54 protein-coding genes, 3 tRNA genes and 4 pseudogenes (1 of these 61 cut by a window edge) are annotated in these 56,830 nt (G+C 68.8%); 46 read left to right on the top strand and 15 right to left on the bottom strand.

The window, feature by feature from the left end:
- Positions 1–31 carry the 3' end of a hypothetical protein gene (locus GOHSU_RS08920; RefSeq protein WP_005940022.1) on the top strand. The gene continues 428 nt to the left of window position 1, outside the view, so the window shows 31 of its 459 coding nt (coding positions 429–459); its start codon lies beyond the left edge, outside the window; it ends in the stop codon at positions 29–31.
- 329 nt (positions 32–360) lie between these two features.
- Entirely contained in the window at positions 361–777 is a 417-nt protein-coding gene (locus GOHSU_RS08915) for a superantigen-like protein SSL4 (RefSeq protein WP_005940019.1), read from the top strand.
- Between the two features lie 13 nt (positions 778–790).
- Here GOHSU_RS08915 and GOHSU_RS08910 read toward each other — a convergent pair whose 3' ends face one another.
- Both GOHSU_RS08910 and GOHSU_RS08905 read right to left on the bottom strand, forming a co-directional pair.
- Positions 791–2,854, bottom strand: coding sequence for an NADPH-dependent 2,4-dienoyl-CoA reductase (locus GOHSU_RS08910; RefSeq protein WP_005940016.1), 2,064 nt, complete (start codon positions 2,852–2,854; stop codon positions 791–793).
- A gap of 112 nt (positions 2,855–2,966) precedes the next feature.
- Positions 2,967–3,530: a PadR family transcriptional regulator gene (locus GOHSU_RS08905; protein ID WP_005940013.1), complete on the bottom strand. Its 564-nt coding sequence runs from the start codon at positions 3,528–3,530 to the stop codon at positions 2,967–2,969.
- 130 nt (positions 3,531–3,660) lie between these two features.
- Here GOHSU_RS08905 and GOHSU_RS08900 point away from each other — a divergent pair, with 130 nt between their 5' ends.
- Positions 3,661–4,578: an SMP-30/gluconolactonase/LRE family protein gene (locus GOHSU_RS08900; protein WP_024332891.1), complete on the top strand. Its 918-nt coding sequence runs from the start codon at positions 3,661–3,663 to the stop codon at positions 4,576–4,578.
- Between the two features lie 10 nt (positions 4,579–4,588).
- Here GOHSU_RS08900 and GOHSU_RS08895 read toward each other — a convergent pair whose 3' ends face one another.
- From GOHSU_RS08895 to GOHSU_RS08885, 3 genes are read right to left on the bottom strand one after another with little or no spacing between them, the layout of a single operon-like run.
- Positions 4,589–4,993 (bottom strand): molybdenum cofactor biosynthesis protein MoaE, encoded by a 405-nt coding sequence (locus GOHSU_RS08895; protein ID WP_005940007.1) that lies wholly within the window; start codon positions 4,991–4,993, stop codon positions 4,589–4,591.
- Positions 4,986–5,981 carry a bifunctional molybdenum cofactor biosynthesis protein MoaC/MoaB gene (moaCB, locus tag GOHSU_RS08890; protein ID WP_029760056.1) on the bottom strand — a complete coding sequence of 332 codons (996 nt, stop codon included), beginning with the start codon at positions 5,979–5,981 and terminating at the stop codon, positions 4,986–4,988. The genes GOHSU_RS08895 and moaCB overlap by 8 nt, the downstream gene beginning before the upstream one ends.
- A gap of 53 nt (positions 5,982–6,034) precedes the next feature.
- Positions 6,035–7,225 carry a molybdopterin molybdotransferase MoeA gene (locus GOHSU_RS08885; RefSeq protein ID WP_005940001.1) on the bottom strand — a complete coding sequence of 397 codons (1,191 nt, stop codon included), beginning with the start codon at positions 7,223–7,225 and terminating at the stop codon, positions 6,035–6,037.
- Positions 7,226–7,320: 95 nt separating this feature from the next.
- Between GOHSU_RS08885 and moaA the strand changes: the two genes are divergently transcribed.
- From moaA to modB, 4 genes are read left to right on the top strand one after another with little or no spacing between them, the layout of a single operon-like run.
- On the top strand, positions 7,321–8,331 hold the full coding sequence (gene moaA / locus GOHSU_RS08880; protein ID WP_005939998.1) for a GTP 3',8-cyclase MoaA: 1,011 nt from the start codon (positions 7,321–7,323) through the stop codon (positions 8,329–8,331).
- Positions 8,324–8,581 carry a MoaD/ThiS family protein gene (locus GOHSU_RS08875; RefSeq protein ID WP_005939995.1) on the top strand — a complete coding sequence of 86 codons (258 nt, stop codon included), beginning with the start codon at positions 8,324–8,326 and terminating at the stop codon, positions 8,579–8,581. Before moaA ends, GOHSU_RS08875 begins: the two co-directional genes overlap by 8 nt.
- A gap of 26 nt (positions 8,582–8,607) precedes the next feature.
- Complete coding sequence (modA, locus tag GOHSU_RS08870; protein ID WP_024332890.1) at positions 8,608–9,336, top strand: molybdate ABC transporter substrate-binding protein; 729 nt, start codon at positions 8,608–8,610, stop codon at positions 9,334–9,336.
- 30 nt (positions 9,337–9,366) lie between these two features.
- Positions 9,367–10,188 carry a molybdate ABC transporter permease subunit gene (gene modB / locus GOHSU_RS08865; protein WP_005939989.1) on the top strand — a complete coding sequence of 274 codons (822 nt, stop codon included), beginning with the start codon at positions 9,367–9,369 and terminating at the stop codon, positions 10,186–10,188.
- 65 nt (positions 10,189–10,253) lie between these two features.
- Here modB and GOHSU_RS08860 read toward each other — a convergent pair whose 3' ends face one another.
- Positions 10,254–11,990, bottom strand: a complete 1,737-nt coding sequence (locus GOHSU_RS08860; protein WP_005939986.1) for an NTP transferase domain-containing protein — start codon at positions 11,988–11,990, stop codon at positions 10,254–10,256.
- Between the two features lie 94 nt (positions 11,991–12,084).
- Between GOHSU_RS08860 and GOHSU_RS08855 the strand changes: the two genes are divergently transcribed.
- The 6 genes from GOHSU_RS08855 to GOHSU_RS16565 all read left to right on the top strand — a co-directional run bounded on the left by GOHSU_RS08855 (position 12,085) and on the right by GOHSU_RS16565 (position 16,565).
- Positions 12,085–13,218, top strand: a complete 1,134-nt coding sequence (locus GOHSU_RS08855; RefSeq protein ID WP_005939982.1) for a thiolase family protein — start codon at positions 12,085–12,087, stop codon at positions 13,216–13,218.
- Positions 13,215–14,012, top strand: a complete 798-nt coding sequence (locus GOHSU_RS08850; protein ID WP_005939980.1) for a crotonase/enoyl-CoA hydratase family protein — start codon at positions 13,215–13,217, stop codon at positions 14,010–14,012. The genes GOHSU_RS08855 and GOHSU_RS08850 overlap by 4 nt, the downstream gene beginning before the upstream one ends.
- A gap of 7 nt (positions 14,013–14,019) precedes the next feature.
- On the top strand, positions 14,020–15,135 hold the full coding sequence (locus tag GOHSU_RS08845; protein WP_024332889.1) for an FAD-dependent monooxygenase: 1,116 nt from the start codon (positions 14,020–14,022) through the stop codon (positions 15,133–15,135).
- On the top strand, positions 15,132–15,347 hold the full coding sequence (locus tag GOHSU_RS08840) for a hypervirulence associated TUDOR domain-containing protein (protein WP_005939975.1): 216 nt from the start codon (positions 15,132–15,134) through the stop codon (positions 15,345–15,347). Before GOHSU_RS08845 ends, GOHSU_RS08840 begins: the two co-directional genes overlap by 4 nt.
- On the top strand, positions 15,344–15,871 hold the full coding sequence (locus GOHSU_RS08835) for a DUF488 domain-containing protein (protein ID WP_005939972.1): 528 nt from the start codon (positions 15,344–15,346) through the stop codon (positions 15,869–15,871). The genes GOHSU_RS08840 and GOHSU_RS08835 overlap by 4 nt, the downstream gene beginning before the upstream one ends.
- Before the next feature lie 319 nt (positions 15,872–16,190).
- Positions 16,191–16,565 (top strand): helix-turn-helix domain-containing protein, encoded by a 375-nt coding sequence (locus tag GOHSU_RS16565; RefSeq protein WP_005939969.1) that lies wholly within the window; start codon positions 16,191–16,193, stop codon positions 16,563–16,565.
- Here the strand turns inward: GOHSU_RS16565 and GOHSU_RS08825 are convergent.
- Both GOHSU_RS08825 and GOHSU_RS08820 read right to left on the bottom strand, forming a co-directional pair.
- Positions 16,494–17,078 carry a dihydrofolate reductase family protein gene (locus GOHSU_RS08825; protein ID WP_005939966.1) on the bottom strand — a complete coding sequence of 195 codons (585 nt, stop codon included), beginning with the start codon at positions 17,076–17,078 and terminating at the stop codon, positions 16,494–16,496. The genes GOHSU_RS16565 and GOHSU_RS08825 overlap by 72 nt on opposite strands.
- Before the next feature lie 148 nt (positions 17,079–17,226).
- Positions 17,227–17,300 (bottom strand) — tRNA-Arg (locus tag GOHSU_RS08820).
- 57 nt (positions 17,301–17,357) lie between these two features.
- Here GOHSU_RS08820 and GOHSU_RS08815 point away from each other — a divergent pair.
- Both GOHSU_RS08815 and GOHSU_RS17235 read left to right on the top strand, forming a co-directional pair.
- Positions 17,358–19,430: a bifunctional copper resistance protein CopD/cytochrome c oxidase assembly protein gene (locus GOHSU_RS08815; RefSeq protein WP_005939962.1), complete on the top strand. Its 2,073-nt coding sequence runs from the start codon at positions 17,358–17,360 to the stop codon at positions 19,428–19,430.
- Positions 19,431–19,594: 164 nt separating this feature from the next.
- The gene (locus tag GOHSU_RS17235; protein WP_005939959.1) at positions 19,595–20,143 is read left to right on the top strand and encodes a single-stranded DNA-binding protein; all 549 of its coding nucleotides are present in this window, start codon (positions 19,595–19,597) and stop codon (positions 20,141–20,143) included.
- A 4-nt stretch (positions 20,144–20,147) separates the two neighbouring features.
- Here GOHSU_RS17235 and GOHSU_RS08805 read toward each other — a convergent pair whose 3' ends face one another.
- Positions 20,148–20,534, bottom strand: coding sequence for a TIGR02611 family protein (locus tag GOHSU_RS08805; protein ID WP_024332887.1), 387 nt, complete (start codon positions 20,532–20,534; stop codon positions 20,148–20,150).
- A gap of 92 nt (positions 20,535–20,626) precedes the next feature.
- Positions 20,627–21,412 (bottom strand): oxygenase MpaB family protein, encoded by a 786-nt coding sequence (locus GOHSU_RS08800; RefSeq protein ID WP_005939953.1) that lies wholly within the window; start codon positions 21,410–21,412, stop codon positions 20,627–20,629.
- A gap of 140 nt (positions 21,413–21,552) precedes the next feature.
- On the opposite strand from GOHSU_RS08800, the pseudogene GOHSU_RS08795 reads away from it, so the two are divergent.
- The 8 genes and pseudogenes from GOHSU_RS08795 to GOHSU_RS08765 form a co-directional block, all read left to right on the top strand.
- Positions 21,553–21,834: pseudogene (locus GOHSU_RS08795) on the top strand (excinuclease ABC subunit UvrA); the annotation flags it as partial.
- A 710-nt stretch (positions 21,835–22,544) separates the two neighbouring features.
- The gene (ettA, locus tag GOHSU_RS08790) at positions 22,545–24,218 is read left to right on the top strand and encodes an energy-dependent translational throttle protein EttA (RefSeq protein WP_024332885.1); all 1,674 of its coding nucleotides are present in this window, start codon (positions 22,545–22,547) and stop codon (positions 24,216–24,218) included.
- 5 nt (positions 24,219–24,223) lie between these two features.
- Positions 24,224–25,243, top strand: a complete 1,020-nt coding sequence (locus GOHSU_RS08785) for an AraC family transcriptional regulator (RefSeq protein WP_024332884.1) — start codon at positions 24,224–24,226, stop codon at positions 25,241–25,243.
- The gene (locus GOHSU_RS16270; protein ID WP_005939937.1) at positions 25,236–26,213 is read left to right on the top strand and encodes a helix-turn-helix domain-containing protein; all 978 of its coding nucleotides are present in this window, start codon (positions 25,236–25,238) and stop codon (positions 26,211–26,213) included. The genes GOHSU_RS08785 and GOHSU_RS16270 overlap by 8 nt, the downstream gene beginning before the upstream one ends.
- 67 nt (positions 26,214–26,280) lie before the next feature.
- Positions 26,281–30,201, top strand: a pseudogene (locus GOHSU_RS08775) (NAD-glutamate dehydrogenase domain-containing protein); the annotation flags it as partial.
- 58 nt (positions 30,202–30,259) lie between these two features.
- Entirely contained in the window at positions 30,260–30,931 is a 672-nt protein-coding gene (locus tag GOHSU_RS17325) for an NAD-glutamate dehydrogenase domain-containing protein (RefSeq protein ID WP_005939931.1), read from the top strand.
- A 1-nt stretch (position 30,932) separates the two neighbouring features.
- The gene (locus GOHSU_RS08770) at positions 30,933–31,406 is read left to right on the top strand and encodes an acyl-CoA thioesterase (protein WP_005939927.1); all 474 of its coding nucleotides are present in this window, start codon (positions 30,933–30,935) and stop codon (positions 31,404–31,406) included.
- Positions 31,403–32,074: a DUF8185 domain-containing protein gene (locus tag GOHSU_RS08765; RefSeq protein ID WP_005939924.1), complete on the top strand. Its 672-nt coding sequence runs from the start codon at positions 31,403–31,405 to the stop codon at positions 32,072–32,074. Before GOHSU_RS08770 ends, GOHSU_RS08765 begins: the two co-directional genes overlap by 4 nt.
- A gap of 58 nt (positions 32,075–32,132) precedes the next feature.
- On the opposite strand, the gene GOHSU_RS08760 is transcribed toward GOHSU_RS08765, so the two are convergent.
- Together GOHSU_RS08760 and GOHSU_RS08755 are read right to left on the bottom strand one after the other, a co-directional pair.
- Positions 32,133–33,770 carry a glycoside hydrolase family 13 protein gene (locus GOHSU_RS08760; RefSeq protein WP_005939921.1) on the bottom strand — a complete coding sequence of 546 codons (1,638 nt, stop codon included), beginning with the start codon at positions 33,768–33,770 and terminating at the stop codon, positions 32,133–32,135.
- A gap of 24 nt (positions 33,771–33,794) precedes the next feature.
- Positions 33,795–34,196: a globin gene (locus GOHSU_RS08755; protein WP_029760049.1), complete on the bottom strand. Its 402-nt coding sequence runs from the start codon at positions 34,194–34,196 to the stop codon at positions 33,795–33,797.
- Positions 34,197–34,339: 143 nt separating this feature from the next.
- Between GOHSU_RS08755 and ctaJ the strand changes: the two genes are divergently transcribed.
- Together ctaJ and GOHSU_RS08745 are read left to right on the top strand one after the other, a co-directional pair.
- Positions 34,340–34,588: an aa3-type cytochrome oxidase subunit CtaJ gene (ctaJ, locus tag GOHSU_RS08750; protein WP_005939915.1), complete on the top strand. Its 249-nt coding sequence runs from the start codon at positions 34,340–34,342 to the stop codon at positions 34,586–34,588.
- A complete protein-coding gene (locus GOHSU_RS08745) occupies positions 34,575–35,075 on the top strand; it encodes a DUF5130 family protein (protein ID WP_005939913.1) in 501 nt (166 codons plus the stop codon). Before ctaJ ends, GOHSU_RS08745 begins: the two co-directional genes overlap by 14 nt.
- Positions 35,076–35,151: 76 nt before the next feature.
- Here GOHSU_RS08745 and pepN read toward each other — a convergent pair whose 3' ends face one another.
- Positions 35,152–37,722, bottom strand: a complete 2,571-nt coding sequence (pepN, locus tag GOHSU_RS08740; protein ID WP_024332882.1) for an aminopeptidase N — start codon at positions 37,720–37,722, stop codon at positions 35,152–35,154.
- Between the two features lie 107 nt (positions 37,723–37,829).
- Here pepN and GOHSU_RS08735 point away from each other — a divergent pair, with 107 nt between their 5' ends.
- Positions 37,830–38,438, top strand: a complete 609-nt coding sequence (locus GOHSU_RS08735) for a mycothiol-dependent nitroreductase Rv2466c family protein (RefSeq protein ID WP_005939907.1) — start codon at positions 37,830–37,832, stop codon at positions 38,436–38,438.
- 75 nt (positions 38,439–38,513) lie between these two features.
- Here the strand turns inward: GOHSU_RS08735 and GOHSU_RS08730 are convergent, their stop codons facing one another.
- On the bottom strand, positions 38,514–39,527 hold the full coding sequence (locus GOHSU_RS08730; protein ID WP_005939904.1) for a M48 family metallopeptidase: 1,014 nt from the start codon (positions 39,525–39,527) through the stop codon (positions 38,514–38,516).
- 23 nt (positions 39,528–39,550) lie between these two features.
- On the opposite strand from GOHSU_RS08730, the gene GOHSU_RS08725 reads away from it, so the two are divergent.
- From GOHSU_RS08725 to GOHSU_RS08715, 3 genes are all read left to right on the top strand, one after another.
- Positions 39,551–40,021 (top strand): ribose-5-phosphate isomerase, encoded by a 471-nt coding sequence (locus tag GOHSU_RS08725; protein WP_005939900.1) that lies wholly within the window; start codon positions 39,551–39,553, stop codon positions 40,019–40,021.
- 25 nt (positions 40,022–40,046) lie between these two features.
- On the top strand, positions 40,047–40,862 hold the full coding sequence (locus GOHSU_RS08720; protein ID WP_005939897.1) for an Fpg/Nei family DNA glycosylase: 816 nt from the start codon (positions 40,047–40,049) through the stop codon (positions 40,860–40,862).
- 113 nt (positions 40,863–40,975) lie between these two features.
- Positions 40,976–41,818 (top strand): PE-PPE domain-containing protein, encoded by an 843-nt coding sequence (locus GOHSU_RS08715; RefSeq protein ID WP_005939894.1) that lies wholly within the window; start codon positions 40,976–40,978, stop codon positions 41,816–41,818.
- Between the two features lie 57 nt (positions 41,819–41,875).
- Here the strand turns inward: GOHSU_RS08715 and GOHSU_RS08710 are convergent, their stop codons facing one another.
- Complete coding sequence (locus GOHSU_RS08710) at positions 41,876–42,571, bottom strand: L,D-transpeptidase (protein WP_005939891.1); 696 nt, start codon at positions 42,569–42,571, stop codon at positions 41,876–41,878.
- Positions 42,572–43,023: 452 nt separating this feature from the next.
- On the opposite strand from GOHSU_RS08710, the gene GOHSU_RS08705 reads away from it, so the two are divergent.
- From GOHSU_RS08705 to GOHSU_RS16760, 17 genes and pseudogenes are all read left to right on the top strand, one after another.
- Positions 43,024–43,097: transfer RNA gene (locus GOHSU_RS08705), tRNA-Gly, on the top strand.
- 44 nt (positions 43,098–43,141) lie between these two features.
- Positions 43,142–43,218: transfer RNA gene (locus GOHSU_RS08700), tRNA-Pro, on the top strand.
- 42 nt (positions 43,219–43,260) lie between these two features.
- Positions 43,261–44,616: a trigger factor gene (gene tig, locus GOHSU_RS08695; protein ID WP_005939888.1), complete on the top strand. Its 1,356-nt coding sequence runs from the start codon at positions 43,261–43,263 to the stop codon at positions 44,614–44,616.
- 253 nt (positions 44,617–44,869) lie between these two features.
- Positions 44,870–45,490 carry an ATP-dependent Clp protease proteolytic subunit gene (locus tag GOHSU_RS08690; RefSeq protein WP_051139554.1) on the top strand — a complete coding sequence of 207 codons (621 nt, stop codon included), beginning with the start codon at positions 44,870–44,872 and terminating at the stop codon, positions 45,488–45,490.
- Between the two features lie 47 nt (positions 45,491–45,537).
- The gene (locus GOHSU_RS08685) at positions 45,538–46,215 is read left to right on the top strand and encodes an ATP-dependent Clp protease proteolytic subunit (RefSeq protein WP_005939882.1); all 678 of its coding nucleotides are present in this window, start codon (positions 45,538–45,540) and stop codon (positions 46,213–46,215) included.
- A gap of 182 nt (positions 46,216–46,397) precedes the next feature.
- The gene (gene clpX, locus GOHSU_RS08680) at positions 46,398–47,672 is read left to right on the top strand and encodes an ATP-dependent Clp protease ATP-binding subunit ClpX (RefSeq protein WP_005939877.1); all 1,275 of its coding nucleotides are present in this window, start codon (positions 46,398–46,400) and stop codon (positions 47,670–47,672) included.
- 70 nt (positions 47,673–47,742) lie between these two features.
- Positions 47,743–48,360 carry a superoxide dismutase[Cu-Zn] gene (gene sodC / locus GOHSU_RS08675; RefSeq protein ID WP_005939874.1) on the top strand — a complete coding sequence of 206 codons (618 nt, stop codon included), beginning with the start codon at positions 47,743–47,745 and terminating at the stop codon, positions 48,358–48,360.
- 47 nt (positions 48,361–48,407) lie between these two features.
- Positions 48,408–49,118 (top strand): DUF2510 domain-containing protein, encoded by a 711-nt coding sequence (locus GOHSU_RS16770; protein ID WP_005939872.1) that lies wholly within the window; start codon positions 48,408–48,410, stop codon positions 49,116–49,118.
- A 55-nt stretch (positions 49,119–49,173) separates the two neighbouring features.
- Complete coding sequence (mobA, locus tag GOHSU_RS08665) at positions 49,174–49,773, top strand: molybdenum cofactor guanylyltransferase (protein WP_029760046.1); 600 nt, start codon at positions 49,174–49,176, stop codon at positions 49,771–49,773.
- A gap of 70 nt (positions 49,774–49,843) precedes the next feature.
- The gene (locus tag GOHSU_RS16765; protein WP_155821075.1) at positions 49,844–50,008 is read left to right on the top strand and encodes a hypothetical protein; all 165 of its coding nucleotides are present in this window, start codon (positions 49,844–49,846) and stop codon (positions 50,006–50,008) included.
- A gap of 397 nt (positions 50,009–50,405) precedes the next feature.
- Positions 50,406–53,060: a valine--tRNA ligase gene (locus GOHSU_RS08655; protein ID WP_005939865.1), complete on the top strand. Its 2,655-nt coding sequence runs from the start codon at positions 50,406–50,408 to the stop codon at positions 53,058–53,060.
- Complete coding sequence (gene folC / locus GOHSU_RS08650) at positions 53,057–54,457, top strand: bifunctional tetrahydrofolate synthase/dihydrofolate synthase (protein ID WP_005939862.1); 1,401 nt, start codon at positions 53,057–53,059, stop codon at positions 54,455–54,457. Before GOHSU_RS08655 ends, folC begins: the two co-directional genes overlap by 4 nt.
- Positions 54,454–54,852: a DUF4233 domain-containing protein gene (locus GOHSU_RS08645; protein ID WP_005939859.1), complete on the top strand. Its 399-nt coding sequence runs from the start codon at positions 54,454–54,456 to the stop codon at positions 54,850–54,852. The genes folC and GOHSU_RS08645 overlap by 4 nt, the downstream gene beginning before the upstream one ends.
- 51 nt (positions 54,853–54,903) lie before the next feature.
- Positions 54,904–55,446 (top strand): hypothetical protein, encoded by a 543-nt coding sequence (locus GOHSU_RS16265; RefSeq protein ID WP_005939856.1) that lies wholly within the window; start codon positions 54,904–54,906, stop codon positions 55,444–55,446.
- A 66-nt stretch (positions 55,447–55,512) separates the two neighbouring features.
- Positions 55,513–55,929 (top strand): nucleoside-diphosphate kinase, encoded by a 417-nt coding sequence (ndk, locus tag GOHSU_RS08635; RefSeq protein ID WP_005939853.1) that lies wholly within the window; start codon positions 55,513–55,515, stop codon positions 55,927–55,929.
- Positions 55,930–56,220: 291 nt separating this feature from the next.
- Positions 56,221–56,412: pseudogene (locus GOHSU_RS17375) on the top strand (translation initiation factor IF-2 N-terminal domain-containing protein); the annotation flags it as partial.
- Positions 56,413–56,481: 69 nt separating this feature from the next.
- A pseudogene (locus GOHSU_RS16760) lies at positions 56,482–56,830 on the top strand (hypothetical protein); the annotation flags it as partial.

The raw sequence follows: 56,830 nt of genomic DNA, 5'->3' as shown, positions 1-56,830 counted from the left end.
CCCGACCAGCCCGCAGTTCTGCCACAGGTGATCCACGACCGGCACGCCAGCGTTTCGGTCAGTAGCGAGGACGGCACGAAGGAACCGGTCGATTAAGCTCCCCGCCGCAGGTTTGACGGCACCGTGGGCGCCTGATCGGTTTCGGTGCAGACGACGGGAGCTTGCCGGCGCCGTCGGCACGATGGGGCACAGCTTCGGCTGCGTTCTGGCCGGCGCCGGCTCCTCGCGCGGGACGTGGACCGGTGCGGCGGCCGCGGTTCGAAGACCCTGCCGGAGGGCCACACGGGGGGTAGGGTCTGAGCCGTCCGGCTCGCCGACTCCGGCGCTCGGATCGCTGGCCGGGCGGTAAGGAGTCAAGCTGTGAAGAAATCGACAGTTCTCGCCGCCGGGATCCTCTCGCTGGCTCTGCTCACCGGAGGGTGCAGCAGCTCCGGTAGCCCGACGCCCGCGCCGTCGTCGGCCGTCCCGTCGGTTTCGACCTCCGCCGAGGTGACCGCACCGGAACAGGGCGAGGGGCGCCCGGAGCAGAACCGGCCGGCCGAGGTGACGCCGCCCAGCCAGGAGCCGGAGGCACCCCGACAGTTCGGCCCACCGGACAGCCCGAACGACAACACCGGCGGCCAGGGCCCGGAGGCACCGCGACAGTTCGGCCCACCGGACAGCCCGAACGACAACACCGGCGGCCAAGGAGCGGTCGGGAGCAGCTGCGTCGAGAACGGGGTCGAAGGGGTGGTCGTCGACAACGGCGCCGGCGGCTTCGCCTGCAAGACCGACTGACGGCCCCGGCTGGTCAGGGCAGTCCGGCAGCCACCTCGGTGCCCTGACGGATGGCTCGCTTGGCATCGAGTTCGGAGGCCAGGTCGGCGCCGCCGATCACGTGAGTGGTGACTCCGGCCGCGGTGAGCGGGTCGATCAGATCGCGGACCGACTCCTGGCCGGCGCACACGACCACGTTGTCGACTTCGAGGATCTGTTTGCCGATCTCGTTGCCCTCCTTGTCGTGCACGGTGATGTGCAGACCGTCGTCGTCGATCCGGTCGTAGGTCGCACCGGAGATCTGCTCGACCCCCTTCATCTTGACCGTGGCACGGTGGACCCAGCCGGTGGTCTTACCCAGCGTCTTGCCCTGGCTGCCGGTCTTGCGCTGCACCATGTACACCTGACGGGTCGCCGGAATGGGCCGCGGCTTGGTCAGGAAGCCGGGGGTGTCCAGATCTTCGGTGACGCCCCATTCCTGTTCCCATTCCTTGAGGTTGAGGGTGGGGGACTCATCGGTGGTCAGGAATTCGGTGACGTCGAAGCCGATGCCGCCGGCACCCATCACGGCCACCCGCTTGCCGATCTCGCGCCGGCCGAGAACCGCATCGGCGTAGCTCATCACCATCGGATGGTCGATGCCCTCGATCTCCGGGACGCGCGGGACCACACCGGTGGCGACGATCACCTGGTCGAAGCCGCCGTCGATGATCTCCTGGGCGCTCACCCGCGTGCCCAGATGCACGGTGACGTGGTTGATCTCCAGCTGACGGTCGTAGTAGCGGATGGTCTCGTTGAACTCTTCCTTACCCGGGATCCGTGCGGCGATGGAGAACTGGCCGCCGATCGAGTCGCCGGCTTCGTAGAGGTCGACGCGGTGACCGCGCTGGGCGGCCGAGACCGCTGCCGACAGACCTGCCGGACCGGCGCCGATCACTGCCACGCGCTTGGCCGTCCGGGTCTGGCCCAGGGTCAGCACGGTCTCCCGGCCGGCCCGTGGGTTCAGCAGACAGGAGACCTTCTTGCCGACGAAGGCGTGGTCGAGGCAGGCCTGGTTGCAGGCGATACAGGTGTTGATCTCATCGGCGCGACCCTCGGCCGCCTTGTTGGCGAAGTCCGGATCGGCCAGCAGCGGGCGGGCCATGGACACCGCATCGACACGGCCGCGTTCGAGGATCTCCTCAGCGAATTCGGGGGTGTTGATGCGGTTCGAGGCGATCAGCGGGATGTCGACCACATCGCGCAGCCGCTCGGTGAACTTGACGAAGGCGCCGCGCGGCACCGACGTCACGATGGTGGGCACCGGCGCCTCGTGCCAGCCGATGTCGGTGTTGATCGCGTCCACACCGAGCTCTTCGGCCTTCTGGGCCAGCAGCGCGATCTCGTCGAAGGTCTGCCCGTTCTTGACGAAGTCGGCCACGCTCTGGCGCAGGATCACCGGGAAGTCACGCGGGACCTGCTTGCGGACCTCCTTGATGATCTCGACCAGGAAACGCTGCCGGTTCTCGGTGGAACCACCCCACTTGTCGGTGCGGTCGTTGGTGTGCGGGCAGAGGAACTGGTTGATCAGGTAGCCCTCGCCGCCCATCAGTTCGATGGCGTCGTAGCCGGCGCGCCGGGCGAGTTTGGCCGCCTGACCGAAGCTGCGGATCACGTGCCGGATCATCCGGTCGGTCATCCTCATGTGCTTGAACGGGTGGATGGGCGAGGGTTCACTGCCCGGCGCCACCTTCAGCGGGGTGTAACCGTAGCGGCCGGCATGGATCAGCTGCAGTGCGATCTTGCCGCCCTCGGCGTGCACCGCCTTGGTGAACTCGCGGTGACGCACCACATCGGCCTGGTTGGTCATCTTGCCGGCGAAGGGCAGCAGCAGTCCGGTGCGCGAGGTGCCGAAGCCGCCGGTGATGATCAGGCCGACGCCGCCGCGGGCCCGCTCGGCGTAGTAGGCCGCGAGCTTGGGGGTGTCCCAGACCCGGTCTTCCAGACCGGTGTGCATGGAGCCCATCACGATCCGGTTGTTCAGGGTCATGCCGCCGATCTGCAGCGGCTCGAAGAGCTTGGGGTAATGGGCGTTGGGTGCGCTCGCCGGGGCTGACATGGCGACCTACTTTCTCATCGGTTGGGGCTGGGATGGATCTGTGGGCTGGGATGGATCTGTGGAAATGGGCTGGTTCGGTGAGTCTGGACTCGGCGGTGTGGGGGCCGGCCGGTCAGGTCCGGGCCCGTTCGGTCCGGGCGAGTTCGCGCTGCAGACCGGCGATGGTCTCGTCACACCAGTCGACGGTGGCCTGCGAGGCGCGGATACCGCCGCGGAGAACCAGGTACTGATTCAGTTTTCGGCCGGTCAGCGCCTCGGGATCGGGGTAGTAGTCCCGTTCGAAGCCGCGATACAGGTCTGCCATCGCCGCGGCCTCGTCCCGGTGGGCGACCAGTTCGGTCAGGACCGCGGCCAGGTCGCCGAACTCGGCGGCGCGCAGTTTGACGCCGAGATCGCTGCGCAGCGGTGCGACCGGTGTCGGACTGGCGACCCATTCGGCCAGCAGCTGCCGACCGGCCTCGGAGATGGTGTAGACCTTTTTGTCCGGACGGCCGTTCTGGACGACGTCGGTGTAGGTGACCAGGCCGTCGGCGTCGAGCTTCTTGAGGGTCCGGTAGATCTGCTGATGGGTGGCCGACCAGAAATACCCGATCGAACGCTGGAACTGCTGTCCGATCTCGTATCCCGTCCCGGGTCGCTCCGCGAGGGAGACCAGGATCGCGTGTTCGAGGGCCATTGGCCGAATGTAGCAACCGAAACCGTGCGTATGCAACAGAGTGATTATGTGTAGAGGTTCATATGGTTCATTCGGGTGAAGGGGACCAATGGCTCAGGCAAAGAACGGCTGGGCAGGGTAATAATGTGGCGTGGCTGAATTTAGACGCATCGCACTTCCCGGCAATGGACCAGAGGACGTGGTGTGTCTACCTGACGGCCGCGTCATCACCGGACTCGACGACGGCCGGCTGATCGCTGTCGACCCGAATACCGACGGGGTCGAGGTGCTCGCCGACACTGCCGGTCATCTCCTCGGCCTGGAGGTACTGCCCGACGGCTCGGTGGTGATGTGCGACCACGACCGCGGCGTCCTGCACCTGGAAGGCGGTCGCGGACGTCCGACGGTGATGGTCGACGTGGTCGACGACCGGCCGCTCCGCTTCGCCAGCAACGTCGTGGCCGCCGCGGACGGGACGCTGTACATCTCGGCCTCCTCGCAGCGGTACACCATCGACAACTGGCGGAGCGATCTCATCGAGCACGCTGGCAGCGGACGGCTCATCCGCCGACAGTCCGACGGCAAGGTCGAGACCTTGCTCCACGATCTGCAGTTCGCCAACGGGCTGGTGCTGGCTCCGGACGAGTCCTTCGTGCTGATCGCCGAGACCGGTGCCTCCCGCATCACGCGCTACTGGCTGACCGGCGAACGGCGCGGCGAGACGGAGGTCGTGATCGACGGTCTGCCCGGCTACCCCGACAACCTGACGATCGGCAGCGACGGGCTGATCTGGTGTGCGCTGGCTGCGCCGCGCAACCCGGTGCTCGAGGGCATCCACAAACTGCCGATCCGAGCGCGGAAGGTGCTCGCGCGGGTACCCGAACGACTCGGGCCCAGCCCCGAGGACGTGGTCTGGGTGATCGCCTTCGACTTCGACGGCAACCTGGTCCACGACATCAAACCCAAGGGTGTCGACTACACCTTCGTCACCAGCGTCGCCGAACGGGACGGGGTGCTCTACTTCGGCACCATCGTCGATAATGCGCTGGGCGTGTACACGCCGGACTGATCCGCGCGGGTCAGGAACAGGCGTTGACCCAGACGCTGTCGCCGTCGGCGTAGGTCTCGAATTTCCAGATCGGGACCTGCGTCTTGATCTCGTCGATCAACTGCGCGCAGACCTCGAAGGCGGCGCCCCGGTGCGGTGCGGCCACGGCCACCACCACGGCCAGATCGCCGATGGCCAGATCGCCGACTCGATGCTGGGCGGCGACCTGGACCTCGTGGCTGCGGTGGCGGGCCAGCACCTCCTGCAGGAACCGATCGGCCTGCGGGTGCGCCTGATAGCGCAGTGCCGTCACCGACCGGCCGCCGTGATGGTCGCGCACGATGCCGGTGAAGGTCACCATCGCGCCGTCGGCTGCGGTGTGCACCCGCTGTTCGCATTCGCGCGGATCCAGGGCGGTCTCGACGATGTCACTCATGGTGTCCCTCCCCGGCGGCCAGCTCCAGCAGGTGATCGAGCAGCGGCCCCAGGACCGCGAGTCCGTCGGCGACCCCGCCGCGCGACCCCGGAAGGTTGACCACCAGGGTTCCCCCGGCCAGCCCGGCGTGCCCGCGGCTGAGCGCGGCCAGGGCAGTGGTCTGCCGGCCGCGATCGCGGATGGCCTCGGCGATCCCGGGCAGCGGAGTCGTCATGATCGCGGCGGTGGCTTCGGGAACCAGGTCGTCGGCGGTGGGACCGGTGCCGCCGGTCGTGATGATCACCGCGGGGGCGTTCTGCAGCAGCGCGTTCAGTGTTCCGGCGAACTCGGCGTCGGCGGTGATCGTGACCGGTCCGACGGTGAAGCCGCGGTCGCGCAGCCACTGGACGATCACCGGTCCGGTGGCGTCGGTCCGCGTCCCGGCCGCGATCCGGGTGGACGAGACCACGACCTCGGCCCGCCGGTTCGGATGCAGGGCGACCTGTCCGGGTCCGGCCGCCGCTGGTGCGCGATGCTGTTCGCGGTGCTGCGCCCGCACCCAGTGCCCGCGGCGCCCACCGGTCTTCTCCGCCAGCTGGACATCGGTCAGGCGTGCGGCCGGATCGAGGGCTTTGACCATGTCGTGCAGGGTCAGCCCGGCGACGGTGACCGCGGTCAGTGCTTCCATCTCGACACCGGTCCGTCCGGTGGTGACCGCTGTCGCGGTGATCGAGACGGCGTCGTCGTGCAGGGTGAAGTCCACGGCGACCTTCGACAGCGGCAACGGATGGCACAGCGGGATCAGGTCGGCGGTGCGCTTGGCCCCCATGATCCCGGCGATCCGTGCGGTCGCCAGCACATCGCCTTTGACCACACCGCCGCGGCGGATCGCCTCGATCACCTGCGCGGTGGTGCAGAAGCGTCCCTCGGCGACCGCCACGCGCCGGGTGACGTCCTTGTCGGAGACGTCGACCATGGCGGCGGTGCCGTCGGCCCGCAAATGGGTCAGTCCACCCGGGCCGGCGCTTTGCGACGGCTCGCCGGCACCCGGATGCGGTGGGGTCAGGTCAGCGGCCACGTGGTCACCTCGGTTCCGGCCGGCAGTTCGGTGGTGTCGGCGTCGATCTCGATCAGCAGCTCGGCCGCGGCGGCGGTCACCGCCAGGTGACTGCCGGGCCCGCCCAGGGGACGGACCGAGCCGTCGGGTTCGCTCACCCCGCGCAGAAACTGGGTCTTCCCGGGTACCGAGGTGATGTCGTGGGCCAGGACGGCCCGGTTCGACGCGACCGGCGGCAGACCGGCGATCCCGCGCAGGACATCGCGCAGCAGTACCTCGAAGGACACGACGATGCTGACGGGGTTTCCGGGCAGACAGCACACGGGCGTCTGTTTCCAGGTGGCCAACCCCTGCGGGCCGCCGGGCTGCATGGCGACCGGCCCGAACCAGCCGTGCTCGGCCAGGGTCTGGCGGACCGGTTCACGTTCACCCATGGAGATTCCGCCGGAGGTCAGCACCAGGTCGGCGTCCTGGCAGGCCGCGGTCAGGATCGTCGCGAAATCGCCGTCGTCGCCGGCCGATCCGATGAACGTCACGCGTGCGCCGTGCTTGGTCGACAGCGACTGCAGTACCAGGGAGTTGGATTCGAAGACCTGCCCGGCCTGCGGGGTGGCACCGGCACGGATCAACTCGCTGCCGGTGGAGATGATGGCGACGGCCGGCCGGCGGTGAACCTCGATGGTCTCCACGCCGGCGGCGGCCAGGGCGCCCAGATGCCGCGGGGCCAGCCGGGTGCCGGCCGCGATCACCACTTCCCCGGCGGCCACATCGTCACCGGCCGACCGGATGAAGGCGCCCGGCTCCGGGGCCGCGTCGAACCTGACCGTGCTCTGCTGCCCGGATCCGGCGGTCTCGTGGCTGGCCTCGACCGGAATCACCGCGTCGGCGCCGGCCGGCAGGGGGGCGCCGGTCATGATGGCCATCGCGGTTCCGGCCCGTAGGACCGGGCGCGTGGTGTCGCCGGCGAAGATCCGGCCGCCGACCTCCAGATCGGCACCGGGGGACACCTCGGCGGCGCGTACGGCGAAACCGTCCATCGCGGAGTTGTCGAACAGCGGCAGGGAGTAGGGCGCACGAACCGGCGCCGAGGTGGTCCGGTCCAGGGCCACGCGCACCGGAACGGTCTCGGTGCCGGCGAGGCCGGCCAGATGAGCGGCTACCGCCGCCTGATGGTCGGCGAGGGGTCTGCGAGTCACAGCCTCACCCTACGCAACGCCGCTGGTGCCCGGTCAGCGGCTTTGTGCCCTGTCAGACAGTTTGGAGGAGTCAAAACACTGCTAACGTCGAAGGCGTGACAGTCGCCGACGTACCGACCGGTTCCCTCCTGGTGGATGGACTGGGCCGGCGTGCGCGTGATCTGCGGATCTCTCTGACGCAGGCCTGCAATCTGCGCTGCCGCTACTGCATGCCCGCCGAGGGGCTGCCGATCATGCCCCGCGACGAGCTGCTCTCGACCGCCGAGGTAGCGCGGCTGGTGGATGTGGCCGTGCACGACCTGGGTATCGAGGAGGTCCGGCTGACCGGTGGCGAGCCGCTGATCCGCCGGGACCTGGAAGAGATCGTCGCGGCGATCCGCGCCCGCCATCCCGAGCTGCCGGTGGCGCTGACCACCAACGGGCTGGGTCTGACCCGCCGGGCCGCGGCGCTGGCTGCGGCGGGGCTGAGCCGGATCAACATCTCCCTGGACACCGTGGATCGCGAGCTGTTCGCCCAGATCACCCGCCGGGACCGGCTGCCCGAGGTGCTCGACGGTATCGATGCGGCGGTCGCCGCGGGCCTGTCTCCGGTGAAGATCAATGCGGTGGCCCTGCACGAGACCCTGCCCCACGCTCCGCAGTTGCTGCGCTGGTGCCTGGATCGCGGGCTGTCGTTGCGGTTCATCGAATCGATGCCGCTGGATGCCGACGGCACCTGGAGCCGGGACGGTTTTGTGACCGCCGCCCAGATGCTGGAGGTCCTCGGCGGCCACTTCGCGCTGGAGGCGGTCGGCCGGGAGGATCCGGGGGCACCGGCCGAACTGTGGCGGGTCGACGGGGGACCGGGCACCGTCGGGGTGATCGCCTCGATGTCCCGGTCGTTCTGCGGTGCCTGCGACCGCACCCGGATCACCGCCGAAGGCCGCGTGCGCCCCTGCCTGTTCTCCGACGACGAGATCGACCTGCGGGCGATCCTGCGCGGCGGCGGAGACGACGCCGCTCTGGCGGCAGCCTGGCGGGAAGTCACCTGGCGTAAATCGCCGGGACATCTACCCGCGGATGTGCTGACGCATCCGCGCCGTTCGATGGGAGCAATCGGTGGCTGAGGACACCTCGACCGTCGCCGTCAACTACTTCGCCGCCCTGGTCGACGCCGTCGGCTGCGAACGCGAGCAGTTCACCCTGGCCGATCCCACGGTCGGCGGTCTGCGCCGGGCCATCGGCTGGCGCCACGGAGACCGGGCCGGGGAACTGGCGGCGCACTGTTCGGTGCTCGACGGCGATCGTCTGCTGCGCGCCGACACCGAGGTGATCGGATCGCAGGTCGATGTGCTGCCGCCCTTCGCGGGCGGCTGAGCCGGCTGTGCGGCATGCTTGCTGACATGAAACCGCACCGATACGTCGCCGCGGCGATCGCCGCACTGGCCGCGACCGCTGTGCTGACCGCGTGCGGCAGCGGGGGCGACACCATCCGGGTGATGGCGGCGGCCTCTCTGGTCGACGTGATGAAACCCCTCTCGCACGCCTACGGCGAGAGCCACGGCGGCGCGAACGTACAGGTGGACGCGGCTGCGTCCTCGGCGCTGGTGCAGCGCCTCAAATCCGGCGCCACAGCCGATGTGCTGATCACCGCCGACACCGAGACCATGGACAAGGCCGTCGCCGACGGTGTGGCCAAGGATCCGGTCGTGGTCGCGACCAACACGCTGGTCATCGTCGTACCGAAGGGCAATCCCGGATCGGTGACCGGGCTGGACTACTTCGCTGCCGCAGGCAACCGGTCGGTGATCTGCGATACCGCGGTGCCGTGCGGGCGGGCTGCCGACAAGGCACTGGGCGCCATCGGCGCCACTGCGCGGCCGATCACCCGCGCGGTGGACGTGCGGGCCGCGCTCGGGGCGGTGACCAGCGGGGAGGCCGATGCGGCTCTGGTCTACGCCACCGATGCGCGGTCGGCCGGGGACAAGGTGGAGACGATCGCGATCCCGAACGCGCCGGTGGTCCGGTACCCGGCCGCTGCGCTCACCGCCGACGGCGACGATTTTGTGGACCTGCTGATCTCGCAGAACGGTCGGCGGATTCTGGCCGATGCGGGTTTCGGGGCCCCGTGAGCGACGGTGTCCGGTGAGTGACGGCGCCCGGTGAACGGAGGTCCCTACCGCCCCAGCACCCGGCTCCCCACTCCGATCGCCGTGGTCGGGGTGCTGGGCCTGGCGGCGCTGATCGCCCCGCTGCTCGCGCTGGCCTGGGCGGCCCCGTGGAGCCGTATCTGGTCGCTGCTGACCGCGACACCGGCGCTGCAGGCCCTGGGCCTGTCGCTGGGCGGTGCGCTTCTGGCCACGGCCTGCGCCCTGATCCTGGGTATTCCGCTGGCCGCCGTCCTGGCTTCGGGAGCGATCCGCCCCACCCGGCTGGTGCGGCTGCTGGTGCTGGTGCCGATGGTGATGCCGCCGGTGGTGATCGGTACCGCCCTGCTGACGCTGCTGGGCCGGCGCGGCCTGCTCGGGCAGTACCTGCACGCCTGGTTCGATTGGACGCCCACGTACACCTTCGCCGCGGTGGTGATCGCCCAGCTGGTGGTGGCGATGCCGTTTCTGGTGGTCAGTGTCGAAGCCGCCCTGCGCAGCCGCAGCATCGATGCCGAAGAAGCGGCGTACACCCTGGGCGCCAGCCGGCTGACCACCTTCTGGCGGATCACCGTTCCCCAGATCCGCGGCGGGATCGCCGCCGGCGCGGTGATGTGCTTCGCCCGGGCCCTGGGCGAGTTCGGTGCGACGATCACCTTCGCCGGCAACATCGAAGGGGTCACCCAGACCATGCCGCTGGCGATCTACCTGTCACTGCAGCGCGACGACGAGTCGGCCATCGCCATGGCGATCGGGTTGGTGGTGCTCAGCGTGCTGGTCCTGATCGGTATGCGGGGACGCTGGCTACCGGCCCTGTCTCAGTCCGGTGAGTCCTGATCCGGCGAGTTCTAGTCCGGCGGTTCCCGGTCCGGCGGGGTCGTAGCGGCGGGGTCATAGCGGAGTCAGCGCAGGCGTTCCACGGGCGCCTGGGCGCCGGTGGGCGGCACCAGCGCCAGTCCGCGGTGGCCGAGCATGGACGCCAGATGGCCGGTGCCGTGGCCCGGTGTGATGCTCCACCGGCCGGTCCCGTCAGGTTCCACCGGCAGCACCCGCCAGTGGACCGAGCGTGCCGAGGCCGCCTCGGTCTGCAAGGTCAGCACATCGGCGTTGCGGGGCGTGCGCGCCAGCAGGGCGTCGAGCAGTGCAGGCAGGACGACGACGGTGCCGGCGACCGCCGCCAGTGGATTGCCGCCCAGCCCCAGCACCGTGACCCCGTGGGGCAGCTGGGCCAGCAGCAGCGAGCCTCCCGGACGCAACGCCACCCGGTCCAGCACCAGGCGGGCACCGGCATCGGCGAGGGCACCGCGCAGGTGGTCGGCCACCCCGCGGCCGGTGGCACCGATGATGACCACCAGATCGGCGTCGGCGGCGGCCAGTGCGCGGGCGAAGACCTCCCGGCGGTCGGCCAGATGACCGGCGGTCACCACCGTCAGCCCGGATTCGGTCAGCAGCTCGGCCACCGGCGCCGAGGCGGTGTCGGGGAGGGCTCCGGGGCGCAGGTCACCGCCGTCGGGCACGATCTCGTCGCCGGAGGTGTGCAGGCGGGCCCGGACCGGACCGCGAACACGCACCCGGTGCACACCGGCGGCGCGGGCCACCGAGATCAGCGGCGCATCCACCGGCAGGCCGGCGTCGGCCAGGGTGGCACCGGCCGGCCAGGCACTGCCGGTCCGGCGGGTGTCGTCGCGGCCGGTGGAGGTCTCGGTCAGCAGCTCCCCGGACAGCTGTGTCTCCTCGTAGCGCAGGGCCCGCTCGGCGCCGGCGGGCAACGCGGCACCGGTGGCGATGGTGACCGCCTGGCCGGGGCGCAGCGCGATCGAGGTTCCGGCGCCGGCCGCCAATACGGTGTCGAGCAGCCGCCACGGGGATGGCCCGGCCACCGCGTAGCCGTCCATCGCCGACGCATCGAACGGTGGGAACGGCTCGGCGGCGACCAGCGGCTCGGCCAGGACGGTGCCGGCCGCGTCGGCGAGGGTGGCGGTGACCGGCGACAGAGGGGTCAGGGCCGAGCGCAGCAGCGCGCGGGCCGCCGGTGGCGCGAGGGCCTGTGCGGGCAGGGATCGGCTGGTCGCGCGGGCCAGCTCCTCGGGGGTGTCGACGTCACCGACGCCGTCGAGCCGCAGGAGTCCGGTGCCCGCCGGGATCAGCGCCCGCAGGGAGCTGTCGGGGCCGCCCCGGGCCAGCGCCGTGAGGGCATCGCGTCGCCAGGCACCCAGCAGATACTGCCGCCGGCCGTCGTCGTCGACGGCCAGGACCGCCGGGGCGCCGGTCCGGTGAAGCTCTGCCAGCAGTGCCCGGACCTGCGCGCCGGTCACCTCCGGCAGATCGCTGGCTAGTACGACGACGGGCCGCTCGCCGGGCTTGGCGGGGACGGTCGCCGACAGGGCGGCCGTTCCGGCGGCGATCGCCGCGACCGGACCGGCGTAGGGCGGATCCTCCCGGGTCGCGGTGACCTGTGCGGGCAGGGTTCGCTCGGGCCCCACCACGACCACCTGGTCCGCATCCGCCACGGCCGCCAGGGCGATGTCCAGCAGGCGGCGTCCGCCGACCAGCGCTGCCGGTTTGTCGGCACCGGCCAGGCGCCGGGCCCGGCCGCCGGCCAGCACGATCGCGTCGTAGACGGGGGCGTTATCACTCACCCGTCGACCCTAACCCGGGAGCCGGACCGGGCCGAGGGGGACAGGCCCGCCGTAACTCACCGCGGCAGCCGAGTGCGCTGGCAGAATCGGCGCCATGAGAGATGCAGTCATCGTCGATGCGGTCCGGACCCCCATAGGCAAGCGCAACGGTTCCCTGGCCGGGGTGCATCCGGGCGATATGACCGCGCATGTGCTGACCGCGCTGGCCGGGCGCAACGAGCTGGAGCCCGAGCGGGTCGACGATGTGGTGTGGGGCTGTGTCAGCCAGGTCGGCGACCAGGCCGGCAGCCTGGCCCGGGTCGGGATCCTGGCCGCGGGCTGGCCGGAATCGGTGCCCGGCACCGTGGTCGACCGGCGCTGCGGCTCGGCTCAGCAGGCCGTCCATTTCGCCGCGGCCGGGGTGATCGCCGGACAGTACGACGTGGCCGTCGCCGGCGGTACCGAATCGATGTCGCGGGTGCCGATGGGTTCGGCCCGCGGCGACGGGCGGCCCTGGCCGGATTCGGTGCTCGACCGGTACGGCATCGACGGCTTCAACCAGGGGACGGGGGCGGAGATGATGGCCCGCCGGTGGGGGCTGACCCGCTCCCAGGTCGACGAGTACTCGGCCCGCTCCCACGCGCGCACCGCCGCCGCCGTCGACGCCGGAGCCTTCGACGCCCAGCTGGCGCCGCTGGCCGGGCTGACGGCCGATGAGGGGCTGCGGCGCGGTACCACCGTGGAGAAGCTGGCCGGGCTGACCCCGGCGTTCGAGGCCGACGGGCTGATCACCGCGGGCAATTCCTCGCAGATCTCCGACGGGGCCGCCGCACTGCTGATGACCACCAGCGACTACGCCGCCGCACAGGGGTGGCGGCCGCTGGCGCGCGTGCATACCGCGGTGCTGGCCGGCGACGACCCGGTGATGATGCTCAGCGCGCCGATCGCCGCCACCGCCAAAGCCCTGGCGCGGGCGGGCCTGAGGATCGACGACATCGGCGTCTTCGAAGTGAACGAGGCCTTCGCGCCGGTGCCGCTGGCCTGGCAGGCCGAGACCGGGGCTCCCGAGGCCGCCCTCAACCCGCTCGGCGGTGCCATCGCCGTGGGCCATCCGCTGGGCGCCTCCGGGGCGGTCCTGATGACCCGGATGCTCCATCACATGCGCGAGCGCGGCATCCGGTACGGACTGCAGACGATGTGCGAGGCTGGGGGCATGGCCAATGCGACGATTCTGGAGCTGCTGGGATGAGCCCGCTGCTGATCACCCGTGACGACGATGTGGTGACCTGGACGCTGAATCAGCCACAGACCCGTAACGCGATCTCCGATGAGGCGATGATCGACGCGCTCGTGGCGGCAGTCGAGGCGGTGAACAGGGATCCGAGCGTCCGGGTGGTGATCCTCACCGGCGCCGGCAGCGCCTTCTCCGCCGGCGGCAACGTCAAGGACATGGCCGCCCGCACCGGCCTGTTCGCCGGCGCCGCACACGAGCAGCGCACCGGGTACCGGCTGGCGATCCAGCGGATTCCGCGGGCGATGGACACCCTGGAGGTGCCGGTGATCGCCGCCGTCAACGGCCCGGCTGTCGGCGCCGGCTGCGATCTGGCCCTGATGTGTGATCTGCGCATCGCATCGCCGTCGGCGTTCTTCGCCGAGAGTTTTGTCAAACTCGGCCTGATCCCCGGCGACGGCGGTGCGTGGTTTCTGCCGCGGGTGGTCGGGGCTGCGCGCGCCGCGGAGATGGCGCTGACCGGCGATCGCGTGGACGCGGCCACCGCGCTGGAGTGGGGGATCGTCTCGCAGGTGGTGCCCGAGGACGGTCTGGCCGATGCGGCGCGGCGGCTGGCCGACCGGATCGCGGTCAACCCGCCCGTCGCGGTGCGCATGACCAAGAAGCTGCTGCGGGAATCGTCCCGGCAGAGCCTGGACCAGTTGCTGGAGCTGTCGGCGGCGATGCAGGGCATCGCTCACCAGACCGAAGACCATCACGAGGCCGTCGCCGCGTTCCTGGATAAACGGCCCGGCCGGTACCGGGGACGGTGACCCGCCGATGAGGATCGCCGTGGCCGGGGCCGGGATCGCCGGCCTGACCGTGGGGGTGGCGCTGCAGCGGGCCGGACACGAGGTCGTCGTCTATGAGAAACGGCCGGACATCTCCCCGAGTGCGGGCATCACCCTGTGGCCCAATGCGTTGGCCGCACTGGACGATGTGGGGCTGGGGGCGCCGGTCCGGGCGCTGAGCGGACGTGTCGCCGGCGGGGCGGTGCGCACTCGCCGCGGGGTCTGGCTGCGGCGCCCCGACCCGCAGCGGATGATCCGTTCCCTCGGTGAGCCGGTGGCGGTGATCGAGCGGTCCCAGCTGCGCGATGTGTTCACCGCGATCCTGGAGCCGGGCACCGTCCGGTTCGATACTCCCGTGACCGGGCTGGACGATGTGGATGCGGACCTGATCGTCGGCGCCGACGGCACCGGATCGGCGGTCGGGCGAGCGCTCAACGGGCGCCTGCCCCAGCGGTACGCCGGCTACACCGCCTGGCGCGGGGTGGCACCGGTCGACTTCGACGAGCAGTTCGCCGGGCAGACCCTGGGCCCGGGGATCGAGGCCGGACATCTGCCCCTGGGCCACGGCCAGAGCTACTGGTTCGTGAGCATGGCGCACCGGGAACGCTCCAGCGTCGCCGGCGTCGACGACCGGGAGAAGGCGTACCTGGTCCGGCTGGTGAAGGACTGGGTCGAGCCGTTACCGGACTTGATCGACGCGACCCCTATCGGCCGGATCTTCCGCAACGGACTCTACGATCGCGGTCCGGCCCGCACCTGGGCCCGCGGCAACGCGGTCCTCCTCGGCGACGCCGCCCACCCGATGCGCCCGCACCTGGGGCAGGGCGGCTGTCAGGCGATCGAAGACGCGGCCACGCTGGCGGGATTGATCGGCGACGGTTCCTCCCCGCTCGGACCGGTCCTGGAGCGCTACACGCAGCTGCGGCGGCCGCGGGTGGCGGCGGTCGAACGCGAGTCCCGGGCGATCGGGCGGGTGATGAATCTGCGGCCACGGGCCCTGGTCTCGCTGGGGCTGCAAGGCACCCGGCTGGTTCCCGAAGCGGTGATGATGCGGCATCTGCGCTCGATCGCCGGACGCAGCGCCTGGGAGCAGGTGCGGCCGTGACCGAACGTTTCTCCGTCGGCGATCATGTGAGCTGGAACTCCGAGGCCGGGCGCGTCAGCGGGCGGATCATCAAAGTGCACACCGCCGACTTCGACTACAAGGGTCACACCCACCGGGCCTCCCCGGACGACCCGCAGTACGAGATCCGCAGCGACAAGACCGAGCACAACGCCGCGCATCGGGGCAAGGTCCTGCGGCGGCTGGACTCGTGACCGGGCCGGTGTTCACCATCGGGCACTCCACCCGGACGGTCGAGGAGGTGGTGGCCATGCTGCGCGCCAACGCGGTGACCGACCTGGTGGACGTGCGCTCGTTCCCGGGCTCGCGGAAACATCCGCAGTGGGGGCAGGAGGCGCTGATCGCCGCGCTCCCGGACGATCTGACCTACCGCTGGCTGCCGGCACTGGGCGGTCGGCGGTACACGCCGGTGGGCGTCCCCACACCCAACGACGGCTGGCGGGTCAAGGCGTTCCGGGACTATGCCGACTACATGGCCTCCGACGAGTTCGCGGCCGGGCTGGCCGAACTCGAGGAGCTCGCCGCGCGGTGCCGCCCGGCGATCATGTGCAGCGAAGCGGTGCCCTGGCGCTGCCATCGGCGCCTGATCACCGACGCACTGTTACGCGACGGGATACCGGTGAACCACATCATGTCGGCGACCGCGACCAAGGCCGCCACGATGACGCCGTTCGCCAAGACCGACCAGGCCGGCCGGCTGATCTACCCGGCCGACTGATCTACCCGGCCGACTGCGCCGAAGAAGGACCGGCTGTTCCGGGCCGGCCGTACGCTACGGATATGCCCCTGACCATCACGACGCGACCGTCGGATTCGCCGTGGGTGTCGTCGGTGTGGACTGCCCAGAGTTCGGACGTCGCCGAGATGACCTCCGTGGCGTGTGAGACCTGGGGTCTGGTGTTCTGGCGTCGTGGCCGTCGAGCGTTCGCGGCGGTGACGGGGCCGGAGACGCGTACGGGCTCGGCACCGGTGCCCGAAGACGGGACCGTCTGCCGATCCCCACCGCAGACGACGCCGAGGAACTCGCCGAGCATCTGGTGCGTGCCGAGGCGATCACGCGTGATCCCCTGGTGGTTCAGGTCATCGAGGGCCGAGCGACGCCGGCGGCGAGCCGCACCGTCGAGCGGCGGTTTCGGTCGGCGACGGGACTCAGCCGCGGCGCCATCGACCAGATAGTGCGTGCACGTACGGCCGCCGGTCTGCTGACCGCCGGTGACAGCGCAGCCGCCGTGGTGGCGGCGCTCGGCTACTACGACGAACCGCATCTGGCCCGCGCGCTGCGCCGCTATGTGGGACGCACCGCCGGGCGGCTGCGCCGTCCGGCCGGCGGCGCGATTGCGCTACCGAGCAGCTCGCGCGACCTCGTACACGACCTTGACGACGCCGTTGTCGTAGGCATCGGACGCGCGTAGCACGAGTCGACGCTCGCCCTGCCCGGCGACGGGGAACACTCTCTTGCCGCCGCCGAGCAGCACCGGAAAGATCAGCAGGTTGTAGCGATCGATGAGGTCGGACTCGGCAAGGCGTCGACCCAATTCGGCACTGCCGTGGATGAAGACGGCTCCGCCGTCGGTCTGCTTCAGCGCCGCGACGTCGTCGGTGGAACGCAGGACGGTCTGCTCTCCCCAGTCGTCGATGAGTGCCGCGGGGTCCAGGGAGCTCGACACGATGTACTTGGGCAGGTCTCGGTAGTCGACGTGATCGTCCGAGGTGCGCCAGAACGGTGCGAACACCTCGTAGCTGCGGCGACCGAACATCAGGGCGCTGGTCTCTTCCAGCTCCTCACCCTTCAGCGAGTACGCCTCCGCCGAGAAGGGTGTGCGGAACACCCAGCCGCCGTGGGGATGTCCCTCATCGCTGCTGCCCGGGGAGTCGACAACACCGTCCAGTGACATGAATCCGGTCCAGATGAGTTCTCGAGTCATGGTCTGTCTCCGTCTTGTTCGTGCGGATGCGACCTCAGAATAGGTGCCGACAGGGCACCCGGTCTTGGACGAAAACGACAGCGTCCGCGCCGTCGCGGAGGTCTCTGCAACCACCGCGTCGCGCAGTTGTCAAGATCACGCTATGCGGTGCCCCCAGCAGGATTCGAACCTGCGACCTAGAGATTAGAAGGCTCTTGCTCTATCCAACTGAGCTATGGAGGCCTGCCGAAGGCATGGCCGACGGCGGGGCCGAGTATATCCCGACCTAGAGTGGAACGTATGAGTACGACGACCCCGGCCGCTCCGGCGGATGATCAGCGCGACAGTCTGCGGGATCCGTCGCAGGCGCGGCGGTTGTTTGTCACCGGGCTGATGGCCGTGGGCATGGTGGCCGCGGTGATCGTCACCGCCGCCAGTGCGGCCACGGCGCTGCAACTGGCCGGGCTGCCGGATCCGGGATGGGTCGTCACCTACGGACTTCCGGTGGTGACGGTGATCGGGCAGTTGTTCGCCGCGATCGGCTTCGGTGCGGCGATCTTCGCCGCGTTCTTCGTGCCGCCGCAGGCCGACGGTGAACTCGACGTCGGGGGATACCGCGCTCTGCGCTGGTCGTCGGTGGCGTTCGCGGGCTGGGCCATGTCGGCGATCGCGCTGATCCCCCTGTCGGTGGCCACCGTCAGCGGGCACGGCCTCGGCGAGACCATCTCTCGGTGCGTCTCGACCGTCGGTCAGGCCGGCACGATGGGCGTGTGCGGGGAGGTCGCCGAGAGCCGTTACTGGCTGTGGACGGCGATCTTCGCGATCTTCGCAGCCGCCATCGCGCGCGCGTCCCTGCGCTGGGGCTGGACGATCCTGGTGATCGTGCTGGGCTTCTTGTCGCTCATGCCTCCGGCCCTGTCCGGGCACTCCTCCTCCGGTGGTGACCATGATCTGGGCGCCAACAGCCTGATCCTGCACATCGTCGCCGCGTCGATCTGGACCGGTGGGCTGATCGCCGTCCTGGTCTACGCCTTCGGCAAGGGCCGCTGGCGCACCCTGGCGGTCCGGCGGTATTCGCGGGTGGCGTTCTGGTGTCTGCTGGTGGTGGCCGCCAGCGGTGTGCTCAACGCGCTGGTGCGGATGACCTTCGCCGAACTGTTCACCACCACCTACGGCCAGGTGGTGCTGGCCAAGTTCATCACCCTGCTGGCGGCCGGTCTGCTGGGCCTGCTCCACCGGCGCCGCACCATCGCGGATCTGGAGGCGGGGGGCACCGACCCTAAGAACTCGCTGTTCGTCCGGTTCGCCGCGGTCGAGGCGGTGGTCTTCGCGATCGCCTTCGGTCTGGGCGCCGGCCTGTCCCGGACGCCGCCGCCGATCCTGGCGACCGCCGATGTGACCCCGGTGGAGTTGAAGATCGGCTACCGCCTCGACGAGGCGCCGAGCCTGAGCAACATCCTGTTCGACTGGCGGTTCGACCTGATCTTCGGCACGGCCGCGATCCTTGCGGCGCTGGTCTACCTGCGGGGTGTCTGGCGGCTGCATCGGCGCGGCGACAGCTGGCCGATCGGACGCACCATCGCCTGGATCCTGGGCTGCCTGGCCCTGCTGTTCGCCACCTCCTCCGGGATGGGCAGGTACTCCCCGGCGGTGTTCAGCGTCCACATGATGGGTCACATGATGCTGTCGATGCTGGTCCCGATCCTGCTGGTCCTCGGGGCGCCGATGACGCTGGCCCTGCGCGCGATCCCGCCGGCCGGCCGCGGTCAGCCGCCCGGCCCGCGCGAGTGGATCCTCACCGGCATCCACAGCGGTTACTCTCGCTTCATCACCCACCCGCTGATCGCGGTGACCCTCTTCGTGGGCAGCTTCTACGTCCTCTACCTGGGGGACCTCTTCGAGTCGATCGTCGACAACCACTCCGGGCATCTGGCCATGAACATGCATTTCCTGTTCGCCGGGTTCCTCTTCTACTGGGTCGTCATCGGAATCGATCCGTCGCCGCGGGAAGTCAGTCCGGTGGCCAAACTCGGCATCGTGTGGGGCTCGCTGCCGTTCCACGCCTTCTTCGGTGTCACGCTGATGCTCACCTCCGCGGTGATCGCCGAAGGCTGGTATCGCTCGCTGCTGTTGCCCTGGCACACCGATCTGTACAGCGACCAGCAGACCGGCGGCGGAATCGCCTGGGCCACCGGTGAATTCCCGTTGATGATCGTGATGATCGCCCTGCTGGTGCAGTGGCAGCGGCAGGACTCCAAACAGGCCAAGCGGTTCGACCGGCATGCCGCACGCGACCACGATGCGGAGCTGGAGAGCTACAACGCGATGCTCGCCGAGATGCACAAGTCCGATACGGCCAAACACGCCGACTAGCTGATCTTCTCCCCACGGTCCAGGCCGCGGCGGGCCGGCTGTGGACGAGGGCCCGGGCGGCCTTGTTGTCCCCAGCGCCGCCGTAGAGGGTATTCCCTTCGGCCGGTGGCACCGGACATGCTCGTGACGACCAGTACTCAACAACGAGTGAAGGAGTCGGGCAGATGTACGAGACCTATACGACGATCACCGGGCGTGTGATGAACGATCCGCGCCGCAGAACCGCTGGCGGCGGTCAGGTGCTGTCCTTCCGGGTGGCCTGCAATTCACGCAAGCGGGACCGGGAGACAGGGGAGTGGAACGACGGTCACACGCTGTACTTGACGGTCGCCTGCTGGGACAAGCTCGCCGCCGCGGCAGAGGGTGTCATCCAGCGTGGCTCGCGGGTGATCGCGCGCGGTCAGCTGTGGACCAACGAGTACGTGGCCGCCGACGGCACCAACCGATCGGACCTGGAGATGAAGGCGCTGGCGATCGGGCTGGATCTGGCGCATGCGCGGGCAGTCACCACGCCGGGGCGGGAGGGGCACAGCGAGGCCGAGCCGCCGCAGCAGCAGGGTTGGTCCCGAATGCCCGAGCCGGGGCTGCAGGAGGAGTCGGCGCCGCAGCCCGAAGGTGATCGGCAGCCAGGGACGGTTCCGCAGGCTGGGATCGCTCCGGAGGGAGTGAGGGTTCCGGCGGCGGAGCAGGAAGCCGTGCCGAGCTTCCCGTAAGGGATCAGGCGTGGACGGCGACCGCGACCGGAGTGAACCGGGCGAAGGCGATGTGTGCGTGCGCCAGGATGTGGTCGTCGGCGTACGCGCGCACGGCCGCACGGGTGCGGGCGGAGATCCGGTTGCCGATCTCGCCGGCCTGATGCAGGCGCGCGCGCAGGAACGAGGTCGCCCGGTGGGCCCAGGTGAATTCGGTCGACAGCACGGCCAGGCCCAGGAACAGCGTCACCCAGCCGGGGCCGGGGATCGGCAGCGGGATCATCACCAGTCCGGCGAGCATCAGAACGGTGCCGGCGATGCCGACGGCGAGGCGGTAGAGCTGGTTGGCCACCGGGTGCTGTCGGATTGCGTATCGCTGCCGACGGTGCCAGATCTTCAGTCGCAGTCGCATAGGGTCCGAAGCTACCGCGCAAACCTGAGGATCGGACTCAGACTCGCCCGATTCTCAGGCGACTCTCACCCAGCTGCTGACGGGCGGGTTCCTCAGCGATCCGGATCGTGGCGCGCGGCCGGGATGAGTTGATAGGTGCGCGGTGTCATCGCCGCCCGCATCTTGGTCTTGGCGGCGAATGCCGCCAGTGCGGCGCGGTCGGTGACGCTCACGTCGATCTCCAGGAGTTCGGCGGCGCGCGGGTGGAGCATCGCCCGGACCGCGGCAGGGGAGACCTTCCGCGGGTACCAGGTCTTCGGGTGCAGCGTCTCCTTGCGTAGATGGGCCACGTCCGGGCTCACCGACAGTTCTCGCCGGCAGAAGTCCTCGAAGTATTCGGTGAACTCTCCGTACGTTTTCGGCTGCGCCCGATCGGAGATGTCGTACTTGGCGTACCAGAGGCAGGCCTCGCGGTAGAGCTGCTCTTTCTCGTCGTTCGACAGGGGGCGGTGGAACAGGTCGATCGAGGTGAACAGCGTCTCCAGATACGTCGCGTGCTGGAAGAAGAACAGCTCGGGATTGAGGGAGTGGTAGCGCCGTCCGTTGCTGTCCACGCCTTTGACGTGCGAGTGGGCGGTACGCATCACCGACCGCAGATCGCGGTTGCTGTAGGCGATGTAGATCATCTCGCTGACCGCACTGCTCTTGTGGGCGTACAAGCCGCCGTGCACGTGCTGGACCAGGCTGGCGGCGTTTCCCGGGTGCAGGATCTGCAGCGACAGTGCCCGCAGGAGCGTGTAAGCGAAACGCTTATCGCCCAGGTAGCGGTAAACCAGGGGCATCGGTACGCGGCGGTGTCCGTCGGTGCTGGCGGCGGAGAGAGTGTCCGGAGTGGCCATGGCCACATCCTAGCAGTCTGATAACTGTTGTTATCAGATCTGATGCTGGGAAAGTGAATTGATCGGCTCCATCGATAGGCAGGTGTCGGTGACGAGTCGGCGATCTTGTTCTGTGTCAACCTGGAATCCGGGAGGTGGACGTGACCGACAGCGGCGAGCGTGCCGGACCGCGGTGCCTACAAGTGCGTGGGGCACGGGTCCACAATCTGCGCGACGTCGACGTCGACATCCCACTGGGCCGGCTGGTCGCAGTCGTGGGGGTCTCCGGATCGGGGAAGTCGTCGCTGGCGATGGGGGTGGTGTACGCCGACGGTTCGCGCCGCTACCTCGAGGCGCTGTCCACCTAAACTCGGCGGCGGATCGGGCAGGCGCCGCGCGCCGATGTCGACCGCGTCTCCCATGTCCCCGCCATCGTCAGATTGCCAATGACACTGACCAGTACAATTTAGAACTCTTGCTCAGCCAATCCTCAAACGGACGGAAAGTACTTTACTGCATACATTTTCAGTCTTCGTTACGAAGACTCTGATAACTGGGCCATCTGTAAGAGCCATGAACTTCTCGGTGTGAGGTCAAGCCCGGGAGCTCAGAAGTGTGCCAGAGAGGCGGAGCCGGGCGACATTGTCTACGTTTGGCGCGGTGGTGGTAAGAGGCCCGGGTCTGGACTGATTGCCCAGCTGCGGATCACCGAACCGGCCCGCGAAGCTGTGAATCCCCCTTGGCCGGATGGCGAGGCGTACAGCTACGTAATCCCTATTGAGCTAATTGCCGAGCTACCTGAGTCGATTCCAGACTCGTTTCCTGGTCATCGACTTAGTCAGAGATTTAAGATTCAGAACACTGACGTTCAGAAAGGGTTTCGACAGCTCAGTGCAGAGTCGGAGGAGCAACTCGGTTTGTGCTTCCCCTGATGGTGCTTCCAGACTGTCTGCCAAGGATCTAGGCTCGTGTGCTCAATCTGTTTCGAGGAACCGGGTTGCCGTGTCGACCTCCCTTGACTCGGTGGAGAGCACGGGCTCGCTGCGCTGTAACCCCTCGACTCCGGTCTCGTACCTCAGCTGGGTTCGGGGATCAGGTTGACTACACTGGAAGGCTGTTGTGCCCAGAGGGCGGTTGAGAAGAGGTTGTGGCGTTGGCCGAGTTCATTTACACCATGAAGAAGGTGCGCAAGGCGCACGGCGACAAGGTCATCCTCGATGACGTCACCATGTCTTTCTACCCCGGCGCGAAGATCGGCGTCGTCGGACCGAACGGCGCCGGCAAGTCGTCGATCCTCAAGATCATGGCCGGCCTGGACCAGCCCAGCAACGGCGAGGCCTTCCTCGATCCGGAGGCGACCGTCGGCATCCTGCTGCAGGAGCCGCCGCTCAACGAGGAGAAGACGGTCAAGGAGAACGTCCTCGAGGGCATGGGGGAGGTCGCCGAGAAGCTGGCGCGGTACAATGAGATCGCCGAGCTGATGGCCACCGACTACTCCGATGAACTCATGGAGGAGATGGGCAAACTCCAGGAAGACCTGGACAACTCCGACGCCTGGGATCTGGACAGCCAGATCGAGCAGGCCATGGACGCCCTGCGCTGCCCGCCCGGCGACTCGCCGGTGACCCACCTGTCCGGCGGTGAGCGCCGCCGGGTCGCCCTGTGCAAACTGCTGCTGAGCAAGCCCGATCTACTGCTGCTCGATGAGCCCACCAACCACCTGGATGCCGAGTCGGTGCTGTGGCTCGAGCAGTTCCTGGCCAACTACCCCGGCGCGGTTCTGGCCGTCACGCACGACCGCTACTTCCTCGACCACGTCGCCCAGTGGATCTGTGAGGTCGACCGCGGCCAGCTGCACCCGTACGAGGGCAACTACTCGACCTACCTGGAGAAGAAGGCCGAACGCCTGGAGGTGGCCGGCAAGAAGGACCAGAAGCTGCAGAAGCGCCTCAAGGAGGAGCTCGCCTGGGTCCGCTCGGGGGCCAAGGCCCGCCAGACCAAGAACAAGGCACGTCTGGCTCGCTACGACGAGATGGTGGCCGAGGCCGAGAAGCACCGCAAACTCGACTTCGAAGAGATCCAGATCCCGACCCCGCCGCGCCTGGGCGATGTGGTGGTCGAGGTCAGCAACCTGGACAAGGGCTTCGACGGCCGCGTCCTGATCAAGGACCTCTCGTTCACCCTGCCGCGCAACGGCATCGTCGGCGTCATCGGCCCCAACGGTGTCGGTAAGACGACCCTGTTCAAGACCATCGTCGGGCTGGAGGAGCCGGATACGGGCACCGTGAAGGTCGGCGAGACGGTCAAGCTCAGCTACGTCGACCAGACCCGCGCCAACATCGATCCGAAGAAGACGGTATGGGAAGTGGTCTCCGACGGTCTGGACTACATCGAGGTGGGCCAGAACGAGATGCCCTCGCGCGCCTACCTGAGCGCCTTCGGATTCAAGGGCGGCGACCAGCAGAAGCCCTCGGAGGTCCTCTCCGGAGGTGAGCGCAACCGGCTGAACCTGGCGCTGACCCTGAAAGAGGGCGGCAACCTGATCCTGCTCGACGAGCCGACCAACGACCTCGACGTGGAGACGCTGGGCTCCCTGGAGAACGCCCTGGAGCAGTTCCCCGGCTGTGCCGTGGTGATCTCGCACGACCGCTGGTTCCTGGACCGCACCTGTACCCACATCCTGGCCTGGGAAGGCAACATCGAAGAGGGCAAGTGGTTCTGGTTCGAGGGAAACTTCGAGGCCTACGAGCAGAACAAGGTCGAACGACTCGGCGCTGACGCCGCGCGTCCGCACCGCGTAACCCATCGCAAGCTGACGCGCGATTGACGCTGATGGACGAGACCGAGATCGAGGCTTGGCATCGTCGTATCCGGGTCGACGAGCCGCTCGGTGAGAACTCCACCCGCTACATGCTGCGGATCGGGGAGCAGGGGCTGGAGAATCACATCGCCACCTTCAAGGTGGAGGCTGATCCGGCCAACGGCTTCGAGGAGTACCTGTACTGGCGTCCGCTGACCGAGTTGATGACGTTCTCGCTGCTGCGGACCCCGTGCGCCACCGAGCGGACGGCGCAGCTGGTGGCCGAGTATCCGTCCCGGTTCGTTCTGGTGGCGACCCAGCACCTGCCCGGCGGCGGTGCCGTGGTGCAAGACGGCCGCGTCCTGGAATACGCGCACCCGCGACACCTGGTGATGGTGCACAATCAGGAACCGTTCACCCAGATCTCCGAGACCGTCGCCGACCTGGCCGGGATCTGGGTGCCGACCGAGCTGCTGGGCATCCCCGCGGGTGAGCCGTGGTCGATGGCCCCGATGGTGGATTCGTCGCCGCTGGCGCGGGCCACCGCCGCCTATGTCGCCAGCTTCGCCAACGATATCGCCGCCCGGCGCGCCGATGTCGATACCGACACCGAGGTGGCCGTGGCCGGTCTGATCCGGGCGGTGCTCTCGACGCACCGCGCAGACACCTTTCAGCCCGCCGACAGTGAGCTCTATGTGCGGGAGGTATCCCGCTCGCTGATCGAACAGAACTACCGTGACCCGGCGTTCAACGCCGATACCTTGGCGCAGATGCTCTATGTCAGCCGGCGCCACATGTACCGGTACTTCGCCGATACCGGAACCACGCCGGCCAAGCTGATCGCACAGCGCCGGCTCGACCAGGCGCGGCGGCTGCTGGCGGGAAACTCCGGGATGGGCCTGGCCGAAGTCGCCGCCGCCTCCGGCTTCGCCTCGGCGGGCACCATGTCCAAACGGTTCCGTGCCGAGTACGGGATGTCGCCCAGCGACTACCGCAGATCCGCCCAGAGCGAGACGGCCCAGAACCGACAGCAGGACTCCGGAGGTGACTAGAGGGCAGGCGGGACCGCAACCGCACCTATTGTTCGACCGGGTCGCCGCCGCCGATGGCGCGGCAGGTGGCGCCACCGTGCGCAGCGGCCGCATCGGCGCGGTCCGGGTCCAGGCATCGCAGCTGGCTGCGGGCACCGCGGACACCGACGGGAGCGATCGGCTGACAGCGCCGACCGAGTCGGCCGTGCGGTTCGTCTCGTTCGATGCGCCGACCCGTCTGCACTGTCTGCAGAGCGGACGGCAGTACGACTGTGCCCCCGGTCAGCTGGTGCTCATCCCGCCGCACCGGGCCTGCCGCTGGGAGTTCGGCGAGCCGACGCGATGCACGGTGCTGTCGGTACCGTCAGCGCGGTTCGGCGGACTCGGCGACAGCCTCCGTAGCGCCGGCGCCGAGCCGCTAGCGGATTCGATGCTGAATCGCGCGGCAGCCGAGTTCATCGAACAGCTCACCCACGACGTCGTCTCCGGACGCGGGACCGCCGACCAAGCCACCGATCATGTGGTCCTCGAGATGCTGCGGTCGACCCTGGAGCGGAGGTCATACGCACTGGCACGAACCTCCGATCAGCAGGTGCACACGCGGGTGCTGGCGTTGATCGACCAGCACTTCGCCGATCCGGACCTGTCGGCCGCGCAGATCGCCGGCTGGCTGGCGATGAGCCGGCGACAGCTGTACCGGCACTACGAGGGGCAAGATCAGACCGTGGCCGGACTGATCGCCGAGCGCCGGCTGGAGCACGCCCGCGGGCTGCTCGCGCAGGTGCCGCGGCTGAGTCTGGACATGATCGCCGCCGCCTCCGGATTCGCCTCCGCCGGAACCCTGCGCCGCCGCTTCTCCGCCCGGTACGGGACGACTCCGCGTGACTACCAGAACGATACGCAGGTATCGGAGCACAGCGCCGAGCAGGCGCCCCCGCTGGCCCGACTGCGTCCGGTCCGTCCGGTCACCGACGCTTTCGAGACGATCTGAGGTCGCCCGGCGATTCCGGGTCATTACCGGCCGGTCGGCGATAGCCTCGCGGTAAAGGAGGTTGGCCATGCCAGACGACGGTGGCCCCGCCCGGGCCCCTGCCGGGACCGGCGCCGATCGGCTGCTGTCGGCGGCGTTGCTGCGCTACGGCGGGGACCGTGCCCGTGCCGGCCGGCATCTCGGGGTGGCGGCGGTCCGCGCGCCGGGTGCCTTCGGGGTGTCGGCCGCCGAGATCAGCGACGGTGAGATCGAAGTGCTGGTGGTGGTCGAGAACGCGCCGCTGCTGGTCGAATCGGTGCTGACCGTCGTCGACTCACTCGGGCTGACCGTGGCCGGAATCGACCATCCGGTGATGCCGGTGCGCCGCGACGCCGACGGCGCTCTGATCGCGATCGGCGACGATGATACGGCGGGCGGGACACCGGTCGACGAGTCGTGGATCGCGGTGCGGGCCTTCGCCGCGGAAGACACCCAGCCCGAGCTGGTGCGCGCCGGGGTGGTCCGAGCGCTGAGCCTGCTGACGGCGGTGAACCGCGACGGCGACGAGATGCGGCGCCGGCTGGCTGCGCTGGCCGATGTGGCGGTGGCACCCGAGGGTGAACGCAACGAGTACCGGCAGTTGATCGGCTGGATCGGCGGCGGATCCAACTTCCATCTGGTCGGCTATGCCCGCGGTGACGGCAGCCCGGGCCTGGGCGTCTGGTCGGATGTGCAGACGATCCGGCTCACCCCGCTGTCGCAGACCACCGTCCGGCCGGTGATCGACCGGGTGTACCTGGAGACCGGCGTGCTGCGCACCCACTATCCGGTGGTTCTGCGTTTCCGCGATGAGAAGGTGGAACACCAGTTCGTCGGCACGTTCACCTCCATCGGCGTGTACCAGTCGGTGCGGGAGATCCCGGTGGTGCGGCAGAAGGTGTCGGGCATCCTCAGGGCGCTGGGCCTGGAGGAGGGCTCCTACAGCGGACTGGCGGCGATCGAACTGCTGCAGACGTACCCGCTGTTCGGGATCTTCGCCGCCCCGGTCCCCGAGATGGCACAGCGCGTCCGCGGCCTGCTCGCGGCGAGCATCGATCGACAGGTCTGCCTGTACGCGCGGCGATGCCACGACGGGCACACCGTCAGCGCCATCGCCTTTGTCCCGCGCGACCGCTATTCCAGCGAACTGCGGCAGCGGATCATCGACTTCACCGCGCGAGAACTCAACGGCTCGCTGGCGGAGTTCGGCACGCGGCTCAGCGACGGCCCGCTGGCACAACTGCAGATGATGCTGCGGGGCCGCGGGTCCGGCGTCGTCGAGGACCTGTCGATCGGCTCACCCATGCACGACCGGCTCGAGGAGCTGCTGGCCGAGTCGGTGCGCTCCTGGGAGGACGATGTCCGGGAACTGACCGGCTCGGATGCGGCCGTCACCGGCATGCTCTCGACGGTGTCCTCGCGCTACCGGGAGAAGCGCCGACCGAGCGGGGCGGCCCAGGATCTGCCGATCGTCGCGGAGCTGCATCCGGGCGGGGTGCAGGTGGATCTGCGGTGCAACGACGATCTGCCGTGGGTGTTCACCCTGTATCTGGCGGGCCGGGATGCCGCGCTGACCGATGTGCTGCCGATGCTGGCGAGTCTGGGCCTGAAGGTGCTCGACGAGGAGCCGTACCGCGTGGACCGTGCCGACGGTGTCATCGTGCGCATCTACGAGTTCACCGTTGAGCCGGCCGACCATGTGCAAGTCACCGGCACCGCCGACACCGAGACCCGCGTAGCGCAGGCCTTCGGCCGCATGTGGGCCGGGCGCACCGAGGTGGATCAACTCGGTCAGCTGGTGCTGGTGGCCGGTCTGACCAGCGCACAGGTCTCGGTGCTGCGCACCTACGTCCGGTATCTGCGCCAGTGCGGGGTGGGCAGCAGTGTCCGGCATTTCGCCGAGGTGCTCAGTGCGCACGGTGCGGTGACCCGGGCGCTGGTGAACCTGTTCGAGACCAGTTTCGATCCGGCGATCGACGCCGCACAACGGCCGGAGCTGCTGGAGAAGGCGCAGGCCGATCTCGACGCCGGTCTGGCTGAGATCCTGAGTCTGGATGCCGACCGGATCCTGTCGGGACTCGCCGCCGCGATCGAGGCGACGCTGCGGACCAACTATTTCCGGCGCCGGGACCCGGCCGGGGAGGTCCTGGATGCCCAGTACCGGCCGACGCTGGCGATCAAGATCGCCACCGAACGGTTGGCACTGGCACCGGCACCCCGGCCCGAGTACGAGATCTTTGTGCATTCCCCCCAGGTCGAAGGGGTGCACCTGCGCTTCGGGGCGGTCGCCCGCGGGGGCTGCCGCTGGTCGGACCGGCGCGAGGACTTCCGCACCGAGATCCTGGGCCTGGTCAAGGCACAGGCGGTGAAGAACGCGGTCATCGTGCCCGCCGGCGCCAAGGGCGGTTTCGTGGTGCGCCGGCCGCCGGCGTCGACCGGTGACCCGGCCGCCGACCAGGCCGCGCTGCGCGCCGAGGGCATCGCCTGCTACAGCGACTATGTGGCCTCGCTGATCCAGCTGACCGACAATCTGGCGCCCGACGGAACCGTGCGAACACCGGCCGGGGTGATCCGGCGCGACGGCGACGACCCCTATCTGGTGATGGCCGCCGACAAGGGCACCGCCAGCTTCTCCGACCTGGCCAACGACATCGCCGGACACTACGGCTTCTGGCTCGGTGATGCCTTCGCCTCCGGCGGCAGCGTCGGCTACGACCACAAGGCCATGGGTATCACCGCCCGCGGCGCCTGGGAGGCGGTCAAGCGGCACTTCGCCGAAATGGGCATCGACACCCAGACCCAGGAGTTCACCGCCGTCGGCATCGGGGACATGAGCGGTGACGTCTTCGGTAACGGGATGCTGCTGTCGGAGTGCACGCGGCTGGTGGCGGCCTTCGACCACCGCCACATCTTTGTCGATCCCGACCCGGATGCGGGCACCGGCTTCACCGAACGCGCGCGCTTGTTCGCGCTGCCGCGGTCGTCGTGGGCGGACTACCGCAGCGCACTGATCAGCCCCGGCGGCGGGGTGTGGTCGCGCGAGGTGAAGTCGATACCGGTCAGCGAACAGATGCGCTCGGCCCTGGGACTGCCCGGCGACATCGACGCGCTGTCGCCGCCGGAGCTGATCCGCGCCATCCTGCGGGCTCCGGTGGACCTGCTGTTCAACGGGGGGATCGGCACCTACATCCGGGCCAGTGACGAATCCGATGCCGCGGTCGGGGACAAGGCCAACGATCCGGTGCGGATCAGCGCCGACACCCTGCGGGTGCGCGTCGTCGGTGAGGGCGGCAACCTGGGCGTCACCGAACGCGGCCGCGTCCAGGCCGATCTGTGCGGGGTGCGGATCAACACCGATGCCCTGGACAATTCGGCGGGGGTCGACAGCTCCGACCACGAAGTCAACATCAAGATCCTGCTCGACGCGCAGGTCGGCGCCGGTCTGCTGGATCCCGGTGACCGGACCGCGCTGCTGGAGGCGATGACCGATGAGGTGGCCGAGCTGGTTCTGGCCGACAACATCGCCCAGAACGCCGAGCTCGGGTGCGCCCGTTCGGCCGCCGATGCCGAAGCAGATCTGTATGCCCGGCAGCTGACCGGACTGGCGGCGGCCGGCGTCGATCTGGAACTGGAGACGCTGCCGACCGCCGAGGAACTGCTCGACCGGCGGGCCGGACCGTTGCAGCGCGGACTGACCAGCCCGGAGCTGGCCACGATGATGGCGCACATCAAACTGAACGCCAAAGCCGAGCTGATCGCCTCGCCGCTGCTGGACGGCGATGTCTTCGACTCGCGGGTCCTGGACTACTTCCCGGCCCGGCTGGCCGAACGCTTCGCCGACGGGATCCGCGGGCACCGGCTGCGCCGGGAGATCGCCGCGACCTGCCTGGTCAATCAGATCGTCGACGACGGCGGCATGCTCTTCCTCTTCCGGGCCACCGAGGCGACCACGGCCACCACCGAAGAAGCCGCCCGGGCGTTCGCGGCGACGGCGCAGATCTTCGGGCTTCAGCGACACGATCGCGCGGTTGCGCGGCGCCGGTCTGCCCGCCGGTCTGCTCGACGACCTGACGATCGCCGAACGCACGCTGCTGACGAGGGCGTCGCGGTGGTTCCTCGAACACCGTCCGCAGCCGCTGCCGATCGCCGCCGAGGTCCGCCGCTACCACGTGGTGGAGCAGCTGACCCCGCTGATCGCGCAGTGGGCACGTCCGACGATCGCCGGGGAGATCGACCGGACCGCGGCCGCCTTCATCGCGCGCGGAACCGGTCCGGTGCTGGCCCGCGAGGTGGCCACGGCCCCGTACCGGCTGCACCTGCTCGACATCGCCGATCTGGCCGAGATCGCCGACCGTGATCCCGGTGAGGTGGGTGATCTGGCTTTCGCTGTCCTCGAGCACTTCGGCATCGACCAGCTGCTCGGTGCGGTCAGCACGCTGCCGCGGATCGACCGGTGGCACCTGCTGGCCCGCTTGGCACTGCGCGATGATCTGCACTTCCTGGTGCGCAGCCTGACCCTGGCGATCCTGCGGTTGTCGGAGCCGGGGGAGGACGCCCAGATGCAGATCACCGACTGGGAGTCGGCACGCAGCACCACCCTGTCGCGGGTGCGTGCCACCGTCGAGGGGGCGATGGCTGCAGCCGAGCCGGGGCTGGCCGGGCTCACCGTCGCGGTGCGCGCATTGCGTAGTGTTGTCTGATGTGACTGAGAATCGACGACTGTTCGAAGATGCAGGCCACCGGACTCCCGCCGGCTATGTGGTGCAGGTGCCGGTGCGCTGGTCGGATATGGACGTCTTCGCGCACATCAACCACGCCCGGATGGTGACGTTGCTGGAAGAGGCCCGCATCCCGTGGCTGTTCTACAAGGACAAACCGACGCACGCGATGCGGAAAGGCTGTCTGGTCGCCGATCTGCATGTGAAATACCAGGGCCAGATCCGGCACGATGAGTCGCCGATCGCAGTCACCATGTTCACCGAACGGGTGCGTGCGGTCGACTTCACCGTCGGCTACGAGGTCCGCCCCTACGGCGCCGATCCAGACAGCCGGCCGGCGGTGGTGGCCAGCACCCAGCTGGTCTCCTTCGACATCGACACGCAGCGGCCCCGCCGGATGCCGGCGGCGGAGAAGGAATACCTGCAGTCGTTCCTGCGCGAAAGCACAGGCCGATGAACACCCTGCATCCGGCCGCCGATTCCGACCGCGGCGATGCCGCCGCCTTCGTCGCCCGCGCCGCCCGGGTCGACGACTCGGGAGTTCTGCGGCTCAAACAGCGCGACGACGGCCGGGTGGGTCTGTGGGTGCGCACCGGCTTCGATGTGCTGGCCACCCGATCGGTGTTCGGGACGGTCGAGCCCACCGATGTGATCGCCGATGCCGCGGCGATGGCCGCCTCCCTGGAAGCCGGTGCCGAGCCGGTGTCCCTCGGCTTCGCACTGCCGGCGGCCTGGCGCGGCGCGCTGCCGGGCCCCGATGGTTACCTGCACCTGGACGATGTCCCCGCGCGCGAACTGATCGCGTTGGCCCGCAAGGGAAGTCGCGTCGCCCGCGAGGAATCCGGCGCCCTGGGGCCGGCGTCGTCGTTGCTGGATCAGGAGGTGCTGACCGTCAGCGGCGGCGACAAGAACGCCGGTATCACCATGCGCGCGGTGTTCGCGCTGACCTCGATGGGCTTCGTCCGCGATGCCTCCGGGCACGAGATCAGCCAGGACTCTCCGCTGGAGGCCATCGCCGCCGCCGAACCGATCCGGGTGCGGGTGTCCCCGGCGTGGATCCGGGTCGATGCCCGTTTCGGTTCGGTCTATCAGCGCAGCGCCGCCCTGGGGGTCGCGGTCCTGTAGCCCGCGGCCCGGGCAGCGGGCCGGGACGCGCTTGCGCCTGCCGGTGGGCGAGGACCGGTCAGATCAGCCAGGCCGCCGAGTTGGGGGCGAGCATACCGTCGACCAACGGCAGACTGACCAGCAGAATCTGGCCGTGCGGGAACGGTACCGGTGCGGCGGTGGTGTTCAGCGCGCAGATCAGGCCGCCGGGACGACGGAAGGCCAGGCAGCCGTCGGGTGCGCCGTACCAGTCGACGCGGTCGCCGCTGAACTCCGGTCGCGCATACCGCAATTCGATGGCCTGGCGGTACAGCGACACGGTGGAGTAGATGTCCTCCAGCTGGGCTTCGACGGTGAACCGGTCCCAGTCGTCGGGCATCGGCAACCAGGTGTCGGAGTTGCTGCTGAACCCGTACGGGGGCTCCTCGCCCTCCCACGGCAGCGGGACGCGGCAGCCGTCGCGGCCGCGGACGGTGCGCCCGGAGCGTTCCCACACCGGGTCGGTGAGTGCCTCGTCGGGCAGATCGACGTTGGGCAGCCCCAGTTCGGCACCCTGATAGAGGAAGACGGTGCCCGGCAGCGCCAGTTCGACCAGCGCCATCGCCCGGGCCCGGGCGATCCCGATACCGAGGGCGCGATCGGCGGCCTGGCCGGGATCGTCGAGGCCCTCGGGCAGCGGGGGAGCGTAGCGGCTCACCTCGCGGTCGACGTCATGGTTAGACAGCGTCCAGGTGGGCGTGGCCCCGACCGCGTGCACCGCGGCCAGCGACTCGTCGATCGCCTCGCGGATCTGGCCGACCTCGAAGTCGACGGTGGCCAGCCGGAAGTTGAAACCCAGGTGCAGCTCGTCGGGCCGCACGTACTTGCCGAACTCCTCGCTCGCATCGACCCACACCTCGCCGACGTTGGCGGTACCCGGATACTGATCCATCACCGCGCGGATGCGGCGGTGGATCTCGTGGACGGCGTCGTTGTTGAAGCGTGGATCGTCGTCGGTGTGTTTGAGGACCACCGCCTCTTCGGTCATATCGGGCAGCCCGTCGGCTTTGGCCATACCGTGCGCCACATCGATGCGGAAGCCGTCGACCCCGCGGTCGAGCCAGAACCGCATGGTGGTCTCCAGGTCCGCCATCACCTCGGGATTGTTCCAGTTCAGATCCGGTTGCGAGGGGGCGAACAGGTGCAGGTACCACTCGCCCAATGCGCCGTCGGCCTCGCGCACGCGGCTCCACGCGGGACCGCCGAAGACCGACGGCCAGTTGTTGGGCGGCAGTTCGCCGTTCTCGCCGCGGCCGGGCCGGAAGATGTAGCGCTCGCGTTCGGGGGAACCGGGGCCGGCGCCCAGCGCCGCGGCGAACCAGGCGTGCTGGTCGCTGGTGTGGTTGGGGACCAGGTCCATGGTGACCCGGATGTCGCGGGCGTGGGCCTCGTCGATCAGCAGATCGAAGGTCGCCAGATCACCGAAGACCGGATCGATGTCGCGGGGGTCGGAGACGTCGTAGCCGTGGTCGGCCATCGGCGACCGCATCACCGGCGAGAGCCAGATGGCGTCGACGCCGAGTAGTTCCAGGTAGCCCAGCTTGTCGATCACACCGGCCAGATCGCCGATGCCGTCACCGTTCAGGTCGGAGAACGACCGCGGATAGATCTGGTAGACGACCGCGTTGCGCCACCATTCGGGGGCGCCGGTCACGACCGGGTACGAATCAGCACTCACGCCGGTATTGTTTCATAACAGCAGTCACACCGGGCTGTTGACGAGCGAGTACGCGGCTCTGCGCAGGTAGTCGAGCAGCTGGGCGCGGTGGTCGTCGTCGAGGACCTCGGCGGGAATCGATTCGACCGCCACGTCCATGCACCGGAGCCAGGCATCGCGTTCGGCCGGCCCGATCGTGTACGGGATGTGCCGCATCCGCAGCCGCGGATGTCCGCGTTCGTCCGAATACGTGCTCGGTCCGCCCCAGTACTGCTCCAGGAACATGCGCAGGCGGCGGGTGGCGCCGGTCAGATCGGCTTCGGGATACATCGGCAGCAGGAGCTCGTCCTGGGCGACCTCGGCGTAGAAACGCTCGGTGATCGCGCGGAAGGTCTGCTCGCCGCCTACCTCTTCGTAGAAAGTGCTCACGACTCCATTGTGGCCCATCGCCCGCGACCGGCGTCCGTTTGCCGTGGTCGGCAGTCGTCTACGACGCGCTGTAGGCCCTCTGCGTACACGGGCGGCCGCGGTGGGTTAAATTAGACAGCGAACGCGCCGCGGACTTCGAGGCGCTCGTCGAAAGGCTGACTGTGGAAAGCTACATCGTACCGATCGGTATGACGGTGATCGTCCTCGCCTTGATCGCCCTCGCCGCTAGCGTCGTATCGATGCTGTTCTCTTCGGGCATGAAGCGCCCGAAGGTGCCGGCATACACCTTGGATCAGGAGTGGACCCGCGCGCCCGCCCTGTACAGTGCGACCGAGATCGAGCCGATGGCACTGCCTCGCCCGTTCCAGCCGTCTGACCTCGAGGGAGGATACGCAAGTGGCAAGTGGTGACATCGCCCCGCAGAATTCCGGGGTCATCGATCTGATCGGTGCCTACAACGACGAAGGCCTGCCCCTGGGCGCGGCCGTCACGTCCAGCGGCCGGATCTCGGCTGCGCTCTTCCCGGGCGCGACCTTCGACACGCCGCCGTTCTCCCGCGACGAACTGGTGATGCTCGACGACGCGCTGCGCGACGCCAGCAACCTGGCCGAGGTGCGCTTCTCGACCTTCATCGGTGACCTGGGCGAGGACGTGACCGCCGACGCACGGGCCATCCTGGCGCGCTGCCCGGAGCCGGCCTACGCCGCGCTGATCGCCGTCTCGCCGAACACCCGCGACATCGTCGTGGTCTCCGGCTCCGAGGTGGCCGGCCGGGTGAACGACCGCGTCGCCGAACTCGGCGTCAAAGCGGCCGTTCCGGCCTTCCGCAGCAACCAGCTGATCGACGGGCTGGTGGCCGCACTGCGCGTGATGGCCACCGCGGTCGCACGTCCGTAACGACCCCGACAGCCAGCGCACAGCAGAACCACGAAGGGCCCCGCCGATCGGCGGGGCCCTTCGCTGTCGGCGTCCCTCAGCTCGCGTCGAACGCGCGGGCGGCCAGGGCGCGCTGCACCCCGGCCCGGCCCTCGACGATCAGCCGGGCCAGCGGCGCCGGCACATCGCCGGAGGCCAGGAAGGCATCGGCGGCGGCGAGCCCGGCCTCGCTGATCTCCCAGGACGGATACAGCCCGACCACGACGGTCTGGGCCACTTCGCTGGAGCGGCGATCCCACAGTGCACGCACCGCGGCGAAGTAGCGGTCGGTCAGGGGAGCCAGCAGGTGAGCCTGGCCCGGGCGGTGAATACCCTCCACCATCGACCGCACCGTCACGTTGGGTACCGAGTCGTCGTCGAAGGCGGTGGTCCAGGCGGAGGTCTTGGCTGCCGCCAGCGGGCGCGCAGCCCGGGCGGCTGCGGCGTGGCGGACACCGGCGGCGGTGTTGTCCCGCGCGGCTTCGGCGTCGATCACCGGGGTGGCCGCGGCATCGGGATCGATCGCGCCGACGGTGGCCAGTGCCTTGATCAGCTTCCACCGGAGTTCGGCGTCCACGGTCAGCCCCGGCAGTCCGAGTTCGGCGGGATCGGTGCCGTCGAGCAGCGCCCGGCACATTGGGACCTGATCGTCGTTGAGCACCCCGTTCAGCAGTGCGGTGACGAAAGCCAGCTGATGATCCGAGCCGGGCGCGGCCGACCGGGCCAGTTCGGCAAGACGATCGGCGAACTCGCGGCGCCCGGTGACCGCCCAGGCGGGATCGGCGTAGGACTCGATCGCGGTGGCCGCCTGCAGCAGCACCCGCTGGACCACACCGACCTCGGTCTCGGCGCCGATCCCCGCGGCGACCAGCGCCACGAAGTCGCGGGCCCGCATCTCGGCCTGCCGCGTCATCTCCCAGGCGGCCGACCACACCAGGGTGCGCGGCATGGGGTCGGCGATATCGGCCAGCCGGTTGGTCGCGGTGGCCAGCGACTGCTCGTCCAGCCGCACCGAGGCGTAGGTGAGGTCGTCGTCGTTGAGCAGGATCAGCCGCCCGCGCTCCACGCCGATCAGTTCGGGGACCTCGGTGCGCGGGCCGTCGACGTCCAGTTCGGTCACGTGGCGGCGGACCAGCGCACCGGCCGGATCGTCGTCGTAGATCCCGATGCGCAGCCGGTGCACCCGGGTTTCGCCGGCACCGGGCCGGGCACCGTCCTGCAGAACGGCGAAGGAGGTGAACCGGCCGTCGTCGTCGACGGTGAACTCGGGCGTCAGAGTGTTGATTCCGGTGGTCTTGAGCCACTGATCACCCCACTCTGACAGATCGCGGCCGGACGCACGCTCCAGGGCGCCGACCAGATCGGCGAAGGTCGCGTTGGCGAACCGGTGCCGGTCGAAGTATTCGCGCAGGCCGGTCAGGAACGGCTCCAGCCCCACGTAGGCCACCAGCTGTTTGAGCACCGAGGCGCCCTTGGCGTAGGTGATGCCGTCGAAGTTGACCTCCACGGCGGCCACATCGGGGATGTCGGCGGCGATCGGATGGGTCGAGGGCAGCTGATCCTGCCGGTAGGCCCAGGATTTCTCGACATTGGCGAAGGTGGTCCAGGCGTTGGTGTATTCGGTGGCCTCCACCTGCGCCAGCACCGAGGCGAAGGTCGCGAACGATTCGTTGAGCCACAGATCGTCCCACCAGGTCATGGTGACCAGGTCCCCGAACCACATGTGGGCCATCTCGTGCAGCAGGGTCTCGGCGCGGCGCTCGTACAGGTAGCGGGTCACCCGGGACCGGAAGACGTAGTCCTCCAGGAAGGTGACCGCCCCGGCGTTCTCCATCGCCCCGGCGTTGAATTCGGGCACGAACAGCTGGTCGTACTTGCCGAAGGCGTAGGGGATACCGAACGTGCGGTGATAGAAGCCGAAGCCCTGTTTGGTCTCGGTGAACAGGCGCTGGGCGTCCATGTGTTCGGCGAGGGAGGCCCGGCAGTACAGGCCCAGGGGAATGGAGCCGTATTCGTCGGTGTATTCGTCGGTCCACTTGGCGTAGGGACCGGCGATCAGTGCTACCAGGTAGGTGCTCATCACCTCGGTGGTCCCGAAGGTGCGCCGCAGGCCCCCGTCGACCTCGGCGACGGCGACGACGGCGGCGTTGGAGATCACTTCCCAGTCGGCGGGCGCGGTGACCGTCAGCGTGTAGGTGGCCTTCAGATCCGGCTGGTCGAAGCAGGCGAACATGCGTTTGGCATCGGCGGTCTCGAACTGCGAATACAGATACACCTGCCCGTCGGCGGGATCGACGAAGCGGTGCAGCCCCTCCCCGGTGTTGGAGTAGGCGCAGTCGGCGACCACCGACAACACGTTCTGCTCGGCCAGGTCGGGCAGAACCAGGCCGGTCGCCGGGTCGTAGCCGGAGACGTCCAGGTCGGTGCCGTTGAGATTGGCCGAATGCAGCCGGGGCGCGATCAGGTCGATAACGGTCGACGAACCGGGGCGGGCGGTGAAGGTCACCACCGTGTGGGAGGAGAAGGTCTGCGGGCCCGCGGTCAGGTCCAGGCCGATCCGATAGTTCTGGACGGAGATGGTGTCGGCGCGCTCGGCGGCGGCCGCACGAGTCAGGTTCGGTGCAGTCAGGTTCGGTGCAGTCACAGGTTCGACTGTAATCGCGCCGGAGCGGTCGCCGCGGCGCACCGGGCGACGGGCTGCGGCGGTCCGGCCGCGAGAGTGCTTGAATGGATGCCATGGCTGATCGTGATCGTGTGGACTTTTGGTTCGACCCGCTGTGCCCGTGGTGCTGGATCACCTCGCGGTGGATTCTGGAGGCGCAGAACGTCCGGCCCATCGACGTGACCTTTCACATCATGAGCCTGCACGTCCTCAACGAGGGGCGGGACATCCCCGAGGACTACCGGGAGATGCTGACCGGGGCGATCAAACCGGTCCGGGTGCTGGCGGCCGCCGCCGCGCGGCACGGTGACCAGGTCCTGGCGCCGCTGTACACCGCGATGGGGACCGAACGGCACGTCAACGGCAACGAAGACCACGATTCGATGATCGCCAACGCGCTGGCCGCGGCGGGCCTGGAAGCCGACCTGGCTCAGGCCGCCGACTCCACCGAGTTCGACGAGGAGATCCGCCGGAGCCATCACGCCGGCCTGGACAAGGTCGGCGACGACGTCGGCGCCCCGACCATCCACGTCAACGAGGTGGCCTTCTTCGGTCCGGTGCTGTCGAAGATCCCGCGCGGCGAGGAGGCCGGGCGGGTCTGGGACGGTGCGGTGGCGCTGGCCGGGTTCCCGCACTTCTTCGAACTCAAGCGCAGCCGCACCGAGGAGCCGGACTTCTCTTAGCACCGGCGGATCTAGCACCGGCGGATCGACGCAGGCCCCGTTCTGGGCCCTCAGGGCTGTCCGAGTGCAGGGCGGCTAGAACTTCGGTGAGGGCTGCAGACCGTTGGGCAGGCTGCCGGCCGGCAGTTCCGCCGGGGGCGGGGGCGTCGGGATCGGTACCGCATTGCCGCTGCCGACTCCGCGCTTGGCCGCCCGCGGCCGGCGGAACAGCGAACCCGAGCGGGTCCGGTCACGCAGTGCGGCGGCCCGCCAGGTCAGCACCGGGTGCGTGGCCAGCAGGTTCACCAGCGTCACGAACAGCCCCTTCTCCTGGGTGGCGCGGTCGGCGAACTGATCGAAGTCGATACCGGTGAGCATGTACTTGCCGGCCGCCAGCACCCCGATCGCCGGGGGAGCACCGGCCGGACGCGTGTAGTACCCGTAGTTGTCGGCGGTGTACTCCTGAGCGCGAGACAGGGTGGTGCCCAGGATCGGCACCGCCATCAGGGTTCCGGTCAGTAGCTGCCGCCAGTACGAGGTGTGCCCGGCCGCGATATGCCCGACCTCGTGGCCGATGATGAACTCCAGTGCCTCCGGGCTGCGGGCGGTGCCGCCGACCTCGAACAGGTCGGAGTAGACGACGATGTAGCGACGGAATCCGTGTCCGGAGGCGAAAGCGTTGATCGCGCCGTTCCCGTTGACCACGTAGGCGTCGGGCACGTAGTGCAGTCCGTACCGGGCGGCCGCCTCGACCATCATCCGGTAACCGTCGGGAAACTGCGTCGGGGTCATCTGCACACCGCTGACGCGCAACTGAGCGTAGAGCAGGCCGCGAGCGAAGAAGATGATCAACGGCAGCGCCAGTACCAGCAGGTAGTAGTCGCTGATCTCGCCGATCGCGACCAGCGCCAGAACCGCGGCATAGCCGCCCAGACTCAGCAGCACGATCAGCACCAGCATGGGGATCTCCCACGGATGCCGGCGGGGACTACTCGAATAGGCGGCCGGGGGCTGCCAGACCGCGTTCGGGCCGGGGTCATAGGGCGGGGGCGGCACGACCTTGCTGTCGGGCACACCGGGAACTGAGGGGATGGGCGCGTGGGTATCCACACCACCAATCTATAGTGAGGCCCATGCGGATTTACCTGGGTGCCGACCATGCCGGATTCGAGCGCAAGAACGAGATCGCCGACCATCTGCGGGCCGCCGGCCACGAGGTCGTCGATTGCGGAGCGCACACCTACGACGCGCTCGACGACTACCCGCCCTTCTGCATCGAGGCTGCCGAGCGGGTCGTGGCCGATCCGGGCAGTCTGGGCATCGTGCTCGGCGGCAGCGGCAACGGTGAGCAGATCGCCGCGAACAAGGTCAAGGGTGCCCGCTGCGCGCTGGCGTGGAGCGTCGAGACGGCCATGTTGGCACGGGAGCACAACAACGCCCAGCTGATCGGTCTCGGCGGCAGGATGCACTCGAAGGAGGAGGCGCTGGCCATCGTCGACGCCTTCGTCGCCCAGCCGTGGTCGAACGAGGAGCGCCACCAGCGCCGCATCGATCTGCTCGCCGATTACGAGCGCACCGGCGAGAACCACCTGCCGCAGGCCTGACCGGCGCTGACGGCGCCTCGCGGTCGTGCCCGAAGGTCATGCGCTGCACCGGCTCGCCCGGCGGCAGCAGCACCAGTTCGGCGGTCAGCGCCTGGCCGTGAGCAGCCCGCAGGGCCGCTTCGGTCCGGAGGCGGCGATCCTGGACGGGTTGGTCTTCGCCGACGCCGAGGCCTGGGGTAAGCACCTGATCTATCGGTTCGACGACGGACCGGAGGATCGGCGCGCGCCCCGGCTGGTTCACATCCATCTGGGCATCTACGGGGCGTTCACCGAGGAAGCGTTGCCGATGCCCGCCCCGGTGGGGCAGATCCGGCTGCGCATGGTGGGGGAGGAACTGGGGATCGACCTGCGCGGCCCCAATGCCTGCGAGCTGTACACACCCGAAGACCTGGCGGCGCTGGTCGGCCGGCTCGGTCCAGACCCCCTGCGCGCCGACGCCGACCCGGAACCGGCCTGGTCGGCGATCACCCGGTCGCGGCGCGCCATCGGGTCGCTGGTGATGGACCAGCGGGTGATCGCCGGTATCGGCAACATCTACCGTGCCGAGGTTCTCTTTCGCGCCGGGATCGACCCGCTGCGGCCGGGTACGTCCCTGAGCCGGGACGAGTTCGACGCCGTGTGGGCCGATCTGGTGTTGCTGATGCCGATCGGTATGCAGACCGGGCGGATCCACGTCATCCGCCCCGAGGACGATCACGGACCGCCGTCGTATGCGCCGAACCGGCCGCGCACCTACGTCTACCGTCGTGCCGGAGAGCCGTGCCGACTGTGCGGCACCCCGATCCTGTGGCGCGAACTGGAAGGCCGCAACCTCTTCTGGTGCCCGGCCTGCCAGCACTGATCGTCGACCAGCACTGATCGTCGGCCAGTGCTGAGGCAGCGCCGGTCGGCATTCTCAGCCGGAACTCAGCGCACTGCCGGACCGATCCCAGACCGTGGCGGCAGAGTCGGGGCATGATCACTGTGCTGGCGGTCGGCGGGACCGGCGAATCCTATTCGGGAGACGAGCGTACCGCTGTGTCGGGCATGCTCGCCGGGGTGACCTCCGAACTCGACGCGCGCTTCCGGGCGCGCTGGGTTCCGTATCCGGCCAGCTACGGGCCCAGTCCGCGGCTGGACGGGCCGAGCTACGAGTCGAGTCTGGCGGCGGGGGTGTCGGCGCTGCGGGACGCCGTCGAGCATGCGGTCCCGGATGATTCGGCGGATCCGGTGATGCTGATCGGCTATTCGCAGGGCGCGGTGGTGATCCGCCGACTGCTGAGCGACCCGGCGTCGGCGCCGCTGCTCCCGCGGATCGCGGCGGCCGGTCTGGTCGCCGACCCCCACCAGCCGCCCGGGGCGGTACGCGGCTGCACCGGCTGGGGTGTCGCCGGTCCGGGACCGGAGCTGCCGGCGGCCGTGCCGGTGTTCTGGATCGGTGCGCCCGAGGACCTCATCTGCAATGCGAGCCCGGATTCCCTGATCCGCGATATCGCCGACCTGTCGGGGAATCTCTCCTCCGGCCACGTGCGTCGTTGGGTGTCGGATATCTGGGACCGGGTTCGCAACGGGCGGCTGCAGAACGCCGCACGCACCCGGGTCGCCCCGGCTCAGTGGCGCCGCGATATCCGGCGGCTGGTGGTGGCCGTGCGGGAGGTGCGCGGCTATCTGCCCTCGGGTGGACGTCACGTGTCCTACGGTGCCGAGCCCTACCGGCGGGCGCCGTTGACCGCTCCGGAGGTCACCGGCTGCCAGGTCCTGGCCCACCGGCTGCAGGTCCAAGCGACGCTGGGGGAGCAGCGCAGGGCGGCAGCCTGACCCCCGATACGACTGAGGCCCCTCCCGCACGGGAGGGGCCTCATGGTCGTTGGTCGATCAGGAACCGACGCGGTTGGTGTTCTGGTTACCGCCGCCGACGGTGCCGCGCACCACGATCGGGGTGCCGCCACCGATGTTCTCGTAGATCCACTTGCCGTTCTCGGTGCTGACGTTGATGCAGCCGTGGCTCACGTTGGTCTTGCCCTGCTGCGCCACCGACCACGGTGCCGCGTGGATGAAGATGCCCGAGTTGGACATGCGCACCGCGTACTCGACCTCGGTGCGGTAGCCGTCCGGGGAATCGATCGGGACACCGTAGGTGGAGCTGTCCATGATCATGTTGCGGTACTTCTCCATGGTCCGGTACACGCCGTTAGGAGTCGGGTGCCGGTCCGAGCCCATCGAGATCGGCATCTTCTTGACGAAGCGGCCGTCCTTCCACCAGTAGATGGTGTGATCGCCGTCCACGGCCAGGGCGACCCAGCCGGTCGGCGTGGACACGTTCGGCATAGCCGGCACGCCCGGCGTCTCCGGCGTGGTCGGCTTCTGCTTCTTCGGTGTCGTCGGTGCGCCGGGAAGCGGCGGTAACTGGATCTCCGGCACCTCGACGACCGGGCCGTTCGGCCAGACGGTCACCGGTGCGGCCTGAGCAGCGGCCGGAGCGACCAGCGACAGAGATGCCGCAGCGGCAGCGACAGCGGTGAAGCGGGCAGACAGGCGCTTGCGGCGGCCCGGAGTCTTGGCGGAAAACACTGTGGTCAAACTTTCGTTAGGTGTCATGGAATGACGTCCCCCGTGACGTACCCACGCATCGTTACACAACTGTTGCCGTTCGGCCAAGGACCTCCGCCTGAAAAGTCTCTGAGGAAACAACGAAACCGCTGCTCGAAGGCCTGATAGCGGGCCGGTGAGCTGTCTCACCTTGAGGCGCAAGCCACCCACGCCGCCCGGTGCGGTCGGGGCGGACGGAGCAATCGGACCGAGCACCGGGACACGGCACGCGCCGGCGTGATCGCCCGTTCGGCGCGCCCGGGTGATCCGGATGAATCTCGTCTTCGGCCTGGCGGTTTGGCAGTTGAGGGTGCGCGATGCCGACACCGGCCGGGGTCGTGTTCCGGCAGCTTCTCGGGAGGCGCTTTGAGGTCTGGTCGGCATCTGCCGTAGAGTCTTCAGCGCACCGGGAAGGCTGTGCTTCACGGGGCAACGCGGGTGTAGCTCAATGGTAGAGCCCTAGTCTTCCAAACTAGCTACGCGGGTTCGATTCCCGTCACCCGCTCCAGAGGGCCCGGGCCGCAGCGGATGCGCTGCGGCTCGGGCCTTCTACGGGATGTGGCGCAGCTTGGTAGCGCATCCGCTTTGGGAGCGGAGGGTCGCAGGTTCAAATCCTGTCATCCCGACCAGCAGACATCGTGAGACAGCAATCAACAAGGAGCACCAACGTCGTGAAGAGCACCGTCGAGCAGCTGAGCCCGACCCGAGTCAAGCTGAATGTCGAGGTTCCCTTCGAGGAGCTGTCCGGCGACTTCGATCGCGCATACCAGGCGCTGGCTCAGCAGATCCGGGTTCCGGGCTTTCGTCCGGGCAAGGTTCCGGCCAAGATCATCGAAGCTCGTATCGGCCGTGACGCGGTGCTCGAGCAGGTCGTCAACGACGCGCTGCCGGCCAAGTACAGCCAGGCGCTGGCCGAGACCGAGACCAATGCCATCAGCCAGCCCGACATCGATCTGGGGGAGCTGGTCTACGGCGAGCCGCTGACCTTCACCGCCGAGGTGGATGTGCGTCCGGAGATCACCCTGCCGGTCTTCGCCGATCTCTCGGTGCAGGTCGACCCGATCGAGATCAGCGACGCCGATGTCGAGGAGCAGATCGAGAGCCTGCGTCAGCGCTTCGGCACCCTGGTGCAGGTCGACCGCGGCGCCGCCGAGGGCGACTTCGTGACGCTGGATCTGTCGGCGACCGTCGACGGTGCCGACGTCCCCGACGCGGCCACCGAGGGCCTGTCGCACGAGGTCGGCAACGGCGACCTGATCGACGGTCTGGACGAGGCGATCACCGGGCACAAGGCCGGCGAGTCGGCCACCTTCACCACCACCCTGATCGCCGGTGAGCACGCCGGCAGCCAGGCCGAGGTGACCGCCACCGTGCAGACGGTCAAGGAGCGCGAGCTTCCCGAGTTCGACGACGAGTTCGCTCAGATGGCCAGCGAGTTCGACACCGCCGACGAGCTGCGCGAGAACATCCGCAGCCAGGTGACCGACTCCAAGAAGTACGAGCAGGCCGGTGCGATCCGCGATGCGGTCCTGGAGCAGTTGCTCGACGATGCCGACTTCCCGCTGCCGGCCAAGGTGGTCGAGGACGAGGTCGAGGCCACTCAGCACCAGCTGATCCACGCCCTGGGTCACGACGACGCGCAGCTGGCCAAGTTCCTGGAGGCCCAGGACAAGACCCGCGAGCAGTGGGACGCCGAGTCGACCGAGGCCGCCGAGAAGTCGGTCCGCACCCAGCTGCTGCTGGACGCGATCGCCGACGCCGAGGGCACCGAGGTGGACCAGAACGAGCTGACCCAGCAGATCATCATGCAGGCCCAGCGCTACGGTATGCCGCCGCAGGAGTTCATCGAGCAGTTGCAGAACGCGAACCAGGTCGGCGCCCTGTACGCCGATGTGCGTCGCAACAAGGCCCTGGCTTCGGTGATCGGAGCGGTGACCGTCACCGACACCAACGGCGAGGTGATCGACACCGCGGCGTTCTTCGGCTCGGACGACGACGCCGAGACCGCGGCAGACGAGCAGGCCTGAGCCGACCGCCTGCACCGCGCAGTACCTCCCGCAGCCGGGACCGGATCTTTCTCCGGTCCCGGCTGCGGGCATCTGCGGACCGCTGCCTGCGCAGCGGTGAGGTCTACGGCGGGCTGGTTCGTCGTCGTCGAACATCGACCGATCTGTTCTGCTGTCAGCGAATCGCCGGGGTGTGGGGAACAACTGGGGCCCCGAAAGTGATTAATGTCGGTGACGCGCCTGGTGCCATTCACGCGATGGCACCCTTCGACAGATGGGAACTGCAACCGTGAGCAACCTCTACACGCCGCCCACCATGAGCTCCGGCGTCGCCGGACTGAATCTGACCGATTCGGTCTTCGAGCGGCTGCTGCGTGAGCGCATCATCTTCCTGGGCACCCAGGTCGACGACGACATCGCCAACCGCCTCTGCGCGCAGATCTTGCTGCTGGCCGCCGAGGACCCGAGTCGCGACATCAACCTGTACATCAACTCGCCCGGCGGCAGCGTGACCGCCGGTATGGCGATCTTCGACACCATGCAGCTGGCACCGTGCGATGTGGCCACCTACGCGATGGGCATGGCCGCTTCGATGGGCCAGTTCCTGCTGGCCGCCGGCACCAAGGGCAAGCGCCACGCGCTGCCGCACGCGCGGATCATGATGCACCAGCCGTCGGCGGGCATCGGCGGTACCGCAGCCGACATCGCCATCCAGGCCGAGCAGTTCGCGGCCACCAAGAAGGAGATGAACCGGCTCAACGCCGAGTTCACCGGTCAGCCGCTGGAGAAGATCGAAGCCGACGCCGATCGCGACAAGTGGTTCACCGCGACCGAGGCCCAGGAATACGGAATCGTCGACCATGTGGTGACCAGCGTCGCCAACCCGGGCGCATGAGCCGCCCGGTCGCACCCGCCAGCCACCACCACCTCACCGGAGAATCCATGTACAGCAATCTTCCGGCCGACGTTCGCGCCGGCATCCCCGATTCGGCTCTGGCGCTCAAGGAGATCCAGGCCCGCTACATCCTGCCCTCGTTCATCGAGAACACCCCGAACGGGCAGCGGCAGTACGACCCCTACGCCAAGCTGTTCGAGGAGCGCATCGTCTTTGTCGGCACGCCGATCGACCAGACCGTCGCCAACGACGTGATGGCGCAGCTGCTGGTCCTGGAGAGCCAGGATCCCGATCGCGACATCACGATGTACATCAACTCACCCGGCGGCAGCGTCCACGACATGCTGGCCATCTACGACACCATGCAGTACGTGCACTGCGACATCGTGACCGTCTGCCTGGGCGAGGCCGCCTCGGCTGCGGCGATCCTGCTGGCCGCCGGTACCCCCGGCAAGCGGGCGGCACTGCCTAACGCCACCGTGCTGATCCACCAGCCCCGCACCGGCGGTGCCTTCCAGGGGCAGGTGTCGGATCTGGAGATCCAGGCCGCCGAGATCGAGCGCATCCGCAACCGGCTCGACGACATCCTGGCCCGGCACACCGGTCAGGACCCCGAGACCATCCGCCGCGACACCGACCGCGACAACATCCTGTCGGCCGAACAGGCCAAGGAGTACGGGATCGTCGACGAGGTCTTCGACTACCGCAAGAAGTCCGCACGCTGACCCGCGGCCGGGTGCACGACACGCCGGTGTCGTGCGCCCGGTCGGCGGCTGACCGAGTCCGTAGGCTCGAAGGTCAGCTTCGGAGGACGGCCACCCCCAGGCGAGGCTCCGGAAAACAGATTGACCAGTAGGCGCGCAGGTACCCTTGAGTACGCGCAGATCAGGAAGTTGGTGCAGGCAAGATGGCACGTATCGGAGATGGTGGCGACCTGCTGAAGTGCTCGTTCTGCGGTAAGTCCCAGAAGCAGGTCAAAAAGCTGATCGCCGGGCCGGGGGTGTACATCTGTGACGAGTGCATCGATCTGTGCAACGAGATCATCGAAGAGGAGCTGGCCGAGACCAGTGATGTGAAGCTCGACGAGCTGCCCAAGCCCGCCGAGATCCGCGAGTTCCTCGACACCTACGTGGTGGGGCAGGACACCGCCAAGCGCACCCTGGCCGTGGCCGTCTACAACCACTACAAGCGCATCCAGGCCGGCGACAAGAAGGAGCCGCGCGGCGGCGAGAGCGTCGAACTGGCCAAGAGCAACATCCTGATGCTCGGCCCGACCGGCTGCGGGAAGACCTACCTGGCGCAGACGCTGGCCAAGATGCTCAACGTCCCCTTCGCCATCGCCGATGCCACCGCGCTCACCGAAGCCGGCTATGTCGGCGAGGACGTGGAGAACATCCTGCTCAAGCTGATCCAGGCCGCCGACTACGACGTCAAGCGCGCCGAGACCGGCATCATCTACATCGACGAGGTCGACAAGGTCGCCCGCAAGAGCGAGAACCCGTCGATCACCCGGGACGTCTCCGGTGAAGGCGTGCAGCAGGCGCTGCTGAAGATCCTGGAGGGCACCCAGGCCTCGGTGCCCCCGCAGGGCGGCCGCAAGCATCCGCACCAGGAGTTCATCCAGATCGACACCACCAATGTGCTGTTCATCGTGGCCGGTGCGTTCGCGGGTCTGGAGAAGATCGTCGCCGAACGTGTCGGCAAGCGCGGGATCGGCTTCGGCAACGAGGTCGCCCGGAAGAACGAGATCGACACCACCGATCACTTCGCCGATGTGATGCCCGAGGACCTGATCAAGTTCGGCCTGATCCCCGAGTTCATCGGCCGGCTGCCGATGATCGCCTCGGTGACCAACCTCGACCGCGACGCGCTGGTCTCGATCCTGTCGGATCCGAAGAACGCGCTGGTCAAGCAGTACCGCAAGCTCTTCGACATGGACGATGTGGAACTCGAGTTCACCCCGGACGCCCTGGAGGCCGTCGCCGATCAGGCGATCCTGCGCGGCACCGGTGCCCGCGGTCTGCGCGCCATCATGGAGGAGGTGCTGCTGCCGGTGATGTACGACATCCCCAGCCGCACCGATGTGGAGAAGGTCGTGGTGACCGCCGAGACCGTCAACGACAACGTGCTGCCGACGGTGGTGCCGCGCAAGAAGCGGGAGCCGCGGGAGAAGTCCGCCTGACGCCGGTGCACCGCCATCGGTGAGGCTGCCCTGCCTTGCGTGCAGCGCACCGCCGGTTACCGTGGAAGACATGACCGTCATACGCCGCAGAATCCTGTCCGGAACCATCGTGGCCGCAGCCGCGGCAGTCGTACTGTCGGGGTGCGCCTCCGACGATGATCGCGACACCCTGTCGGTTCCGCTGCACGACGCGAGCGGCGCACAGATCGCCACCGCCGAGCTGGAGTTCGATGACGGCTATGTGACGGTGGAGGTCAAGACCACCGAGCCGGGGAAACTGAGCCCGGGCTTTCACGGACTGCACATCCATTCGGTCGGTGAGTGCGCACCGAACTCGCAGCCGCCCGGCGGGGGCGAAGCCGCCGACTTCGCCTCGGCCGGTGGGCACTTCCAGGCCCCGGGCCACACCGGACATCCCTCCAGCGGTGACCTGAGTTCGCTGCAGGTGCGCGGTGACGGCTCGGCGCTGCTGGAGACCACCTCGAGCTCGTTCACCAAAGCCGACCTGGAGGCCGGCAAGGGGACCTCGCTGATCATCCACGCCGGGTCGGACAACTTTGCCAACATCCCGTCGGACAAGTACCGGCAGAACGACGGCACCCCCGGCCCGGACGAGGAGACGCTGGCCACCGGTGACGCCGGCGCTCGGGTGGCGTGTGGCGTGATCTCCGCGGGGTCGCAGGACTGATCGGGGTTCACCGGTGAGGCGGCCGGGTGACGGTATGATCGTGCGCCATGGGGACAACCGATCTGCGGCCTGATCTCGCGGCCGCTTACGGCAGATTGAAGTCGACCTCTGGCGGCAAGAAGTCGCTTCAGGCGCTCAACCGGATCCTGCAGCCGACGGAGACGGTCGAGGTGATCTGCCTGGCGACCCCTGGCGAAGAAGTGACCAAGTTCGAGGACTTCAGACTGGCGCAGATCACCTACGGTGTGCTGGTGGTGACCAGTTCGCGGTTCCTCTTCGTCCAGGAGTCGAAAGTGGCTCAGGAGCAGTTCGACGCCCCGTTGGCGGCTGTCGACTCGGTGAGCATGGCCGGACGCCTGATTCACGGCACGATCAAGATCGCTGCGAGCGGACAGTCGCTGCGATATCAGGTGGGCAAGAAGGACGGTTCGGTCTTCGTCGCGTGTCTGCGGAATGCGGTGGCAGCCGGGTTGCCCGCCGCGAGCGCCGCCGGACCGGTACCGCAACCAGCCCGGGTGGCCTACCCGGCGACGCAGCCCGAACACCGCTCGGCGCCGCCGGATCCCGATCAGAACCGCCAGTCTCCGCACACGCCGCCGTCGACACCGGTGCAGCCAGCGATGGCGCCCCCGAACCCGCCGCAACCGCCCCCGGTGCAACCGGCCATGGGCCCACCGCCGGGCTGGTACCAGCACCCCGGAAATCCGAACCAGCGCCGCTGGTGGGACGGCTACCGCTGGACCGAGCACATTCAGTGAGCCGCTTCGGCCGATCGCCCCGTTGGCGGCCCTTCGCTGCGAGACACTGGTGAGCATGACCGAGCACAGACAACTCAATCTCGCCGGTGTCGTCCTGGCGGGCGGCCGCTCGCGGCGCATGGGACAGGACAAGGCCTCCATGGAATGGGAGGGGCGACCACTGCTGACGGTGGTGACCGATGTGCTCGCTCAGCGATGCTCCCCGGTCCTGGTGGCCGCATCGAACACCTCCCAGGCCTACGCCGAGCTGCGCGATGTCGAAGACGTCGACTGGATCACGTCCGAGCCGATCGGCAGCGGTCCACTGGGCGGTCTGGTGGCCGCGTTGGAGGCCGCCGAAGCCGCCGACTCGCCGGCTGCCTTCGTGTGCGCGACCGATATGCCGATGATCGCCCCGGAACTGATCGATGAGTTGCTGCACGGGCTGACCACCTCTGCCGATGCGGTCGTGGTCCACGACGGTGGTCGTGACCATCCGATGGCAGCGATCTACCGCACCCGCGTGGTGCCGGTCCTGGTGGACCTGCTCGATAGCGGCGAACAACGGATGGTCGCCGCCCTCGATGCCATCCAGACCCACCGGGTCGGCGTCAGTGATCCGGCATGGCTGACCAATGTCGACTCACCCGAAGATCTGCACCGGCTCCGCGCCTGATCGGTCCGGTAACGACGGTCGTCAACTGAGCGATTCACCAGTACGGCAATCGCATCGGCGGGAGGTCGTCATGACCGTCATCACTTCCATCTGGTCGAGGATGGCCGCTGCGACGGCAGTGGGGGCCGCCGGAGCCCTGCTGGCAGCGCCCTCGGCGGTGGCCGCACCGGTTCCTGCGCCGCAACTGCCGGCGCAGGGACTCCTGAGTCAGGGCCTGGGTGCCTGGAGCGGTTAGAGCGCCGCGGGGCTGCGGGCACGCTGGTGCGTTTCGACTACACGAATACTGCAACGCTGCGGTCGGGCTCGGGCACCGTCCGCCCGTGTCCGGGGCCGTTCAGCGGACCTCTGCGTCTGCGGCTGCACACCGGTCCGGGACAGATCGTCGGAGTCACCACGATCATCTCGTCCGGTGGGCCCTGGCAACTGCCCGGCATCGCGACCTTCGGTGTGCCGGGCTGAGCCGCGACGGGCATATCCGTCACCGATCTTCGGCCGGAGTGTGCATAGCCGTCACGGTTGGCACCGATCGGTGACGGTTGTGGACAGCGGTGACGGCTGTGTGTGACGGCTGTGTCCGGCGGTGCGCAGCATCCGAGGAGAGCCCGGAGTCGCCGATCCCCTAGAATGTCGCTGTGACCACCCCTGACGCGAACGGTTCGCTTCCCGCTGCCTGGAATCCCGCCGAGCACGAAGAAGAGCTCTACAACGGTTGGGTAGAGGCCGGCTACTTCACCGCCGACCCGGCCAGCGACAAGCCGGGGTATTCGATCGTATTGCCCCCGCCGAACGTCACCGGTTCGCTGCACATGGGTCACGCCCTGGACCACACCATCATGGATACGCTGACCCGCCGTAAGCGGATGCAGGGCTATGAGGTGCTGTGGCTGCCGGGGATGGATCACGCCGGTATCGCCACCCAGAACATCGTCGCCAACCGGCTCGCCGACGAGGGCATCCGCAAGGAGGACCTGGGCCGGGAGGCCTTCCTGGAGAAGGTCTGGGAGTGGAAGGCGCAGTCCGGCGGCACCATCGCCGGGCAGATGCGCCGCATCGGCGACGGCGTCGACTGGAGCCGCGACCGGTTCACCATGGACGAGGGCCTCTCGCGTGCGGTCCAGACCATCTTCAAGAAGCTCTACGACGACGGCCTGATCTACCGGGCCGAACGCCTGGTCAACTGGTCGCCGGTGCTGCAGACCGCTATCAGCGACATCGAGGTGAAGTTCGAGGAGGTCGACGGCGAACTGGTGTCGTTCCGGTACGGCTCCATGAACGACGACGAGCCGCACATCGTGGTGGCCACCACCCGGATGGAAACCATGCTCGGTGACACCGCGATCGCCGTGCACCCCGACGACGAGCGCTACCGGCACCTGGTCGGCACGACGCTGGCGCACCCGTTCCTGGAACGGACGATCCCGGTGATCGCCGACGACTACGTCGACCCCGAATTCGGTTCCGGCGCCGTCAAGATCACCCCCGCCCACGACCCCAACGACTTCGCGATGGGGCTGCGCCACAACCTGCCGATGCCGACCATCATGGACGCCACCGGCGCCATCGCCGACACCGGAACCCGGTTCGACGGGCTCGACCGCTTCGCGGCCCGCGTCGCGGTGCGCGAGGCGCTGGCCGAGCAGGGCCGCATCGTCAAGGAGGTCCGGCCGTACATGCACAGCGTCGGGCACTCCGAACGCTCCGGCGAGACGATCGAACCGCGGCTGTCCATGCAGTGGTGGGTCAAGGTCGAGGCGCTGGCCGCCGCGGCCGGTGATGCGGTGCGCAACGGCGACACCGTCATCCACCCCCAGAGCCAGGAGCCGCGCTGGTTCGACTGGGTCGACGATATGCACGACTGGTGCATCTCCCGGCAGCTGTGGTGGGGCCACCGGATCCCGATCTGGTACGGCCCCGACGGGCAGGTCGGCTGCTTCGGACCCGACGAGACCCCGCCGGCGGGCTGGGAGCAGGACCCCGATGTGCTCGACACCTGGTTCAGCTCCGGGCTGTGGCCGTTCTCCACGATGGGCTGGCCCGATCAGACCCCGGAACTGGACAAGTTCTATCCGACTTCGGTCCTGGTCACCGGCTACGACATCCTGTTCTTCTGGGTCGCCCGGATGATGATGTTCGGCACCTACGTCGGCAAGCTCGACGACGCCGGACTGGCCGGTCGCGATGCGACGGTGCCCTTCGAGAACGTCTTCCTGCACGGGCTGGTCCGGGACGAGCACGGCAGCAAGATGAGCAAGTCCAAGGGCAACGGCATCGATCCGCTGGACTGGGTGGACCGCTACGGCGCCGACGCCCTGCGCTTCACGCTGGCGCGCGGAGCCAACCCGGGCAGCGACATCTCGGTCGGCGAATCCAATGCGCAGAGCGCTCGCAACTTCGCCACCAAACTGTTCAACGCCACCCGCTTCGCCCTGATGAACGGCGCCCGCGTGGGCGAGCTGCCGCCGCGCAGCGACCTGACCGTCGCCGACCGGTGGATCCTCAGCCGCCTGGATCAGGTCCTGACCCAGGTCGACGAGGGCTTCGACGCCTACGAGTTCGCCAAGGCCTGCGAGGCGCTCTACCACTTCGCCTGGGACGAGGTCTGCGACTGGTACCTGGAACTGGCCAAGGTGCAGAACCACGAGGGCCCGGAGCGAGCGGCATCCACCGCGCTGGTGCTGGGCACCGTCCTGGACAAGCTGCTGCGGGCCCTGTCGCCGGTGATGCCGTTCGTCACCGAGGTCCTGTGGAAGGCGCTGACCGGCGGCGAATCGGTCGTCGTGGCGCCCTGGCCGCAGGCCTCCGGTGAACCCGGCGACGCCGCGGCCTCCACCGCGATCGACGATCTGCAGAAACTGGTCACCGAGGTGCGCCGGTTCCGCAGCGACCAGGGCCTCAACCCCGGCCAGCGGGTCGCCGCCCGGGTCGACGGTCTGGCCGCCGAGCTGGACGTAACCCGTCCGTACCTGGAGTCCCTGGCCAAGCTGACCGCGCCGGGGGACGACTTCTCGGCCACCGCCACCGTCGAGGTGCGGCTGTCCGACTGCACCCCGACCGTGGCCATCGACACCTCCGGGCAGGTCGATGTGGAGGCCGAACGCAAACGCGCCGCCAAGGATCTGGCCGCCGCAGAAAAGGAACTGGCCGGCACCACCGCCAAACTGGGCAACGAGCAGTTCTTGTCCAAGGCGCCCGAGGCCGTGGTCGCCAAGATCACCGCGCGCCGGGAGCTGGCGGTGGCCGAGGTGGAGCGCCTCACCGCCAAACTCGACGAACTGGCGGCCCGGTGAGCACCGATCGCGAGGCACAACTCGCCGAGCTGGCAGCGGTCGAAGCCGAACTGGACACCCGCTGGCCGGAGACCAGGATCGAGCCCTCGCTGACCCGCATCAGCGCCCTGATGGAGCTGCTGGGTAACCCCCAGAACGCCTATCCCTCGATCCACATCGCCGGCACCAACGGCAAGACCTCGGTGACCCGGATGATCGACGCCCTGCTGCGCGCCTTCAGCCGCCGGACCGGGCGGATCACCAGCCCGCACCTGCAGCTGGTGACCGAGCGCATCGCGATCGACGGGCAGCCGATCAGCCCGCAGACCTATGTCGAGACCTACCGGGACCTCGAGCCCTACATCCAGATGGTCGACGACTCCTCGACCGCCGACGACGGCCCGCGGATGAGCAAGTTCGAGGTGCTCACCGCGATGGCCTACGCCGCCTTCGCCGAGGCCCCCATCGAGGTGGCCGTCGTCGAGACCGGGATGGGCGGGCGCTGGGATGCGACCAACGTGATCGACGCCGCGGTCGCGGTGATCACGCCGATCGGACTGGACCACACAGACTATCTGGGGGACACCCTGGTGCAGATCGCGGGGGAGAAGGCCGGGATCATCGCCACAGCGAGCCAGGACGCGCTCGTCCCCGACGACTGCGTCGCCGTCATCGCACCGCAGCAGCCCGAGGTGATGGACGTGCTGCTGCGCGAGGCGGTGGCCGCCGAGGCCGTCGTGGCCCGGCAGGACTCGGAGTTCGCCGTGCTGGAGTCGACCACCGCCGTCGGCGGGCAGCTGCTGCGGATCCAGGGTCTGGGCGGGGTGTACGACGACATCTTCCTGCCGCTGCACGGCGAACACCAGGGTCAGAACGCCGCGCTGGCACTGGCTGCGGTCGAGGCCTTCTTCGGCGCAGGACCCGATCGGCAGCTCGACGTCGAGCAGGTCCGCGCCGGCTTCGCCGAGGTCGCCAGTCCCGGCCGGATGGAGCGTTTGCGCGCAGCCCCCAGCGTCTTCGCCGATGCGGCACACAACCCGCACGGCGGTGCTGCCCTGGCCCGCACCCTGACCGAGGAATTCGACTTCCGACGGCTGATCGGGGTGATCGCGATGCTCGGCGACAAGGATGCCCGCGGCTTCCTCGACCAGCTCGAACCGGTCCTGGATTCGGTCGTCATCACCTACAACGGGTCGACGCGCGGGGTGGACCCGGAGGTGCTCGGTGAGCTGGCCGTGGAGGTCTTCGGCGAGGACCGGGTCCGTATCGAGCCCTTCCTGCCGGACGCGGTCACCGCTGCCATCGGGCTGGCCGAAGAGGGCGACGACGAGACCCTGTCCGGGGCGGGCGTGGTGATCACCGGGTCGGTGGTCACCGCCGGCGCGGCCCGCACACTGTTCGGCAAGGAGCCCGCATGAGCGCCACCCCCGAGTTCTCCGCTCCGGCGACCGACCCCTGGAAGGGCTTTCGCGGCATCAACGCCGCGGTGCTGATCCTGGAGGCGATCGTCATCGGCCTGACCTTCCCGGTGGTGGCGACCCTCGGCGACGGGGTGACGTGGGCTTCGGGACTGTATCTGGGGATCCTCTGCGTGGTGATGATCCTGCTCAGCGGCATGCAGGGACGGTCGTGGTCGCTACCGGCGAACCTGGGGATGCAGGTGCCGGTGATCATCGGCGGCGTCCTGTTCCACTGGTCCATCGCAGTGGTGGGCGTGGTCTTCCTGTGCGTATGGGTCTACATCGTCTACATCAAGCGCGATGTGCAGCGGCGCATCGCGCGCGGGATGTTGCCCGGCCAGCATCCCCTCTGATCTCGGTTACACTGGCTGCCGAGATCGGGTCGGGGCGAGAGATTGGATGAGATGACGCGACGTCGCCGCTGGGTGGTCGCCGGGGCAGCCGTGCTGCCGCTGACCGCCATGCTGTTGGTGAGCACCCCCGCCCAGGCGTTCCCGCAGGGGCTCGTCCCCGGGGCGGTCTTCGCCGGAGGCATCCCCAACACCACCGTCGTCGACACCGATGACCTGGCCGAGCAGCAGAAGCGCACCCCACCGGGCCCGCAGATGCAGAAGGATGTGCCCGGGCCGTTGCCGGCCGACGAGATGATCGAACCCGGTGCGCCCATGCCCGTGCCGAACGGCGCGTTCGGCTACCTGGCCACCCGCAATGCCACCCTCTGGTTGGCCGCCCAGCGCCCGGGAGATGCCATCCGTGCCCTGCCTGTGCCACCGCAGTACCGTGCGGCCAATGACGCGCTCGCCCGGCAGATGGGCCGTGAACTGACCGCAGCGGTGCGGACACCGGGAGCCTGCTTGCAGATCATCATCGACCCGCACTCTTCGGCGGGCAACCTGTTCGACTACGGCGTCTGGTCGGTCGACCGCCAGTACTGTCCGCGTTCCTGACCGCGGAGATCGGGCGGCCGCGACCGGTGCGCGCGGGCGTCGGGCCGGGCAGTACAGTGTGTCCTCGTGACTGAACAGACTCTCGTCCTCATCAAGCCCGACGGCGTCCAGCGCGGACTGGTCGGGGAAGTGATCGCCCGTATCGAACGCAAGGGCCTGACCCTCGCCGCCCTCGAACTGCGGCAGGTCAGTACCGAACTGGCCTCCGAGCACTACGCCGAACACGCCGAGCGCCCCTTCTTCGGGGAACTGCTGGAGTTCATTACCTCCGGGCCCGTCGTGGCGATGGTGGTCGCCGGTGACCGGGCGATCCCGGCCTTCCGGCAGCTGGCCGGCGGCACCGATCCGGTGGAGAAGGCGACCCCGGGCACCATTCGCGGTGACTTCGGTCTGCAGACGCAGTTCAACATCGTGCACGGCTCGGATTCTCCCGAGTCCGCCGCGCGCGAGATCGCACTCTGGTTCCCGTCCCTGAACTCGTAAGACGTCACCTGTTCTCCACCCGATCGCCTGCCGTGTGCAGTATTCGGGTGAACGTGTGGGATACTTGTCCGGTCGGGGCTGTCACACTTTGGCATCCCGATCGGACCACCAGCCGCGCAGGGGCCGTCACCCACGGCCCGCGCGACGATGGTTGTGAAGCAAGGCGTCCTGTGCGGCGCGAAGACCACACAACACCCGGCCGGAGACGGCCGCACACATAGCGAAGATCCTCGCGTGGCCGCGTCGCCTCGCAGTCCGCAGTGACGCGCCCGGGGGTCTCAAGGAGACCACGTGACCGATAACGGGTCGCCGACCGATGCACAGGCATCGGATGATTCGGCGGAAACATTTCCCCTACGACTCCGCGTGCATGCGCTCGCCCGAACGCTGGGTATCACCAGCCGGGAAGCGCTCGCGCACCTGCAAGACATGGGCATTCTCGCCCGTTCGGCGTCCTCGTCCGTCAGCCGGGACGAGGCACAGGCAGTCGCCGATCGCCTCGCAGCCCCAGACGACGCGGCGCCCGCAGACCAGGCGCACACGGTCGCACCGGTGACCGAATCGCTCTTCTCGGCCGTCGCCGTCGAGGAGCCGGCCGTGCCGGCCGCGGCGGCCGCCGAGACAGCCCCGCTGTTCCTGCCGCCGACGACGCCGGAACCGGTGGTCGCCGAGGAACGGAACCGCACCGCAGCCGGCAGCGGGCCGGCGGACGGCTCGACCGAGACAGCGGAATCGGCACCCGAAGCCGCAACCGGCACCGAGACCACGGACACCGACGAGGCCGAGAAACCCGAGCAGTCCGAGCAGTCCGAGCAAGACGAGCAGGACGAGAAGACCGACAGCGCCGACAGCGCCGACGGGACGGACGGCGAGGCCACGCAGCGCAGCAGGCGCCGGCGTC

Origin of the sequence: Gordonia hirsuta DSM 44140 = NBRC 16056, from assembly GCF_000333015.1 — a bacterium.
Taxonomy (GTDB): Bacteria; Actinomycetota; Actinomycetes; order Mycobacteriales; family Mycobacteriaceae; genus Gordonia; species Gordonia hirsuta.
The sequence above is the reverse complement of the archived record's forward strand: the minus strand, read 5'-3'. Positions and strand labels throughout refer to the sequence as shown.

Excerpts from the sequence above, each read along its gene's own strand:
- GOHSU_RS08755 (WP_029760049.1), bottom strand. The coding sequence starts at position 34,196 with ATGGGCCACAATGGAGTCGTGAGCACTTTCTACGAAGAGGTAGGCGGC.
- GOHSU_RS08855 (WP_005939982.1), top strand. The coding sequence starts at position 12,085 with ATGAGAGATGCAGTCATCGTCGATGCGGTCCGGACCCCCATAGGCAAG.
- GOHSU_RS08765 (WP_005939924.1), top strand. The coding sequence starts at position 31,403 with ATGAACACCCTGCATCCGGCCGCCGATTCCGACCGCGGCGATGCCGCC.
- GOHSU_RS08725 (WP_005939900.1), top strand. The coding sequence starts at position 39,551 with ATGCGGATTTACCTGGGTGCCGACCATGCCGGATTCGAGCGCAAGAAC.
- GOHSU_RS08735 (WP_005939907.1), top strand. The coding sequence starts at position 37,830 with ATGGCTGATCGTGATCGTGTGGACTTTTGGTTCGACCCGCTGTGCCCG.
- clpX (WP_005939877.1), top strand. The coding sequence starts at position 46,398 with ATGGCACGTATCGGAGATGGTGGCGACCTGCTGAAGTGCTCGTTCTGC.
- GOHSU_RS08850 (WP_005939980.1), top strand. The coding sequence starts at position 13,215 with ATGAGCCCGCTGCTGATCACCCGTGACGACGATGTGGTGACCTGGACG.
- GOHSU_RS08715 (WP_005939894.1), top strand. The coding sequence starts at position 40,976 with ATGATCACTGTGCTGGCGGTCGGCGGGACCGGCGAATCCTATTCGGGA.
- GOHSU_RS08785 (WP_024332884.1), top strand. The coding sequence starts at position 24,224 with ATGGACGAGACCGAGATCGAGGCTTGGCATCGTCGTATCCGGGTCGAC.
- sodC (WP_005939874.1), top strand. The coding sequence starts at position 47,743 with ATGACCGTCATACGCCGCAGAATCCTGTCCGGAACCATCGTGGCCGCA.
- mobA (WP_029760046.1), top strand. The coding sequence starts at position 49,174 with ATGACCGAGCACAGACAACTCAATCTCGCCGGTGTCGTCCTGGCGGGC.
- GOHSU_RS08690 (WP_051139554.1), top strand. The coding sequence starts at position 44,870 with ATGGGAACTGCAACCGTGAGCAACCTCTACACGCCGCCCACCATGAGC.
- GOHSU_RS08805 (WP_024332887.1), bottom strand. The coding sequence starts at position 20,534 with ATGCGACTGCGACTGAAGATCTGGCACCGTCGGCAGCGATACGCAATC.
- GOHSU_RS16265 (WP_005939856.1), top strand. The coding sequence starts at position 54,904 with ATGACGCGACGTCGCCGCTGGGTGGTCGCCGGGGCAGCCGTGCTGCCG.
- GOHSU_RS08645 (WP_005939859.1), top strand. The coding sequence starts at position 54,454 with ATGAGCGCCACCCCCGAGTTCTCCGCTCCGGCGACCGACCCCTGGAAG.
- GOHSU_RS08905 (WP_005940013.1), bottom strand. The coding sequence starts at position 3,530 with ATGGCCCTCGAACACGCGATCCTGGTCTCCCTCGCGGAGCGACCCGGG.
- GOHSU_RS08825 (WP_005939966.1), bottom strand. The coding sequence starts at position 17,078 with ATGACTCGAGAACTCATCTGGACCGGATTCATGTCACTGGACGGTGTT.
- GOHSU_RS08815 (WP_005939962.1), top strand. The coding sequence starts at position 17,358 with ATGAGTACGACGACCCCGGCCGCTCCGGCGGATGATCAGCGCGACAGT.
- GOHSU_RS08800 (WP_005939953.1), bottom strand. The coding sequence starts at position 21,412 with ATGGCCACTCCGGACACTCTCTCCGCCGCCAGCACCGACGGACACCGC.
- GOHSU_RS17235 (WP_005939959.1), top strand. The coding sequence starts at position 19,595 with ATGTACGAGACCTATACGACGATCACCGGGCGTGTGATGAACGATCCG.
- GOHSU_RS16765 (WP_155821075.1), top strand. The coding sequence starts at position 49,844 with ATGACCGTCATCACTTCCATCTGGTCGAGGATGGCCGCTGCGACGGCA.
- GOHSU_RS08910 (WP_005940016.1), bottom strand. The coding sequence starts at position 2,854 with ATGTCAGCCCCGGCGAGCGCACCCAACGCCCATTACCCCAAGCTCTTC.
- GOHSU_RS08895 (WP_005940007.1), bottom strand. The coding sequence starts at position 4,993 with ATGAGTGACATCGTCGAGACCGCCCTGGATCCGCGCGAATGCGAACAG.
- GOHSU_RS08685 (WP_005939882.1), top strand. The coding sequence starts at position 45,538 with ATGTACAGCAATCTTCCGGCCGACGTTCGCGCCGGCATCCCCGATTCG.
- GOHSU_RS16770 (WP_005939872.1), top strand. The coding sequence starts at position 48,408 with ATGGGGACAACCGATCTGCGGCCTGATCTCGCGGCCGCTTACGGCAGA.
- modA (WP_024332890.1), top strand. The coding sequence starts at position 8,608 with ATGAAACCGCACCGATACGTCGCCGCGGCGATCGCCGCACTGGCCGCG.
- GOHSU_RS08845 (WP_024332889.1), top strand. The coding sequence starts at position 14,020 with ATGAGGATCGCCGTGGCCGGGGCCGGGATCGCCGGCCTGACCGTGGGG.